The organism is Streptomyces sp. NPDC037013 (genome assembly GCF_055607265.1).
The window spans coordinates 897,109-953,243 of sequence record NZ_JBVJRV010000004.1 but is presented as its reverse complement, the minus strand read 5'-3'; the positions used below and the strand labels follow the sequence as shown (position 1 = coordinate 953,243).

Sequence of the window (56,135 nt, the reverse complement as noted above, 5' to 3'; positions counted from 1 at the left end):
TGCGGGCATCAGCCTGGCCGTGATGACGGTGGCCCGTACCCCTCACTCGCCCGCGTGCGCGACATCCGTGGTCATCGTCCTGAACGCCCCGCATCCCGCGACCTTCGTCCCTCTCCTCGTCGGCTCCAGCGTTCTGCTGGTCCTCGCGGGCTGGGCCGCCTCATGCGCCCGCGCCGACACGCCGCGCTACCCCGCCTACTGGTGGTGAGCTGCCCCATGTCACACGCCCTCGCCCGGCGGTGTCTTCATGGCGGACACGCAAGAGCTCGTACCAGCTCGTACCGAGGAGGGCCCCATGTCACCGCGTATGCCAAAGGCCGAGATTCCCGCTGAACTCAGCGAGAGCATGATCGAACAGCTGGGCACCGTGCCCGAACCCGTCGAGGTGGCGTGGCACAGCCCCGACGCCGCCATGGCCACCCTGGAGTTCGCCGGCGAGGTGGGCCGGTGGAGCGCGGTCGACGAAAGCCTCAGGACTTTCGCGCACATGGCGGTCGCCGCACAGGTCGGCTGCAGTTGGTGCCTCGACATCAACTACTTCCAGGCCCAGAACCAGAACTTGGACCTCGCGAAGGCGAGCCAAGTGCCGCGCTGGCGGACGTCGGAGGTGTTCACGCCGCTGGAGCGGGACGTCCTGGAGTACGCCGAGGCCATGACGGAAACGCCTACGACCGTGACCGACGAACTGCACGCGCGACTGCTCGACCGGCTCGGCCCGACGGCACTGGTCGAACTCACCGTCTTCATCGCCTTCACCAACATGTCGACGAGGAACAACACCGCTCACGGAATCACGTCGCAGGGCTTCTCGGACGCCTGCGAGATCCCCCTGGCCGAGCGGTCCAGCGCGGCGTCGCGAGTGTCGCGCGCATGACCGAGGATCCGTTCGTCGTCCACCGCAGCCTCCTCTTCACCGTCGCCTACGAGATGCTCGGCTCGGCGGCCGACGCGGAAGACGTGCTCCAGGACTCGTGGCTGCGCTGGGCCGACGTCGACAGGACGCAGGTGAAGGACGCCCGGGCGTACCTCGTCCGGATCGTCACGCGACAGTCGCTCAACCGCATGCGCACGTTGTCGCGGCGCCGTGAGGAGTACGTCGGGGAATGGCTGCCGGAGCCGCTGCTCACGAGCCCCGACATCGCCGAGGACGTCGAACTCGCCGAGAGCGTCTCCCTCGCGCTGCTGACCGTCCTCGAGACGCTCGGGCCGACGGAACGCGCCGTGTTCGTGCTCCGCGAGGTCTTCGACATGCCGTACGGCGAGATCGCCGAGGCCGTCGGGAAGTCGGCGGCCGCGGTGCGGCAGACCGCGCGGCGGGCACGCGAGCACGTGGCGGCGCGGCAGCCGCGGGTGCGGGTGAGCAGGTCGGAGCAGCAGGCCGTGGTGGAACGGTTCCTGGCCGCGCTGCGTACCGGGCGGGTGCGGGAGCTGATGGAAGTCATGGCTCCGGATGTCGTCCTGGTCGCCGACGGTGGCGGGCTCGCCTCCGCCGCCCTGGCTCCCGTCCACGGGGCGGAGGTGGTGGCGACGGCCCTCGCCCGCCCGGACCGGGTGGTGTCCCTGGTGTCGCTCAACGGCTCTCCGGCGATCCGGACGGAGATCGACGGCCGGGTGGCCGCGGTGAGCCTCGTGGTGGAGAACGGACGCGTCGTCCGGATCTACGCCGTGGCGAACCCGGGAAAGCTGACCCGCCTGGACGAGCCGGCCGACCTTGCCAGGTGAGGCGCGGCGAGGGGGGTGGCTGTGGCGGGCGCCGGACCGCTTGGTCGTGATGCCAGGTCCGGGGCCGAGTCCGGGTCGGGGGCGGGGTCGGGGTCGGGGTCGGAGTTTGAGCCTCGGCCCGGTCTCGCCCGGCCCCGGCCCCCGAGCCGGACCCGGAACCCGACCCCTACCCCGCCCCGGCCCCGGCCCCGCCCCCGAACGCCGCTCTGAACCCAGTCCGGACCGCGACCCGTACGACCCCCAAAAAAATCACGTGCCCCGGCGGAACGAGCGCGTTATCGTCGGCCTCATGAACGTCATCGGCCTGTGCCACACCGCGACCGCGCGAGCGACCAGCTCGCCGGTTGCCGCCGCCTGACGTCTTTCCCTCTCTCCATCGGCGACCGGAAACGGGCTGCCGATGACCCCTGTGGCCTCGCCTCGCGATCCACCGTTCGTGCGGACCCGTTCTCCGGTGCCTTCCCCGCTTGAACCGCGAAGGAGCCACACCATGAACACCGACCGTGTCGTCCGCACGTTCGTCGAGTACTTCGAGGAGCGCGGGCACCACCGCATCAGCGGGTCGAACCTGCTGCCGCCGCCCGGGGACTCCGTGCTGTTCACCACCTCCGGCATGCATCCCCTCACTCCCTACCTCGAGGGGCGCCCGCATCCCCTCGGGCGTCGGCTGGTCAATGTGCAGCGGTGTCTGCGCACCACGGACCTGGAAGAGGTGGGCGATCCGACCCATCTCACCGTCTTCGAGATGCTCGGCTCCTGGTCGCTCGGCGACTACGAGGGCCCCCAGAGCCTCCGCTGGGGATACGAGCTGCTCACCGAGGGATTCGGTGTCGATCCGCGGCGGATGTACGCCACGGTCTTCGGCGGCGACGACCGGACCGGCCCGGACACCGCCTCCCTGGAGGTGTGGGAGGAGCTCGGGGTTCCGGTGGAGCTGACCGTCGAGGACAACTGGTGGGACAACGGACCGACCGGCCCGTGTGGTCCCGATTCGGAGATCTTCCTGTGGACGGGTGACACGCCTCCGCAGTCGACGCCGACCGGCGACGACCGGTGGGTGGAGGTGTGGAACCACGTGACGATGCGCTATCGCAGGCTCGACGACGGTTCGCTCGTGCCGCTGCCGCAGCGCAATGTCGACACCGGGATGGGTCTGGAACGGCTGGTCTCTCTGCTGCAGGGCAAGTCGTCGGTGTTCGAGTGCGATGTCTTCGATCTGTGGCGGCAGCTCGTACCGGGGCTGTGGCAGCTGGACGAGCAGTCTCTGCGCGTGGTCTGCGATCACCTTCGGTCGGCCGTGGTGGTGATCGGTGACGGGGTCCGTCCCGGCAACAGCGGTCGCGGTTACGTGTTGCGCCGACTGGTACGACGCCTGCTCACCGTCCTGTGGCGGGACGACCCGACACGAGGGCTCGGTGACCTGCCGGGTGAACTGATCCGGCACACTCTGGACCACTTCCGCCAGGACGGTGAGGTGGATCCCGTACGCGTACACGGGGTTCTGCTGGAGGAAGAGCAGCGGTTCCGTCGCCTCTTGGAGCGCGGACGCCGGATCCTGACCCAGCCGCGTTTCCAAGGGCCGCTCAAGGAGGAGGACTTGCACTACCTCCACGACACGCACGGCCTCCCTCGCGACCTCGTCCTGAGCCTCCGCCAGAACTGACCGCAGGCGGGGGCTGCCGTCGGCCAGGTCCGGTCAAGGACCGGACCTGTCGGTCAGGACCGGACCGGTGGGGCCAGGTCCGGTTACACGCTCTTGAGGAGATCGTCCAGCGGGGCCGGTACCTGCTCGGGGGTGAGAGCCTCGACGAGTAGACGGCCGTAGCGGATTTTGCGGCCCTTCTTCGTACCGAGAAAACGCCGCAACTGCTGTTCACGGGGCCGGCCCTGCTGCGCCGGCTGGCTCTCGAACGTCTGCCAGGCACGGATGTCGCCCTCGCCCCGGATGATCTCCTCCACCCTCGCCGTGCCCAGCGCGCGGATGAGTTCATCCTCCAGGTCCGCGTCACAGACGAAGAATGCCTCACGCGGTGCGCCCGCCCGCTCCAGGCCGCGTTCGTAGAAGCCCTGTTCGCGCTTGTCGCACAGTCCTGCCAGGCGCAGGCCGAGGCCGGGCGGTCCGAGGACACCGGCGTATCGCCCGATGCTCATCGCTCCGCCCATCGCCATCACGCAGGTCCCCTCGGCGGCGAGGTCCCTGCCCCGCCGTGCGGCGAGCGCGTCGACGGCCTCGTAATCGCTCGGGCCCTCCAGCAACACCGCCGTCCGCACGCCGAGTCGTTCCGCCAGATCGTTCACCGCCGTGCCGGAACCGCCGTGTCCGTGTGCCCAGTCGGTGACCGCGTCCCGGAATGCCTGCATCTTCGCCATGCGGCGAGTCTGCCTCTCCTGTGGCGGCACGCCACCGGATTATTTCTACCGGCCGCCCTGCAATTGCGCCGCCATCCTCCAGAAGTCCCGCATCAGCGGCGTCGGCGTGGGGCTTACCATCGCCACTTGGGTCAGCAGGATCGCGACGGTCCCCCTCGACGGGACGGCGTAGGCGGTCGTCCCCGTACCGCCGACCCAGCCGTAACGCCCCGGGATGTTCCAGGGGTCGGCCGGGGCGATGTCGACCTGGCCTCCGTAACCCCAGCCCTGGCCCTCCAGGAAGTGGGCGGCACGCTCGCGTTGCTCGGTCGTGAGGTGGTTGTTCGTCATGCGGCGGACCGAGGCGGGGGTGAGGATGCGGTGGCCGTTGCCCTCGCCGCCGTGCAGCAGCATGCGGGCGAAGGCCAGCCAGTCGTCGGCCGTGGAGGCGAGACCGCCGCCGCCCGAATGGAAGCGCGGGATGCTGCTCCACTCCCCGTCCGGGGCATCCGTCAGTTCCAGGCCGCCCCCGGGAGTGGGTGAGTACGCCGAGGTGAAGCGGTGCCGCTTGGCCGCAGGGACCTCGAAGGCCGTGTCCTTCATGCCCAGTGGCTCGAAGATCCGCTCCGCGAGGAAATCGGGGAGCGTCAAGCCCGACGCCCGGGCCACCAGGATGCCCTGGAGGTCCGATGAAGTGCCGTACAGCCAGGCCTCACCCGGCTGACGCAGCATCGGAACCTGCGCGAGCCGCTTCAGCCAGGTGTCCGGGCCCGGCCAGTCCTGGAGGGCGCGGCCGTCCTTCTGCACCGTGAACAAGGCCTGTACGGCCGGGAGCGAGAAGTCGGAGGGAAAACCCCAACCGGTGCGGGAGCTGAGCAGGTCTTCGACCGTGATCGGCCGGACGGCGGGGACGACGTCGTCGATCGGTGCTTCGGGGGTGCGCACCACATTCGGGTGCGCCAGCTCCGGCAGCCACCTCTCGATCGGCGCGTCCGGAGTCAGCCGCCCCTCTTCCACCAGCATCAGGACCGCCGCTGCCGTGATCGGCTTGGTGATGGAGGCGATCCGGAAGATCGAGTCTCTCGCCATCGGGGCGGTGCCCTCGGTGTCCATCGAACCGGCGGTCACCACGTCGGCCTCGTCACCGCTGCTCAGCAGGGCGACGGCGCCTGGAACCACGCCTTTGTCGACATATCGTTGTAGGAGCTCGTGGAGAGCGTGCATCGGGCGGCCTTCCGGTCGGCATGGTCAACGCTGTACGACCCCGCGGCCGTTATGTGTATGACCTCAGAGGTGCGTGAAAGTCATCGGTGCACTTTCACGACGCCCCCGTGTCCGGCACCCGGAGGTTCGCGATCTACGGGCGGCGCCCCGACGCCGAGACCATCGGGGCCGTGGCGAGGTCGAGGTTCCCCGTGGCGACGTTCGCCAGGTGCCGGTCGATCTCCTCGTCCGTGGCCAGCCCTTCCGCCACCAGCAGGTGACGGATCTGCCGCACGGTCGCAGCCTCCAGGACGACGCAGGCGGGCGAGGTGATCGGGAAGTACGCGTCGGCGCGGACGTCCTCCAGTCCGGCCTCGCGCAGCAGCCTGGGCAAGGTCCTTCCGTACGCGAGGTCCGCGCCACGCGCAGCCATCAAGGTGCGGAAGCCGGACCGCAACCGGTTGGCGAGGCGCTGTTCGGGACCCGACTCGTCGGGGCACAGCAGAGGCTGAAGCCCCGGGTCCGCGTCCTCCAGGAGCAGCCGGCCGCCGGGCCGCAGCGCCTGGACCATCTTGCGGAGCGCCTCGGCGCGGTCGGCGACGTGTACGAGGACCAGGCGGGCGTGGACGAGGTCGAAGCCGCCGGGCGGGGGCGGGTCCGCCGCCACGTCGTGGCGCAGCACCTCGATCACGCCGCCTTCGGCGGGGGCGGTCCAGGCCACGTCGATGTCGGTGGCGACGACCGATCCGCTGGGGCCGACGCGTTCGGCCAGGCCGAGGGGTACGGAGGGGCCGCCGGCGCCGATCTCCCAGCAGCGCATGCCCGGGGCGAGCCCGAGCCGGTCGATGTGCCGGAATGTCACCGGGTCGAACAGTTCGCTGAGGGCCTGGAACCGGGTTCCGGCCTCCGACTGCCGGTTGTCCAGCAGGTATCCGTGCTCCGTGCCCTGGTCAGCCATGGTGCGATTCTGGCAGAGGTGCGGCGGCGTCAGCGAGGCCGAGAGAGCGCGGGCCGGGGGTCGTCACCTGCCTCACCAGCCGTGCATCTGCCTCACCGGCCGTGCGTCGGCCCGGGCGCGGTCGATGGAGGCTCGGTCGGCGGGCCTCCGGCGGTTCGGGGGGGTGCCAGACGGATGAAATCATCGGGGGATGTCTGACTTGATCATTGCCGCGTGTGACGGAGCGGCGAAGAAGAATCCCGGGCCCGCGGCCTGGGCCTGGGTGGTCGCCGACGCCGAGGGCCGGCCGCAGCGCTGGGAGGCCGGGCCGCTCGGCCACTCCACCAACAACGTGGCCGAGCTGACCGCGCTGGCCGAGCTGCTGGAGGCGACGGACCCGGCGGTGCCGCTCGAAGTGCGTATGGACAGTCAGTACGCGATGAACGCGGTCACCAAGTGGATCGCGTCCTGGAAGCGCAACGGTTGGCTGACGGCGTCGAAGAAGCCGGTCGCCAACAAGGACCTCGTCGTACGCATCGACGCGCTGCTGCAGGGACGTGAGGTGACGTTCCGGCACGTGGCCGCCCACCAGGTGGACGGTGATCACCTCAACGCCATCGCCGACGTCGCCGCCAGCGACGCCGCGACCAGCCAGCAGCCCGCGGGCACCGCCCACGGCGCGCGGGAGATCCCCGAACCGCGTCCGGAGCGCATGACGGCCTCCCCCACGGGCCGCGCGCCCGGGAAGGCGGCGGGCGGCCGGGCGAAGAAGTCGTCCTCGGGCGCCGTGATCAAGGCGAAGTTCCCCGGCCGGTGCCACTGCCAGAAGCCGTACGCCGCCGGAGAGAAGATCGCCAAGAACGCGCAGGGCTGGGGGCACGTCGAGTGCCGGGAGACCGCCGGCACCTGAGCGTGTGTGCCATGTCACCCGATATGTCGTGCGGAGTCCGGAACAACCCGGGGTGGTCCCTCGTTGTTCCGGGTGTGGCTGCGGAGGGGACAGTGTCCCCGGGCCTCACCTATAGCCCATGGGGACGATCGTTCGGCTGAAGCCCCATGGAGCCTTTCGCCGAGAGGCGACCGCCCTCCGCGTGCCACCCTTGACGGCCCCGGCTGGTCTCCCCCGTCCAGCCGGGGCTGTTTTCTGTCTCCGGCCCCCCCTCCCCTCCTCCCCCCCGCTTTCGCCGCCCTCAGACGGCCGAGTCGGCCAGCAGCTTCAGGGCCAGCGCCTCCGTTTCCGCGTCGGCCTTCTCCGGGCTCCCGGTGTCGTACGGCGGATCCGGGTCGTACTCGACGGCGAGTTGCATGGCCCGAGCCACCTTCGGATCGGACAGCCGCTCGACGAGGTGAAGCCCCATGTCGATGCCGGCCGAGACACCGGCGGCGGTGATGATCTTCCCGGTCTCGACGAAGCGCCCGGGCGTGAACGTCGCCCCGACCTCTTTCAGGTAGGGACGGGACGCCCAGTACGTCGTGGCGGGCAGGCCGCGCAGCAGCCCCGCCGCCCCCAGGATGAGCGAGCCGGTGCACACGGACGTCGTCCAGACCGTCCGGCGGTGCATGCGGCGGATCCACTCGTGGACCGCGGCATCGCCCATCATGGCCGTCGTCCCCCGCTCCCCGCCGCCCGGCACCAGCAGGACGTCGGCGCGGCGCACGTCGCGCATGGCGCACTCCGCGACCAGGCTCAGCTCTCCCGTGTCCGTGCGCACCGGCCCCGCCTCGCGCGCCACCATCGTCACCCGCACTCCGGGCACCCGGCACAGCATCTCGTACGGGCCCACGGCGTCCAGCGCCGTGAACCCGTCGTAGAGCAGCACTGCCACGCCCAAGTGCCGTCCCCCGGAGGCCTCTTGGGCCAAGGCGCTCGTCCCGGTGGCGGCGGCGACCCCGGCCGCCGCCGCTCCCGACGCCGCGCCCCGCAGCACCCCACGACGGCTCGGCCCCCGCCGCCCACTCGTTGCACTCATGGCCCGCCAACTCCCCTCATTCGCCACAGCTGTTGACGTTCCAGTAGTCGCGCGGAACCGGGCGGGAGTTCCCTCCGGCCTCTCGTTACCTCAGGGGTAATCGACCAAGTGATCGCCAGGAGCGAGAGTGGTTCCCACGCAACGACGACTCGCCTCCGGGAAAGGGCTCACCCCATGCCGTACTTCGAGGGATCCGACGGAACCAGCCTCTTCTACACCGACTGGGGACAGGGGAAGCCGGTGGTGTTCGTGGCCGGGGCCTGGCTCAGCAGCAGTTCGTGGGAGTTCCAGATGCTGCCGCTCAGCGACGAGGGCCTGCGCTGCGTGGCCTACGACAGACGGGGTCACGGCCGCTCCGACTGGGTCGGCCACGGCTACGACTACGACATCCTCGCCGACGACCTAGCGGCGCTGCTCGACCGCCTCGACCTGCGTGACGTCACCCTGGTGGCGCACTCGATGGGCGGTGGAGAAGCCATCCGTTATCTCACCCGGCACGGCTATGACCGGGTGAGCAGGCTGGTCCTGATCGGGGCCACCGCGCCGTTGATGCTGGCGACGCCGGACAACCCGGACGGGATCCCGCAGGAGGTCCTCGACGCCATGACGACCCAGCGGACGAAGGACCGCCCGCGGTGGATGGCCCAGAACGCGCAGGCCTTCTTCGCCACGCACCTGGGCAACGACATCTCCTCCGAGCTCGTGGAGTGGATGGTGCGGCGGTGCCTGGACTGCTCGGCCAAGGCGGCCGTCGAAGTGGTGCAGACGGGGGTCGGCACCGATCTGCGCGAGGAGGCCGGCGCGATACGGGTGCCGACGCTCATCCTGCACGGCGACGCCGACGCCTCCGCTCCCGTCGCCCTCTGCGGGCAGCGCATGGCGAAGCTGGTGCCGGAGAACACGTACAAGGAGTACCCCTTCGCCGGACACGGTGTCTTCGTGACCCACGCGGACGAGATCAACCGCGACCTGCTGGAGTTCATCGGGGACCGGTAGGGGGCTCACTCGGACCCTCGGCCCCCCTCACCCCCCCCTTGGAACCCCTCGGATCCTTCGGCCCGGCACCCCACGTCTTCCGGTCGCCGGGCGGAACCGGTCGCGTTACCGTCCAACCGAATGGTGTCCCGGACTCATCGCCAAGGAGCGCCGACCCATGGCCGTCACCGGAATCGACAAGGACCTCGACCGGCTCACCCTCACCCTGACCGCCGACTTCACCGCGCCGGTCGAGCGGGTCTGGCAGCTGTGGGCCGATCCCCGGCAGCTGGAGAGCTGGTGGGGGCCGCCGGGCTTCCCCGCCTCCGTCCAGAAGCACGACCTGGTCACCGGCGGCGAGGTCACGTACGTCATGACCGGGCCCGAGGGCGAGAAGTACCACGGATGGTGGCGCGTCACCGCGGTCGAGGCGCCGACCGCGCTGGACTTCACCGACGGGTTCGCCGACGAGGACGGGGAACCGTCCGCCGACATGCCGATCACGACGGTACGGGCGCGGCTGACCGGGCACGAGGGCGGGACCCGCATGGAGCTGCGTTCCGTCTTCGAGGCCCGTGAGGAGATGCAGCAGCTGCTCGACATGGGGGTGGCGGACGGGCTGGCCCAGGCGGTGGGCCAGATGGACGACCTGCTCTCCGGCTGACGGCCGCCGTGAGCGCATCTGTCCGCGACCGGGCAGGTGGCGGCCGTGCGCCACGCGTGTGCCGTGGCTCCGGCCGGGCGGGGGCCGTCACCTAGACTCGTCCAATGGCCAAGTACTTCGACGTGCACCCCGACAATCCCCAGCGACGCAGCATCAGCAGTGTGGTCGACGGCATCCGCGGCGGCTCTCTCGTCGCGTACCCGACGGACTCCTGCTACGCGCTGGGATGTCAGCTCGGCAGCCGTGACGGCATGGACCGCATCCGGTCGATCCGGCAGCTGGACGACCGCCATCATTTCACCCTCATGTGCGAGAGCTTCGCGCAGATGGGGCAGTTCGTGCACCTCGACAACGACGTGTTCCGCGCGATCAAGGCGGCGACCCCGGGCAGTTACACCTTCATCCTGCCCGCCACCAAAGAGGTGCCGCGCCAGATGATGCATCCGAAGAAGCGGACCGTCGGCGTGCGCATCCCCGACCACACCGTCACCCAGGCCCTGCTCGCCGAGCTCGGCGAGCCACTGCTGTCCAGCACGCTCCTCCTGCCGGAGCAGGAGGAGCCGATGACCCAGGGCTGGGACATCAAGGAGCGCCTGGACCATCTCGTGGACGCGGTCATCGACTCCGGCGACTGCGGGACCGAGCCCACCACCGTCATCGACTTCTCCGGTGGTGAGGCGGAGATCGTCCGCCGGGGTGCGGGCGACACGGCGCGCTTCGAGTAGGACCGCCCGGGAGCGGGCGGGGACGGTCGGGCCGATCCGGGAGCGGCCGGGGGCGGTCGCGCCGTTCCGAGCCGGCGGGGCGGTGTTCCGTCAGGTCGGCGGTGCGCAGCATCCGTCCCTGCGCATCAGGTGCCCCGCCCGCAGCCAGTACGCCTCGTCGGCGGACGCGGCCGTGCCGGCGGCGCTCTTCTTGTGGTGCTCGAACGCGGCCGTGAGGTCCTCGGTCCGGTACGGGGTGCCTCCTCTCAGTACCGACACGGTCCGCACCATCGCGCCGAAGTCCGTGAACGGGTCGCCGTCGACCACCGTCAGGTCGGCGATCTTCCCGTTCTCGACGGTGCCGAGGTGGCGTTCGAGGCCGAACATCCTGGCCGGGAGCACCGTCACGGTGCGCAGGGCTTCCGCCGGGGACAGGCCGCCCTCGTGCAGGGCGCGCAGGCCCAGATGGAGTGCGAGGCCCACCGGGACGAGGGGCTGGTCGGTGCCGAGGACCACCTGGCCGCCGGCGGCGAGGACGTGGCGGTAGATGTCGGTCTCCCTGCGGAGGGTGGCCAGTTGGTCGCCGGTCGGCGGCACCGCCGCGCCCGCCTTGACCGCGGCGGCGTCCCACGGGGGCATCACCGCCGTGACCCGCGGGTCCTCGGCCAGGCCGGGGTCGGCGCCGAGCAGGGGTGCCGAGGTGAACGGTGTGGCGATCAGCGAGAAGGCGGCGCCGTGGGCGGTGTAGATCTCGATGACGTCGCCCCAGGCGCGACCTGTCGCCGTCACGGCGTGTCCGAACTCGGCGCGCTGCGTGGCCTGCAGATGGGTCGTCAGGTCCTGACCGAGCTGGATGCCGGGTGAGAGCAGGTGGCTGCCCGCCCGTACGCCGAGTTCCTCGTGTGCGTAGCGCGCCGCCTCCTTCATCAGCCAGCCGGGCGCCCGTACGTAGGTCTTGACGAAGTCCCAGTCGAGTGCCGCCCCGCGGTCCAGGGAGCGGTGCAGCGCGGCCTTGCCGCGGTGGGCCCGGCCCATGCTGTAGGCGACGCGGCTGCCGTCGAGGAGTTCGCCGGTCGTGAGCAGGCGGGGGCCGGCCAGTTCGCCCGACGCCACCGCCTCGCGCACGCGGGCCTGTTCGTAGGCGAAGCCGCCGAGCGAGACCGCCGTGGTGATTCCGTAGGTCAGCTGGCCCACCGTCTGGCGTCCGCCGTACGTGGTCTGCCAGGGGTGGGTGTGGGTGTCCCACAGGCCGGGGACGACCGTGTGCCGCGAGGCGTCGACGCGGCGGCCCGCGGGGGTGTGGCCGGCGGGGCGGTGCGGACGCACGGCGGTGATCCGGCCGGCGTGCACGACGACGTCGACGTCGTCCCGCACCTTGTCCCCGGTGCCGTCCCACAGCCGGCCGGCGTGCACCACGAGGTCGGCGGGCGTGGGCCTGCGCTGGTCGAGGGCGAGCCGTACGGTGCGCGGGCGGCCGCCGTCGGCACCGATCAGGCGCAGGCGGCCGCTCGACAGGTAGAGGAGGGTCTTCGAGTCGCCCGACCACGACGGGTGGTCGGCGGGCTCGTCGGAGAGCATCCGCAGGGCGCCGCGCGGTGCGCCGTCGGGTGTGACGGGCAGGAGGTGGAGGGCGGATTCGACGATCACCGCGAGTGTGCGGCCGTCGGGCGACCAGACGGGTCCGGAGTCGTACCGGTCGGAGATCGAGGTGTGCGGGGCGACGGCGTGCAGGCGGTCCTTTCCCGTGGTGGCGTCGACGATCCGGATGAGGTTGTAGCCCTCGCGGAAGCGCTGGTTGAGACGGTTGCGGTCGCACAGCGCGAGGTACCGGCCGTCCGGTGACCAGCTCGGTCTGCCCGGAAGGCCCCCTCCGCCGAGGGGTTCCACCAGGGCGTGTTCGGTGCCTGAGGTGAGGTCGCGCACAATGAGGCGGCCGGTCATGTCGAGGCAGGCGAGCCGCGTGCCGTCGGGTGAGAGCGCCGGGTGGACGCGGCCTCCGGTCGCCACCGCCGTCTCGTCGCCGGTGGTGAGGTCGCGGCGGTAGACGCCGAGCAGCCCGTCGCGGTCGTCGGCGTAGAAAAGGGACTTGCCGTCCCGTGCCCAGGTGGGGCCGAGGAGGTAGCCGGTGGCGGCCGCCCGGTGCAGCCGTCGGGGTGGTCGTCCGCCCGACGTGTCGGCCAGCCAGAGGGAGTTGAGGGCGGCGAAGGCGATACGGCGCCCGTCGGGCGAGAGTGCGGGCAGGTGGATGCCGCGCGCCGGGCGGGTCCGGCCGAGGCCGAGGTCGTACTCCTTGACCCGGTAGCGGGGCCGGGCGACCGGCAGGGTGCCCTCGAACGGGATCACCTTCCGCTGGTCCGGGGCGGCGGGGCGTACGAGCGTGAATCGGCCGTCCAGGGTGAGCAGCAGCTCCCCTTCGGCCGTCCAGCGCGGCGGCACCGGTGCGAGGTCGCCGTCGAGTTCGACGGGCCGGCCGTCGACGACGAGGGTGCAGGAGGCGTGCGGGGCGGCCGTGGTCCGCAGGTAGGCGAGGCGGTGGCCGTCCGGGGCCAGGGCGGGCGTCATGACCTGCGCGGCCGTCGTCTCGGTGTGGACGACGGAGACGGGGCCCGCTCCCCCGGCCGGGACGGCCCCGACGGTCCGGGCGGTGAGTGTAGTGCCCTGGGGGGTGGTGACGGGTTTCGCGCGCACGAACAGGATGCGTTTCCCGTCCGGTGACCAGGTCGGGTCGAAGTCCTCCCACGGTCCGTCCTGGAGCGGCCCGTCCTGGCCGGGCAGGCCGGTCACGCGGGTGAGTTCGCCGCTCGCGAGGTGCAGGACGTGGACGCGGTACGGGCCGCCCTTGACGGGGTCGCCGCCCCGCTCCGAGGCGAAGGCGATGCGCGTGCCGTCGGGCGACCAGGCGGGGCCCCGGTCGTCCCAGGGGCCGTTGGTGCGCTGCCGGAGCCGGGAGCCGTCGGCGCGCATCGTCCAGATGTGGAATCCACCGTCGCGGTAGGCGCAGAACGCGACCGAGGTGCCGTCCGGGGCGTATACGGGCCGGTTCGGCTCCAGGTCGGCCGGGGTCAGCGGCTTGGCCTCGCCGCCGTCGCGGGGCAGCGACCAGAGCGTGGCCTGCGCCTCGACGATCAGTCGGTCGGCGGCGGGCGAGAGCGTCGCCGAGCCGTTGGTGACCCGGGTGAACGAGAGGGGGACGGTGGTACGCGGCCGGGCCGGTGCCGGTGCGGTCCCCAGGGCGACGGCGGCGCCGGAAGCGGTTGTGGTGAGCAGCAGTTGACGTCGGGTCAGGGGCAGGTTCAGGGGCAACACGGTGTTGTGCCGGTCACAGTCCATGACACAGAACACTCGCCCATCGCCGTGGACGCGGACAACACCGTGGGGCGACAACACGCCGGTGATCCACGTCGGCGCCGCTCCGGTTCTCTGCCCCTCCCCAGCAGGTTTCTTTTACTTGAGGTCTTGACAACTCGATTGGTCTGGACCAGCTTTGCGCACGGCAGCGGTGGCCACCGTCCCTCACTTTCTTCCCCCACCCCTCCCGGGAGGCACTCCGTGGACCGTGTACGTCAGGGCAGACCCGGCGTTCGCCGGAGAATCGGCGGGGCGGTCGCCATCGGCGCGGCCGCCGCGCTCACCGTCACCGCGCTCGCCGCACCCGCGCAGTCCGCGGACGCCGGAGCCGCGGCCGACGTCAACGTCGCCAAGAACGCCGGGTTCGAGTCGGACCTGAGCAACTGGACCTGTACCGCGAACAGCGGCACCGCCGTCACCTCCCCCGTGCACGGCGGCACGAAGGCGCTCAAGGCGACCCCGTCCGGCCAGGACACCGCCGAGTGTTCCCAGATCGTCTCGGTGAAGCCCAACTCGACGTACAAGCTGAGCAGTTGGGTGCAGGGCAGCTATGCCTACATCGGGGCACGCGGCACCGGCACCACCGATGTGTCGACCTGGACGCCGGGCAACTCGTCCTGGCAGCAGCTCGCCACCAGCTTCACCACGGGCGCCAACACCACGTCGGTGACCGTGTATACGCATGGCTGGTACGGGCAGGGCGCGTACTACGTGGACGACGTGAGCGTCCTCGGGCCCGACGGGGGCGGCGGCACCGACCCGGTGGAGATACCCGCCGTACCGACCGGCCTCGCCGCGGGCACGACGACGTCCACCTCTGTGGACCTGTCCTGGACCCCGGTCTCCACGGCCACCGGGTACACCGTCTACCGCGACGGCACGAAGGTCGCATCGACCAACGGCGCCTCCACGACCGTCACCGGCCTCACGCCCGAGACCACGTACAGCTTCCAGGTGAGCGCGTCGAACGCGGCGGGCGAGTCAGCGAAGTCGACGGCGGTCTCCGTACGGACCCCCAAGGGGAGCGGCGGCGGGGACGGCGGCACCGTGCCCAAGCACGCGCTGACCGGCTACTGGCAGAACTTCAACAACGGTGCGACCGTGCAGAAGCTGCGGGACGTGTCGTCGCAGTACGACATCATCGCCGTCTCCTTCGCCGACGCCACCTCGACACCGGGGCAGATCGCCTTCAACCTCGACCCGGCCGTCGGCTACTCCTCCGCCGCCGACTTCAAGGCGGACATCGCCGCGAAGCACGCCGCGGGCAAGTCCGTGATCCTGTCGGTCGGTGGCGAGAAGGGCACCATCTCCGTCAACAGCGACGCCTCCGCGACGGCGTTCGCGAACAGCGCCTACGCGCTGATGCAGGAGTACGGCTTCGACGGTGTCGACATCGACCTGGAGAACGGCCTCAACCCCACCTACATGTCGAAGGCGCTGCGCCAGCTCTCCGCGAAGGCGGGCCCGAAGCTGGTGCTCACGATGGCGCCGCAGACCATCGACATGCAGTCCACGTCCGGCGGCTACTTCCAGACGGCGCTGAACGTGAAGGACATCCTCACGGTCGTCAACATGCAGTACTACAACAGCGGTTCGATGCTGGGCTGCGACGGCAAGGTCTACAGCCAGGGGAGCGTGGACTTCCTGACCGCGCTCGCCTGCATCCAGCTGGAGGGCGGTCTGGACCCGTCACAGGTCGGACTCGGCGTCCCCGCCTCGACACGGGCGGCGGGCAGCGGATACGTCTCCCCTTCGGTGGTGAACAACGCCCTCGACTGCCTTGCCCGCGGCACCGGTTGCGGCTCCTTCAAACCGGCCAAGACGTACCCCGGGCTGCGCGGCGCCATGACGTGGTCCACGAACTGGGACGCGACGGCGGGCAGTTCGTGGTCGGGTTCCGTCGGGCCCAAGGTGCACGGCCTTCCGTAGCAAGGGATGGGTGCCGACGCCAGCCTGGCGCCGGGCGTCGGCACTCGGACGGCCGGGCCTCGGCTCAGTCGTCAGGCCCGCGGCGCGGACGTCCAGACCGTTCCGCGGGCCTCGTACTCCAGCATCTCTTCGAGGCCGAGCGCCACGTCGACGCCCAGCTCGCGGCGGGCCAGCCACAGCGCGAGGTCGATGCCCGAGGTGACGCCGCCGGCGGTCACCAGGTCGCCGTCGTCGACGACGCGCGCGTTCTTCAGCAGGCCGCCCTGCTCCTTGAGGAGGTCGCGTGCCTTGTGGTGGGTGGTGCAAGGGCGGCCGCGGGTGACGCCGGCCGCGGAGAGCAGGATCACGCCGGTGCACAGGGCGGCGATGGTCAGGCCCGGCCTGCGGGCGTCGGCGAGGGCGCGGGGCAGGGCACCGCGCCGGATCTCCGCCCAGACCCCCGGGGATTCCTTGCGGGCGTACCCGCCGCCGGGCACGACGAGGAGGTCGGCTCTCTCCGGGGACCAGCCCTGATCGACGCGGAGCTTGATGCCGAAGGCGGCGGTGATCGTGCGGCTGCCGTCCAGCGTGACGTACTCGACCTCGACGTCGCGGTCGGTGAAGTGATCGGACGCGGAGAGCACTTCGTAGGGTGCGGCGAGGTCGAGCTCCTCCACGCCCTGGAACAGGACGATCTGGACGCGGAACGGTTCACGGGACGGCGAGGAGGGCGCGCCGGCCGCCTCGGCGGCGGTGCTCGCGCCCGCCGCGCCGGCCGCGTCGAGGGTCATGCCTGACGTGAGGCTCGCGGCTCCCACGACGGTGGCGTTGCGCAGCAGAGTACGTCGGTTCACGGATGTGTCTCTTTTCGTGGAACGGGTGAGGGGAGGGTGGCGGTGCAGCAGGGGGGAGCGCGTCTGGACGGTGTTCAAGCCAGGTGGACGATCCCCCGGCGCTCGTACTCCAGGACCTCCTCGGCGAAGAGGGCCGTGTCCGCGCCGAGGAACCGCTCGACGAGCCATATCCCCAGGTCAATTCCGGAGGTGACGCCTCCACACGTGACGAGGTCCCCGTCGTCGACGACCCGGCCGCGGACCACGCGTCCGCCTTGCGCGCGCAGGTCGTCCAAGGCGACGTGGTGGGTCGTGCAGGGTCGTCCCGCCGTGAGGCCCGCGGCGGACAGCAGCATGGTCCCCGAGCACACCGCCGCGAGCACCAGGCCTTCCCTTCGCGCCGCCGCCAGCGCACGGGGCAGGACACCGCGCCGCACTTCCCGCTGGAGCCCGGATCCGTCGCCGTACCCGGCACCGGGAACGATGATGACGTCGGCCGTACGGGGCGACCAGGGTGCCCGGCACATGATGTGCATCCCGGCGGACGTGCGGACCTGGCGGGCCCCGTCGACGGTGACGAAGGTCTGGGCGAGCCGTTCCTCCCCGACGATGCCGAAGACCTCCACATGGCCGGCGAAGTCCTGCTCCTCGACGCCGTCGTAGAGCACGGTGTGCACGCGCAGCGGCCGTTTCCGGCCGGGGGCGGCCTGCGGCGACGCTGTCTCCGGCCATGAGTTGCGCGCGGGCGGGAACGGCACGACGGGACCTCCGTACGGACGTGGCGGCGCGTTCCCCGACCTGCGCGGGGCCGGGTCCGGGAGCGCTCGAACGTCCTGAGTCTTACGACGTCCGGTGATCCGGGACACCGGCGCGCGTGCCGGTGATGCGCAAGATACGGCCAGGCTTTCCGGGACGGTCGGCTCAGGTGCGGAATGCGGCCCGGTAGGCGGAGGGTGTCGTGCCGACCTGGCGGGCGAAGTGGTGGCGCAGGGTCTCCAGAGAGCCGAACCCGGTCGCCTCCGCGATCCGCGTCAGCGGCAGCGACGTCGTCTCGAGGAGTTCCCTGGCCCGCTGGACGCGCTGGGCGAGCAGCCACCGCAGCGGCGTGGTGCCCGTCTGGGCGCGGAAGTGACGTGCCAGACTGCGGCGGCTCATCATGGCATGGGCGGCGATGTCGGCGAGGCTGAGCGGTTTGCTCAGGTCGTCGCGCATCCACTGCAGCGTGGGCCCGAGGTCGGAGGTGTCGCACTCGGGCGTGCGGTACTCGATGAACTGCGCCTGGCCGCCCGCCCGTTGCGGCGCCATCACCAGCATGCGGGCGGCATGGGCCGCGACGGCGGCGCCGTGGTCGACGCGGACCATGTGCAGGCAGAGGTCGAGGCCCGCGGCGATGCCCGCCGAGGTGAGCACCTGCCCTTCGTCGACGTAGAGGACCGCGGGATCGACGTGTACGTCCGGATACCGTTCGGCCAGCGCGTCGGCGAACCGCCAGTGCGTCGTCGCGCGCCGCCCCGCGAGGAGCCCGACGTGAGCGAGGGCGAACGCGCCGGTGCAGATGGAGGCGATGCGGGCCCCACGGGCCGCGGCCTCGCGCAGCACCTCGACCGCGCGCTGCTCCGGGACGCTGTCGGCGGGCAGCCCCGGGACGATGACGGTGTCCGCGGCGAGGGCGTCGTCCAACGTGTACGAGGAGGAGATCGAGAAGGGTTGCGACGGCCCCGCCGTCGCCGTCACGGGCCGCTCGGCGCAAACACGTGTCTCGTACGCCGGCGAACCGTCGGGGCGGGGCGCCAGGGCGAAGACCTGGCAGGGCAGGGAGAGGTCGAAGGCCGACACCCCGTCGAGCGCGAGGACCGCAACTACATGCATGCCAAAGGAGCTTAAGCGGCGGCCCGGGCGGCAGAAACGGCAGCCCGGTGTCGCCCCCCACCGGCCCGTGTCCCTATGTGGGGAACTCGCCGAGCCAGCCGCCGTCGAGCAAGTGCTTGGGCAGGTAGGGCGAGTTCCCGTCGACCGGGAAGTCCATGTCGTGTGCGAGGCACGCCATGGCCAGGGGGCCGAGCGCCACCCGGCCGTGCGGGTCGGCTCCGCCGCTGTCGTCGGTCCGGCCCGTCCAGTACCGCTCGTGGTGGGCGAGTGCCTCGGCGAGGGCTTCGGTGAAGGCGCCGCGGTCCCCGGCCAGCAGGCGGTGGAAGACGGCCACCGGCTGGTAGTCGATCAGGTCGAGGAAGTCCCTCGGGGTGCGGGTGGCGATGTGGGCGTGTGAGGCCTCCATGGTGGCGATCAGGTGCTGCACCACGTCGTCCATCGGCTCCCTGAGCCAGAAGGCGCGCAGCGTCCTTATCCAGTGGAAGACGTACTCGTCGACGGGTGCGGCCCGGCGCAGATCGTCGACCGGGACATGGCAGAGCCGTGTCAGGCGGTCGTGTTCGCGGCAGACGAGGGCGAGGTAGAAGGCGTCGAGCCAGGCGCGGGCGTTGGCGCCCTGCACGGGGCCGGTGGCGGTCAGGCGCAGGTCGCGGTCGCCGACGCGGCACTCGACCACGGGTTCCGCGGAGGTCGCCGCGGCGAAGAGGGCCGAGCCGGTCTGCATCGCCCGCACCCATGCCTCCCAGGTCTCCAGGCGGGCGCCGTCGGGGTCGACCGCGCAGTGTGCGTGACTCGACCTCTTCGCGACGGTGAAGGCGTGGGCGAGGCCGCCGGGGACCTGGGCAAGGGCGGCGATGTGGTCGGCGGCCGCGTCGCGGTCCGATGGGGGCGCGTGCTCGGCGACGGGCGATTGCGGGGCCGGACGCGGCGGTTCGGCCGCGGGTGTCCGCCGGCCTTCGGCGTGCAGTCTCTGCATGACCTCCATCAGTTCCCGCGGGGGCACCACGGAGAAGGCGCGCGTCTCGTGGTCGATGGCGGTGAGCGAGATCAGCCGGCCGCGATGCCACCAGTACAGGCGCGGGGACAGTCCGCCCGGCCCGTCCTCGTGGGCGCCGAGGGCGTACGCGCCCAGGTCGTTGACGGCGTCCACGACCGTGCCGTCCTCGATCGGGTGGAACGCCAGCAGGTTCCTGCTGGGGACGGCGACCAGGGCGCCGGCCTCCGGCAGTTCCCTGCCGGTGATGGCGCGGGCCAGTTCGGGAAGGACGAGTGCTTTGCTGGCCACGAAGTGGGACTCCCCGTGGACGGACCACAGCCGCGCGCCCTGCGGTCCGGTCACTTCTTCGTGCTCGACCGGTTCGCGGAGCAGGTTCTCCCGGCCCGCGGCCCACAGACGCTCCAGGCCCGCGTGGGCCACGTCGTCGTCGCCGAGGATGCGGACCGAGGTCGGCGTGTCCAGTGCGAGCGCCACGAGGAGGCCGTCGGCCACGGGTCGGGCGTAACGGAAGCCGTCGGCCGCCGCGCCGGTGAAGGCGTCGTCGGGCAGGAGGCGGAGGAAGGCCCCGGCCAGCAGCTCCCGGGCGTCCTCGCCGCCGCGCGAGGCGTTCTCCAGGTGGGTGAAGTGCTGTTCGACCACGCGCGGCCAGTGCTCCGCGGCCACGGCCCGGCACTTGTGCGCGAGGTTCGCGAGCGGACTGCGGTGCCCCTCCCCCACCAGCACGACGTCGCCCTCGACGCGCGGGCGTATCCCGTGCCGGACGAGGAAGTGATCGGCCGTCAGGCGCCGCAGGTGTTCGGCCTGCGGGAGGGTGAGCATCGGCAGGTGCGGGTCGGGCGCGTGGTGTTGATTCACGCGGTGACTCTACGAAGGCCGTGCGCGAGCCGATACGCAGGGGTGGCGGGACGGTGACCTGCGACTCCTTCGGCGCCGGGGAGCGAGCGGGCGGGCCTGTCCGAAGCGTGTTCGCGCCGACGTGTCCGCAGGGCGACTCGTACCAGAAGCTGACGTCGCGCTCGCCCGTACCTCTGCGGTCTGGTGGAGATCGATACCACGGGCCGACGTGGCGCCAACCACCCGGCGCCTAGCGTCTTCTGCCATGACCGTGACCATAACCCCCTTGCGCAGACGCGCCGTTGTTGCCGTGCTCGCCCTCTCTCTGGCGCTGCCCGTGGCGGGCGGTGCGACCGCCTTCGCCGCGGGGCCGGGCGACTCCGCCCTTGCCGCCGGTCCGTCGACCGGCGCCGAAGTGGCCGACGCCCCGCTCCGACTGCCGCGCCCCACCGGCCCGTTCGCCGTCGGACGCGACACCCTGCACCTCGTCGACAAGAGCCGCCGCGACCCCTGGGCACCCTCGGCGAGCCCGCGCGAGCTGATGGTGTCCGTGTACTACCCCGGACGCCACGGCGGCGGCCGCCCCACCTCGTACACCTCCGAGGAAGAGGCGCGGCTGCTGCTGGAGTGGTGGAAGGTGGACCAACGCATCACCGCCTCCGCGTACAGCTCCACCCGCACCTTCGCGCGCGCCGGAACCCGTCCGGCCCCGGGCCACTTCCCGCTGATCGTGCTCTCCCCCGGCTTCACCGCGCCCCGTTCGACACTGACCCACCTCGCCGAGGACCTGGTGAGCCGCGGCCATGTCGTGGCGACCGTCGACCACGCCTACGAGTCGGTCGGCACGGCCTTCCCGGGCGGCCGGGTCCTCACCTGCCGGGCCTGCGGGCCCGCCGAGGAGCCCGGCATGGGCGAGGTGGTCACCAAGGGGCGGGCCAGGGACCTCTCGTACGTCATCGACCGGTTGACCGGTCCGGGTGCCGCCTGGCGGCATGCCCGCATGATCGATCCCGAGCGGATCGGTGCGGGCGGGCACTCCATCGGGGGCGCGGCCGCGCTCGCGCTGATGGCCGCCGACCACCGGGTGCGGGCCGGCATGAACATGGACGGCAGCTTCCATGTCCGGCCCACCGGCATCGGCGGCCGGCCGTTCCTGATGCTCGGCACGGAGGCCCAGCACACTCCGGGGGTCGAGGACGGCAAGAACTGGGACGAGACCTGGCAGGGCCTCGACGGCTGGAAGCGCTGGCTCACCGTCGCCGGGTCCGGTCACTTCACCTTCACGGACATGCCCGTACTGGCCGAGCAGGCAGGTGTGGGCGATCCCGAGGTGCCTTTGTCGGCGGAGCGTTCGCAGCGGATCACCCGGGCGTACATCGGAGCGTTCTTCGAGCAGCAGCTGGACGGCGTCCCCCAGCCGCTGCTCGACGGGCCGACGGCGGACAACCCCGAGGTCACCTTCCGGCGGCGCTGACCGGGTAGGGCGGCATCGTGACGTACGTGAGCCGGCTGGAGCGGCTGGGCATCATCGACCACCTCTGACGAGCCCCGAGTCTCACAGTCTCACCCTCTTGTCGAGGGTGAGACCCCACTCGATACGGTCAGTGGACCTCACTCGATGCCCGCTGTGGACCGGTGCCGACAGAATCCGAAGGTTTCTGTTATCGAGGGGGGCGCAGGGCGTCTCCTCTTGTACCGGAGGAGACAGCCCCCCACACAGAAAGTGGTCACAGCGTGAGCAGCGAACGCCGAATCGCGATGATCAGAGCAGCGCAGGACGGGAACCAGCAGGCGCAGGACGCGCTGGTGGCGGAGTATCTTCCGCTCGTCTACAACATCGTCGGGCGGGCCCTCAACGGCCACGCGGACGTCGACGACGTGGTGCAGGAGACGATGCTCCGCGTCCTGGGCGGCCTGGACGGGCTGCGCGACCCGGAGAACTTCCGCAGCTGGCTGGTGGCCATCACCATGAACCAGATACGCGGGCACTGGCGTGAGCGTGCCACGGGCGCGATACCCACCGGCGGCGGTCTGGCGGACGCATACGACGTGGCGGATCCGGGCGCGGACTTCGTGGACCTCACCATCACCCGGCTCGGACTCTCCGGGCAGCGGCGGGAGACGGCCGAGGCGACGCGGTGGCTGGACGAGGACGACCGGGCCCTGCTGTCGCTGTGGTGGCTGGAGTCCGCCGGTGAACTCACGCGGGCGGAAGTCGCCGATGCCCTGGAGCTGGCCCCGCAGCACGCGGCGGTGCGGGTGCAGCGGATGAAGGCGCAGTTGGAGACGGCACGCGTCGTCGTGCGCGCGCTGTCGGCCCAGCCGCCCTGCGCGGGGCTGCGGCAGATCACCGCGGGCTGGGACGGCGTGCCCTCGGCGCTGTGGCGCAAGCGGCTGGCGCGTCACGCCCGGGACTGCGGGGCCTGCGAGGGTCACTGGTCCAACCTCGTGCCGGCCGAGGGTCTGCTGGTGGGCCTGGGTCTCGTCCCGGTGGGTGCCGGGCTCGCCGGTCTCGTCGTGCCGCCCGATCTGGTGGAGGTCGGCTCGGCCTCTGCCCCCGGTGCCGGGGTCTCCGTGCGGGCGCAGGCACGCCGTGACCGGGCCAGACGCCGGCGCCGTACGACCGCGGTGGCCGCCGCGGTCCTCGCGCTCGGCGTCGGCGGCACCGCCGTGCACCTGCTCACCGGCCCGGAGACGGACGACAGCGCGCCGTCCACGGCCGCCGCGCCCGCCTCCCCCACCCTGTCATCGGCCTCGAAGAGCGCCTCCCCCAAGCGCTCCGCGTCCCCGAGCGCCAAGCCGTCGCCCGGCAAGTCCAAGTCGAAGAAGAAGGCCAAGCCCTCGCCGAGCCGGACGACACCCAAGCCCGCAGAGCCGAAGCCGAAGCCGAAGTCGACCCCGAAGCCCGAGGCACCCGACCCCGCGCCGGCGAAGCCCGGCGGCGCCGCGGAACAGGTCGTCGCCCTGGTCAACACCGAGCGCTCGAAGGCGGGATGCGGCCCGGTCCGGTCCAACGCCAAGCTCGCCACGGCGGCCGCCAAGCACTCCGCGGACATGGCGGCCCGCGACTACTTCGACCACACGAGCCCCGACGGCACGGACCCCGGCGACCGCATCACCGCGGCCGGCTACCGCTGGAGCACGTACGGCGAGAACATCGCCCGCGGGCAGCAGACCCCGGCGTCGGTGATGGACTCCTGGATGAACAGCCCCGGCCACCGCGCCAACATCCTCAACTGCGACTTCAAGGAAATGGGCGTGGGCATCCACAACGGCTCGGGCGGCCCGTGGTGGACCCAGGCGTTCGGCACGGCACTCTGAGACGGCCGGCCGGCGCCGGCGCGGGTCAGCCGACCTGCTGGGTGTGGAACTGCTCCAGGCGCCGCTGGGCGAGCAGCAGGGTGCCGCGCTGGCGGCCCGGCACTCTGCGGCGCAGCGTGACCAGGGCGGGTCCAAGGGCGCGGACGGCCTCGGGGTCGCGTATGCGGTCCCACAGGTGATGGGCGCGGTCCGCCGCGGCCTCCACGTCCGGGGAGTCGGGGGCCTGCCCCGCCGTGAGGCGGGCCGAGGCCACCGCGAGCCAGGTCTCGCAGCTGCGCGCCGGGTCACCCGCGAACCTCGCGAGGTCCGCCCGGACCTCCATCCAGTGGATGACCTCCTTCGAACCCGGACCGTGCATGCGCAGCGCGCTCTGCTCCCACGAGGCGGCCAGCGTCGCCGCCTCGTCGTGCCGGCCGGCCTCGACGGCCGCGGTGATCGCCGCGTGCGGATCCATGCCGGCGTCGGCCCGCGCCGCCGGGACGGGCGGCAGCGGCGGGACGGCCGGCGGCGTGCCGGGGTCGCGGGCGGGCAGCAGGTCCTGGGCGTCCTCGCCGAGGCCCTGGGCGGCGGCGTGTTCGTGGAGCTGCGGCAGCGGCGGACGGTGGCCGCTGCGCAGGACGGTCGCGAGGGCCTTCATGTACGCGGGTGTCGCGGGCGTGCGGCGCCGGGCCGGCGGAGCGATGCGGCCGTACAGGGCGACGCCGGGCCCCGCGTCGAGGGGGTGCGTGGTGAGGGCCTGCCAGCTCTCCGGGTCGGTGTGCAGATCGACGAGGATGGTGGTGCTGCCGGCCGGGCGCAGCCGCAGCTCCTGTGTGAACCAGTGCCAGGGGAAGCCGGTGTAGCGCACGGTGGCCGTGGTGGTCCGGGCGAGCGCGACGTGCAACTGCCGCTGCCGTCGGTCGAGATGGACCTGACCGATGAGGTAGATGGTCAGCGGGCCGGGTGCGTTGGCGGCGGCCCTGAGCCGGGTGAGGACCGTCTGCGGGTCCAGCGGGTCGGCGAGTTCCACGATGCTCGCGGTCGGGGTTCCGGCGAGTGTCTCCGGAGAGACCGCGGCGAGGACGGGGAGCCCGGAGGCCGCGTCCACCAGACGCCCCTTGCCCACCGGGGCGGCCGCGATGAGCAGCACGGTTCCAGGCATCGGCCCCTCCTTCTCGATCAGCACGTCAGCACCGTATCCGCATCTCCGCGCCGACGCGCCCATCGGGCGGACTTCACGGCCGGCCGGCACGGCTGAACTGCTGGCGCGGCAGGCCCCGTTCGCCACCGGACGCCACGGTGCCGGAGGGCGCCCGCCGGCAGCGGCACGCCGGGCCCACGTCGACCGAGTGGATCGCGTTCTCGTCCCGCTCGCCCCGCCCCTGGAGTCAGGAGGCGATCAGCGAGGTGCTCATTCGGTCGAGGGCGTGCAGGATTTCTTCCCGGTTCGCCGCCCGTTTGATCCATGCCGGCAGGCGTGCCACCAAGGTCATCTTCCGGCCCGTGGCGGGCCCGTGTGCCCGTTCCCGCAGCGGCGCCCGGACGTAGCGGCGGATCAGGTCGAGGTGTTCGAGGTCGTACGCCCACAGCCACCCGTGCCGGGTCTCGAGCCGGAGCCACAACGGCATGCCGAAGTACGGGTCCGTCGGCGGGTGTTCCACGCCTCGGGAGAACCGGACGACGCGGCCGTCCCATACGCGGGCCACTCCGCAGCTCCCGCAGACCAGGCGTCGCGGTGCGAACAGCGTCGGGGCTCCGTCGGGGGCCGCCCCGGGCGCCGCGATGACGTGGGCGGCCTTGTCGCAGCCGGGGCAGCGCACGATGACCGAGCCGACGAAGTCGTGCTGGGTGCTGCGCGGATCCCGGAACCGTTCGGAGGGCGAGGCCATGCCGTGAGTATGCGGCACCGGACGCGTCCCGGGGCGGGCGGGGCCGTGTGCGCCGGATGGCGCAGCCGGCGTGCGTTCCGCGGCCGCGGACGGTCTGCTTTCTGGATGGGCTACGACATAGACGGCCCGCGCCAAGCGGGCACCACACGACGTGACGCTCTGGGTATGGCCGTGGGGCTGCTGACCGGCGGCGCCCTTTCCCTGGGGGCGGCCGCGCCTCCGGCCGGGCCGGTGCCCGAGGACTCCTGCGGCATCACCTACGACGCCGAGTTCGAGTCGGCGCTCGAAGAGGCCGACGCGGAGTTCCCCGAGGACGAGGCCCGGGGCATCGCCCCGGAAGGCCCCCGCCGGAGGTTCGCGCGGCCACTGCGCCGCCGCTTCCGGGTCACCACACGCTATGGGGCCCGCGGCAATTGGTCCGCGGGCCACCACACCGGGGTCGACCTCGCGGTCCCCCGGGGCACCCCCGTGTACGCGGTGGGCGCCGGGGTCGTGGTGCTGGCCCGGTGGTCGGGGGCGTACGGCAATGCCGTCACGGTCCGGATGCCGGACGGGCACTACGCGGTGTACGGGCATCTGTCCCGCATAGGGGTGCGCAAGGGCGCTCGGATCGGCGCCGGCACGCGGCTGGGCAGCAGCGGGAGCACCGGACGCGCCACCGGGCCCCACCTCCATCTGGAGATACGGGCCCGGCGCGGCTACGGCTCGGACGTCAATCCCTACCGCTACCTGGCCCGGCGGGGCACCCGCCTCTGGTGACGGCTGCCGACCGGGGGCCCGGCCTCCGGGGACCTCCCGCGACGCCCCGGCCGGACCGGACGGAGAATGTCGGTCCGACACCGCACGCACTCCCTGGCGTAGTGGTCGCGGCAGAGAAGGAGACGGGGCGTGCTGGAGCGGCTCAACCAGGCCATGGAGTACATCGAGAGGCACCTCGGCGGCTCGGTGGACGTGGCGGAGGTGGCGCGCACCGCGGCCACCTCGGAGTACCACCTGCGCCGGATGTTCTCGGCGCTGGCGGGCATGCCGCTGTCGGAGTACATCCGGCGCCGCCGGCTCACGCTCGCCGGCGCCGAGGTGCTCGCGGGCCGGGACACCCTGCTGGAGATCGCGGTCCGCCACGGCTACGGCTCGGGCGAGGCCTTCGCCCGGGCGTTCCGCGCCATGCACGGCGTCGGCCCCGGTGAGGCCCGGCGCACCGGGGCGACGCTCAGCTCCCAGTCGCGGCTGACCTTCCGCCTCACCGTGGAAGGCGGCGGCGACCTGCGCTACCGGGTCGTGGACAGGCCGGCCTTCACCGTCGTCGGCCCGAAGGCCCGGGTGCCCCTGGTGCACGCGGGCCCCAATCAGGCGATCATCGACTTCGTCCGCGGGATACCGCCGGAGGATCTGGAGCGTCTGGAGGAGCTGTCGGACCAGGAGCCGCGGGGCGCCGTCGCCGTCTGCGACGACCTGGATCCGAGCCGGGCCGAAGGCACCGAACTCGACTACTACCACGGGGTGATCACCTCTGCCCGCGCTCCCGACGGCGCCGCGTCGCTGGCCGTGCCGGCCGGGACGTGGGCGGTCTTCACGGCCTCGGGGCCGGTACCGGAGACCATCCAGTACTTGTGGCGCGACGTGTTCACGGAGTGGTTCCCGTCCAACCCGTACCGGGGCCGCCCCGGCCCGGAGATCCTGCGGACGCGTCCGTCGGCGGACGGGTCCGGGGCGGACGCCGAGCTGTGGCTCCCCGTGGAGCGGGAGCGGAGCTGACCCGACTCGGCGGACCCGCGCGGGTCAGGTGTCCCGGAGCCGGCCGCGGGCCCGGTCGCCCGCGGCGAAGCGGGACGGCGGCACGCCGAAGGCACGGGTGAAGGCGGCGGTGAACGCGGCGGGCGAGGAGTAGCCGATGCGGGTGCCGACCTCGCCGACCGGGGCGGTGCGCAGCAGCGGTAGGGCCGCGAGCAGCCGGGCGCGGGACCGCCAGACGGCTGGGCTCTCGCCGGTCTCGGCGCGGAACCGGCGGGTGAAGGCCCGTTCGCTCATGGCCGTCCGGGCGGCCCAGGCGGCGTTGGTGGCGTCGGGGTCCGGGGCGGCCAGGTAGGCGCGGCAGAGCGCCGCGAGGTCGGCGGAGGCGGGGATTCCCACGTGGAACGGGAGCGGGGCGCGCTCGGCGATCTCGTACAGGAGGAGCGCGGCGATGCTCCCCTCGCGGCCGGACAGGCTGTAGTCGGCCTCGAACTCGACGGCGGCCAGGAGCAGTTCGCGCAGGAGCGGCGGGACGTCGACGACCGTGCAGGTGCCGGGCCACCAGGGGACGGCGTGCGGTTCGACGTACAGGCTGCGGGTGCTCACCCCCAGCATGCGGACGCGGTGCCGGGTGGCGGGCGGGATCAGGACGGCGCGCTCGGGCGGGACGGTCCAGGTGCCGTCGGCGGTGTCGACGACCATGACGCCCGTGGCGCCGTAGAGGAACTGTGCGCGCCGGTGTTCGTGCCAGTCGAGGACGATGCCGGGCGGGTAGTCGGTGCCGATGGGCAGGACGGCCCGGTCCACGTGGTCGACGTCGTCGAGCGGGACGTTCTTCATCCCGTCACCCTAGTGGCCGATACGCGAAAGAACTGTGCCGACCATCGCATGCAGGCCGACCGGGGCGGTTGATGGGGTGGGCCCCATGGATTTCGTGATGTTGGTCGGTGTCGGGCTCCTCACCGGGGTGACGACGGTGCTGTTCGGTTTCGGCGGCGGGTTCGTGGCGGTCCCCGTCGTGGTATGGGCGGACGCCGCGCTCGGTGCGGACGCGATACGGGTGGCGACGGCCACGTCGGCGCTGGTGATGGTGGTGAACGCGGGGTTCGCGACGGCGGTGACGCCGCGGCGCGTGCTCCTCGCGCTGCGCGGCAGCGGCGCCCTGCTCCTGCTGCTGGCGCTCGGCGCCTCGGCCGGGGCGCTCGGCACGCGCCTTGCGCCGGCCGGCCTCGCCCGCTGGGCGTTCGTCGTGTACGTCGCCGTCACCATCGCCGACCTGCTCATGCGCCCGGGCTTCCTGCGCCCGTCGGCCCCTGCCAGGCCCGGCCAGGACGCCCCGCGCCCGCTGCCGACGGCCTTCGGCGCCCCGATCGGCGCGGTCGCCGCCTTCCTCGGTGTGGGCGGCAGTGTCATGACCGTCCCCGCGATGCGCCGGGCCGGGCACCCGATGCGGGTGGCGACCGCGCTGGCCAATCCCCTGACCCTCGCCATCGCGCTCCCGGCCACGGCGATCGCGCTGGCCGGGGCGGCGCTGCCCGCCGCCCCGGACGCAGGCATGCACCTGGTGGGTCTGCTCGACGTCCGCGCCGGATCGGCGCTGCTGCTAGGGGCCCTGCCGGTCATCGCGGTGCTGCGGCGCCGGCCGCCCCACATCCCGGACCGCGTGCACGCCCGCGCCTATGTGGGGCTGCTCGCCCTGGTGGTGGTCGCGATGTTGTTCCTGCCCTGAGGGTGTTCCGGCGGGCCGGTCATCGCCGTCTCAGGGTTCCTGCCGCCAGCCGGTGGTGTCGGGGCACGGGGTGGCCGCGGAGCCGAACGCGAAGCCGAGGAAATGCTCCAGCGCGGGTGTCCAGGTGGAGAAGTCGTGGCCGCCGGGTCCCGAGCAGTAGCGGTGGGGGACGCTCTGCTGCTTCAGCGTCGTGTGGAGCGCGTTGTTCCAGGCGTACGGGTCCTCGCTGCGGCCCGCGTAGAGCGCCATCTTCCCCTGGTACGAGCGGTACGCCTCGGGGTGGCTGCGGGCGACCTGGTCGGGGTTGAACGACGGCCAGGTGGTCTGCGGTCCGAAGACCAGCTCGGTGCGTCGCAGCGCGTCGGGGTTGTCGGGGAACAGGTACTTCCAGTAGTTGCCCGCGTCGGCTCCCGTGCCGTGTTCCCAGAAGCGTGCGCCGTAGAGGGTGGTGCCGTCGCCGACGATCCGCTGGTGGTCGGGGCGCCGGATGTCCGTGCCGCCGGAGAAGGCGCCGACGGCGTCGAACACGTCGGGGTGCTGGGCGGCGTACTTCAGCGCCCCGTAGCCTCCCATCGACATGCCGGCGACGGCCCGCTTGCCCGAGGTGGCGAAGTGCGCGTCGATCCAGGGCACCAACTGCTTGATGTGGAAGGTCTCCCACAGGGGCGCGAAGTTGCCGTAGGTGTGGCCCTGCCAGTCGGCGTAGAAGCCGACCTTGCCGCCTTCGGGCATGACGACGATGCCCTTGAAGCCGGTCTTCGCGACGCTCCGGGTGACGTCGCCGCCGCCGCTCGTCCACTGCGTGTAGTCGGCGGCGCCGCCGTTGAGCAGGTAGAGCACCGGGTAGTCGCCCGACGGGGTGTATCCCGCGGGCAGGTGGACGCGTACGCGTACGGGCTTGCGGACCGGGTCGATCTGCGGCGCGCCGGGCCCGCGCGGGGTGTAGAGCGCGTCCGTGGTGAACTCCGCCTCGCAGACCAGTCCGTCGGGGGACGGCTGCCAGTACCGCATGTCGAGGCCGTTCGAGTCGCCCGACCCGATGGCGGGGCAGGTCACCGCGGCCGACGCGGCGGGGGCCGACACTCCGGTGAGCGCCAGGCCGAGGGCCAGCGTGATCAACGCCGGCCACGTCTTCTTCGATCTCCATCGGTTGCGCATGGCTCCGCCCATCCGGTCGTCGTCCGCGGGTCGATGCCGTCGGGGCGGTGCCGCGTCGACGGCCCGCCCCGGACGGCGCTTCGACGCTATCGGCGCCGCAAGGGCGTTACATACAGCCGGAGTTGGAGATCGGCTACCGCACTGGTTTACCTGTGCGCGCGCCCTGCTCCGGGGCGGCTGCGAGGGGCGGCTACGAGACGAAGCCCCTGGTGACGTGCGTACCCGATCCGGCGTTCTCCGCCCGGTACCCGGACTCCCCCACGCAGTCGCTGTACTCGTAGTTGGCCCTCGACGTGCCGCTCAGGCCGCCCGCCCCGGTCGATGTGGGACCGCCGAAGACCACGTCCGACCTGGGCATCTCGGCGCAGCTGGGGATGCCGGCGTAGTACTCGACGAACCCGCCCTGGGAGCCGCGGAGGCCACCGCTTCCGGCCGGCAGCGTGTACCTCCCGAGGTGGGTCTCCTTGCCGGTGACCGTGTCCCTGGCGGTGCCGGTCCAGGTGTCGGTTCCGCTGCGTTCGACCGTGAGGTCGTAGCGGTGGCCGTAGACCGCGTCGAAGTCGACCGCGCAGGTCACTCCGGGCCCGCCGTCGGCACCTTCGTGGCAGAGGGGGTCGTCGGTGGTCGTGCCGGCGACGAAGCTGGAGAAGCGGGCGGACAGCCGTTCGCTGCCGCCGCTGTCGGGGCGTGGCTGCAGCCCGGTGTAGCCGACGTCCGGCGCGTGGGTGAAGCCGAACTGCTGGGCGAAGTAGATGCCACTCCGGTGGGCCGTGGCGTCGTTGACCGTCATGGGGAAGGTGAGGTCGTCGAGGCCGCCGGAGGGAGCGCCGGGGACCGACCAGCTGATCGACACGTTTCCGCCTCCGACCGATGCGGCGGCCGGGTCGGGCGTGGCCAGCATCAGCCCCGCGGCCGCGGCGACGGCGGCGGACCGGCGCCGGATTCTCAGTGCGGTCATGTCCTGTTCCTCCTCTGTGGGGGGGCGGAGGCTCCCCGGGGGACGGGCTCTCCATGAGGGAACGGACGGAGGCGCCGTGGGGGGCAAGGGCTCCGCGCGCAGCAGTGTCCCGCCGCGGCCCCACCACGGCGCCATGGACAATCGCGGCACGGGCTTGGACTCTTGCCGTCACCGCGCGGTGGGCGGGTCCGCCGCGCGGTCGGACGCCGTCCGCCCCGTCAGCCCTCCGGGTAGAAGACGAAGAGCGTGCAGCCCGTCTTCGTCCGGGGGGATGTGCGAGGAGCCCGCGGGGGCGTGGATGAAGGACCCGGCCGGGTGGTCGCGGTCGCCGTCGTTGAAGACGCCGGAGACCACGTAGACCTCCTCGGGCCCCGGCTCGTGCACGTCGATGCCCTCCCAGTGGGAGTCCGGGTCCATCTCCAGGACCTGGGCCTTGGCGCCGTTCTCGCCCTCCCAGAGGGGGCGCAGCCGGATGCCGGGGAAGAGTTCGCGGATGGGGGCGTCCTGCACGGCGGACCAGACGTAGCCGGGACCGGTGCGGTGTTCTGTCGTCATGGGGCCAGCCTTTTCGGCGACGGCCTCCATGCCGAGTGTCAGAAAAGTCGTCGTGAGGTACTTTCCTGCCATGCACCGCGTCGTCGCTCTCGTCCACGCCCCTCAGTCGACCTTCGAACTCGCCTGTGCGGCCGAGGTGTTCGGGATCGACCGACGCGGCCTCGAGAAGCGGTACGTGTTCGACGTGTGCGCGGAACACCCCGGGCCGGTGGCGACCCGCGCCGGGTACGACATGCTCGTGACCGCCGGCCTGGAGGCGCTGGACCGGGCGGACACCGTGGTCGTCCCGGGCTGGAACCCCGCGGACGAGGCGCCCTCCCCCGCGGTGGTGGACGCGCTGCGCCGTGCGCACGGACGCGGGGCCCGGGTGCTCAGCATCTGCTCGGGCGCCTTCGTGCTCGCCCACGCGGGGCTGCTCGACGGCCGCCGCGCGACGACGCACTGGGCCCTCGCGGACGAGCTGGCCGCGCGCTTCCCGGCGATCCCGCTCGACCCGGACGTGCTGTACGTGGACCACGGGGACGTGGCCACCAGCGCGGGCTCGGGCGCGGGGATCGACCTGTGCCTGCACGTGGTCCGCGCCGACCAGGGCGCCGGGTATGCCGCACACGTGGCGCGGAACATGGTGATGCCACCGCACCGCGAGGGCGGGCAGTTGCAGTACGCGGCCCCGGCGCACCCGGCACACTTCGACGGGTCGCTCGCGCCGGTCCTCGCCTGGGCGGCGGAACGCCTCGACGAGCCCATCGGCATCGAGGACCTTGCGGCACACGCGGGGCTTTCGGCGCGTACGCTGGCCCGCCGCTTCACCGGCCAGCTCGGCGTCAGCCCCGGTCAGTGGCTGCTGGCCCAGCGGATCGGCGCGGCCAGGGAGCTGCTGGAGACCACTGACCTGCCGCTCGACGCGGTGGCCCGACGCGCCGGACTCTCCTCGGCGACCAACCTCCGCAGGCGTTTCCTGCGCGCCCTCGGGACGACACCGGGCGGCTACCGCCGGGCCTTCCGCGCGACCCCGCGACCCGAATCACCCGTGTAACTACACTCCGTAATCGGCGGGTTGACGGGTGACCAGATGGGCCGTTCCGCCAATCTCCTTGTCCGACAAGGGTAAGAACAGCTCTGAGCGGGAACGATTGACTCATGACCTCGGTGCCGCCCAGGACCCCGGTGGCGTCCGGCGCCGGTCAGTGCACGCCCCGCCACCGCCCCACCGATTACTCTCCGTGAAGGGAGAGGGACACTGCTGGACTGGGAAACGGGCACCGCCGGCTTCACCTTCGGCCTGCACCACCGCGTGGTGAACGGCACTGATGTCCTTGCGTTTTGGGGCGAACTGGACGCCTGGGCCGACCAGGAGCTCGCCCCCCGTGTCACGGCGCTCCTCGAAGGAGCCGGCCCCCGGGTCGTCACCGACCTTCGAGAGGTGACCTTCATGGACGCCGGCGGCCTGCGGCTGCTGGTCCGTATCCGACGACAAGTCGCCCTGCGCCACGGCTCCTTGTGGCTCGTACCGGGAAGCGCACGCAACTGGCGCCTGCTGCGCATCACCTCTCTCGACCGCGCCTTCACCATCCCGGCGTGCGCGCCGGTCCCCTACACGCGGACCGGCGCCCGCACCGGCACACGCTGACCCGGCCGCCGCGCCGCAGATGGGGCCCTCTCCGGGCCCGCATGAGGCGGGGCGACCGGGGTATTCGGCTGCCATGCATCTCTCATCCATGCGTCTCCCCTCGGTCAGCGGGCGCGGAAAGCTCAAGGCCCGGCAGGCGGCCAAGGGGCGGAGCGTCGCCGCGGTGGCCCGCGCCGGCTTCGTCGGACGCGGCGTGATCTACCTCTTGGTCGGCGCGCTGGCCCTGCGGATCGCCTTTTCCGACGGTGGCGGCGAGCGCCAGGCGGACCGCGGCGGGGCCATGGCGGAGCTCGCCGACCGGCCGTTCGGAAACGTTCTCCTGTGGCTGCTCGGTTGCGCCCTGGCGGGCATGGCGCTGTGGCGGCTCTCGGAGGTCTTCTTCGGACAGGCGGGCCCGGACGGTGACTCCGCGGGCAAGCGCGCCCTCGCGGGTGTGCGCTGCGTCTTCTACGGCTTCGTGTCGTACTCCGTCATCGCCTACGCCTCGGGTGACGAGGGCAGCGGCAGCGGGGCGAGCGACCGGAACACGCAGGACGCCACGGCGAAGGTGCTCGACTGGCCCGGCGGGCAGTGGATCGTCGCCGCCGCGGGTGCCGGTGTGATCGTGGCGGGCATCTGGATCGCGGGACGTGCGCTGCTGCGCAAGTTCCACAAACGGCTGCGCATGTCCGAGATGTCGCGGCGGACGCGCCGGGCCGTCGACCTCCTCGGGGTCAGCGGCGGCACGACGCGGGGCGTGGTGTTCGCCGCCGCGGGCGGCTTCGCCGTCGCCGCGGCGCTGCGGCACAAGCCCGGCGAGGCGAAGGGGATGGACAACACCCTGCGCTCCTTCACCGAGACGGGGGCCGGGCCCTGGCTGCTCGCGGTGGTCGCCGTCGGCCTCGCCGCCTTCGGTCTCTTCTCCTGGGCCAACGCGCGCTGGCGCAAGCTCTGAGGACCGCCCACCGCCTCAGCCGTTCAGCTGGCACTCCGTGCCTTCGGTGCCATGGTGCGCCACCGAGGGCATGCGAGGCCCTCGTGTGTATGATGAGCCGGTGACTCCCCACCCCAAAATGAGCATGGCCGAGCGCAAACGCCGGCTCGTCTCGGACGAACTGACCGAGTCGGCGCTGCAGTTGCTCGCCCTCAAGGGGTACGACGCGGTCACCGTCGACGAGATCGTCACCAGCGCGGGCGTCTCCCGGCGCACGTTCTTCCGGTACTTCGCGTCCAAGGAGGACGTGGTCGTCCAGTTCCTGGCCGACATGGGGACCGGCATGCGTGCCGAGCTGGCCGGCCGGCCCGCCGGGGAGCGCCCGTCCACGGCGCTCCTGCATGCCGTCCGGGGCCCGCTCGCGGCCTGCTCCGCCGACTCCGGCCGGGCGCTCGGCGTGGTGCAGCTGATTCTGCGCACCCCCGCCCTGCTGGCCCGCTTCCTGGAGCGGCAGGCGCAGTGGCGCGGCGACCTCACGGAGGAACTGGGGCGCCGCGCGGGCCTCGACCCCGAGGCGGAGCTGTATCCGCGGCTGGCGGCGGGGATGGCGCTGACCGCGTTCGACACCGTGCTGCACCGGTGGAGCGGAAGTGACGGCGCGGAGGATCCCGCCGAGTTGCTCGACCGGGCCTTCGACGTGATCGCCCCGGCGCTCGACGCGGTCGGGACGCGCTAGCCAGGGCTGCCCCGAGGGGACGCGTGCCCGTTCCCGAGTCCCCGAGGATGTGCGCATGGATGTCCGTCAGCTGGAGTACTTCCTCGCGATCGTGGATCACGGGGGTTTCAACCGGGCCGCGTCCGCCCTCTACCTTTCGCAGCCGTCGCTCTCCCAGGCCATTCGGGCGCTTGAGCGTGACCTCGGCAGCAGCCTCTTCCACCGGATCGGCCGCAGAGCGGTGCTCACCGAGGCGGGCACCGCTCTGATCGAGCCCGCGCGGGCCGCCGTACGCAGCCTGGAGACGGCCCGCGCGGGCGTCGCCGCCGTGCATGAACTGCGCGAGGGGCGCCTGGACATAGCCGCGATGCCGTCGCAGGCGGTCGAACCGCTGACCACGATGATCCGGGAGTTCAGCGGCCGATACCCCGACGTCTCGGTGAACATCCGGGCCGCCTTCACCGCGCGCGGCGTCGTCGACATGGTCCGCACGGGCGCCGCCGAACTGGGTCTCCTCGCGACCGCCGGGCACCTCCCCGAAAAGGAGGTCATCTGTCATGCCGCGGGCGAGCAGCGCTTCGTGCTCGTCACCCCGCCCGACGGACCGTTCCCGGCGGGCCGCTCGGTGGCCCGCGAGGAGCTGGCCGGGCAGCGGCTGATCGTCGGACAGCGGGGCACCGGCATGCGCGCCTACGTGGACGGGCTGCGCGAACACGGCATCGGTTTCACCATCGCGGCGGAGACCGAACACCGGGTGGCGATCCTGCCACTGGTCCTCGCGGGCGTCGGACTCGCCGTGGTCACCGAGTCCTGGCGCACCACGGCCGAGCGGGCCGGCGCCCTGGTCCTGGACATCGAGCCGCGGACGACACTGCGGATCGCCCTGGTGAGCCGCCGGGCCCCGCAGTCGCCGGCCGCCCGGGAATTCGTGACCCGCGGCCTCGCCGCCATCGGGCGCTCCTAGCGCCGCCATTGAGGCCCTGACACCTCTTGGCCGCCGCTCATAGGCCCGCCCTATAAGGCAGATCGGCAGAGTGTCTTGGACGCTCCGGCGTCCCGATTGCTGCAATCAGGGCATGACCCACCACCACATCGCACTCATCCCCGGCGACGGCATCGGAGCCGAGGTGCTGCCGCCCGCCCAGCGGGTGCTCGACGCCGTCGGGGCCCGCCACGGCATCGGCTTCTCCTACACGTCGTACGACTGGTCGTGCGAGCGCTACACCCGTGAGGGCGCGATGATGCCCGCGGACGGTCTCGACCAGCTCCGGGACAAGGACGCCATCCTGCTCGGGGCGGTCGGCTACCCGGGCGTCCCCGACCACGTCTCGCTGTGGGGGCTGCTGATCCCCATCCGGCGCGGTTTTCGCCAGTACGTCAATCTGCGCCCGATCCGCGTCTTCGAGGGGGTCGAGAGTCCGCTGCGGGCCGCCGCGCCGGGAGAGGTCGACTTCGTCGTCGTACGGGAGAACGTCGAGGGCGAGTACAGCGAGATCGGCGGCCGGCTCAACCGGGGCTTCCCCGAGGAAATGGCCGTCCAGGAGGCGGTGTTCACCCGGGCCGGGGTGACGCGCGTGCTCGACCACGCCTTCGCGCTGGCCGAGCGGCGCGGCGGACGGCTCACGTCGGCGACCAAGTCCAACGGCATCGTGCACACCCTGCCGTTCTGGGACGAACTCGTCGCCGAGCGAGGGGCGGCCCACCCGCGGGTGAGCTGGGACCAGGAGCACATCGACGCGCTGGCCGCCAAGTTCGTCCTCGACCCGGCCCGCTTCGACGTGGTGGTCGCCTCCAACCTCTTCGGCGACATCCTCAGCGACCTGGCCGCCGCCGTGGCCGGCTCCATCGGCATCGCGCCGGCCGCCAACCTCAACCCGGAGCGGGAGTACCCCTCCATGTTCGAGCCGGTCCACGGCTCCGCCCCCGACATCGCGGGACTCGGCATCGCCAACCCCCTGGGCGCGATCTGGTCGGCCGCGATGATGCTCGACCACCTGGGCCACCCCGAGGCGGCCGAGGACATCACCGGCGCCATCGCCGCGGTGCTCGCCAAGACCGAGCTGCGCACCCCCGACCTCGGCGGCGACGCCACCACCGCCGAGTTCACCGAGAAGCTCCTCGAGCTGCTCTGACTCCACGTTCGTCGACGAGGAGATACGCCATGGCAGCATCCGGGTCCGCCGCCCCCGCCGCGCCCCGCACCACCGTGCCACCGCCCAGACGCTGGTACCAACAGCTGTACTTCTGGGTCCTGACCGCGATCGTCGCCGGCATCCTGACCGGCTGGCTGCGGCCCGCCGCGGGCGTCGCCCTGGAACCCGTCGGCACCACGTTCGTCTCCGCCATCAAGATGCTGATCACGCCGATCGTCTTCCTCACGATCGTCGCCGGGATCGGCGGTGTCGACAGCCTGCGCAGGGTCGGCAGGGTCGGCCTCAAGTCCCTCCTCTACTTCCAGGCAGGGACCCTGGCGGCGCTCGCCGTCGGCCTGATCGCCGTCAACGTCTTCAGGCCCGGCGCCGGGGTCCATGCCCACCCCGGCGACCTCCGGCTCTCCGGCGACGCCGCCCAGTACATCAAGGACGGCGAGACCCAGAGCTGGTGGCACTTCCTCACCGACATCGTGCCCTCCAGCGCCGTCGGGGCGTTCGCCGAGGGCAACATCCTCCAAGTCATCTTCTTCGCCGTCCTGTTCGGCATCGCCCTCAAGGCCGTCGGGCCCGTGGGAGCGCCGCTCGTCGACGGGATCAACCGGCTGAGCACGGTCGTCTTCAAGATCCTGCACTACGTCATGTACGCCGCGCCCGTCGGCGCGTTCGGTGCCATGGCCTACACCATCGGCAAGTACGGCATCTCGACCCTCACCAGCCTCGGCCGGCTCATCGGCCTCTTCTACGGGACGTCGCTCTTCTTCGTCGTGGTCGTCCTCGGCGGCGTCCTCGCCCTGCTGCGGATCAACATCTTCCGGCTCCTCGGCCACCTGCGCGAGGAGTTCCTCATCGTGCTCGGCACCTCGTCCTCGGAGAGCGTGCTGCCCAGGGTGATGACCAAGCTGCAGGACCTCGGCGTACGCCGCGACATCGTCGGCCTGACCGTGCCGACCGGATACTCCTTCAACCTGGACGGCAGCTCCATCTACCTCTCCCTCGCCGCCGTCTACATCGCCCAGGCCACCGACACGCCCCTCTCCCTGGGCCAGCAGCTCGGGCTGCTCGCCATCATGATCCTGACGTCCAAGGGCTCCGGAGGGGTCACCGGTGCGGGTTTCATCGCCCTCGCCGCCACGCTCTCCACGGTCGGCACCGTGCCCGCGGCGGGCATCATGCTCGTCTTCGGCATCGACAAGTTCATGTCCGAGTGCCGGGCCCTGACCAACCTGGCGGGCAACAGCGTCGCCACGCTGGTCGTCGCGCGCTGGGAAGGCGTCCTCGACACCGCCCGCGTCAACCGCGTCCTGCGCACCAAGATCCCCGAGCCGGAGCCCGCCCCGGAGCGGGAGCCGGGTGCCCCGCCCGAAACGCGACCGGGGTCAACACCCGTACCGCCCCCGGAACTCCCGGAGGCAAAAGGGCGTTGGCAGGACGACGCGCAGAACGCGCGGGTACAAGCGAACGGGTAGCCGAGGTGGCACGGATGGCGATGTGGGACCGGATCAAGGACCAGGCCAAGGGTCTGCAGCAGCAGTCGCAGGGGGCGCGCGGCTCCGGCGGCCACGGGAGGTCGGGTTCCGGGTCCGGCGGTGGTTCGAAGGCCCAGCTCGTGGGTGTGCTCAAGTCACAGCTCGCCTCCCTGAAGACCGAGCTCAAGAGCGGGGCCTACCGCGACGCCAGCATGGCCGTGTGCGCGCTGGTCGCCGCCGCCGACGGATCGGTCGACCCGGCCGAACGCCAGCACGTCGAGACCCTGATCCTGCAGAACGACGTCCTGCAGAACTTCCCGCCCGAGCAGCTGCGGCAGCGGTTCAACAAGCACGTCGACCAGCTGACGGCCAACTTCCAGCACGGCAAGACCGAGGCCATGCAGGAGATCGCCAAGGCCGCCAAGAAGCAGACGGAGGCCAAGGCCGTCGTCCAGACCGGGTTCGTCGTCGCCGGAGCCGACGGGTACATCGCCCCGGCGGAGGAGCAGGTGCTGCGGGAGGCGTGCGCGGCGCTCGGCGTCTCCCCGCAGGAGTTCGGCCTCTGACCGCGGCGCGCGACGTGCCGCCGGGCCTCTCCTGAGACGGCACGCAGCCGAGCGGGCCGGGGCGCCTGCGGACGACGGGGCCCCGGCCTGCGTGTCGCCGTCCGGTGGGCGTCCTTGATTGACGTCCCCGGTGGCGTCCCTCACGGCCGGGTCTGCGCCCACTGACGGAAGATGTGTCCCTCGTGCGGGGCGGGCGAACGTTTCGGCTGCTCGGGAAGGTCAAGACAAGGCGGAAGTCGCCGCACGCGGCGAGGCTCGCACCCTCGACCAGCTCGTGGAGACCGCCGAGTACGCGCCGCCGGCCCAGCGGGCGACGGTCCAGGCCGACGCCGTCTGCTACACGCGTGCGGTACGCACCCAGGAATGGCCCGCCATGGCCGACGGCAACGGGTCACCGGCGCCCAGCGTGTGGTCCACGGACCTGCGGCACGCCTTCCGCCCGCTGGAGGGCAAGCCGGTCTTCGGCATGCTGGTCTCCGCCGACACCAAGCGTTCCGACGAGCGCGAGGAACGCCTGACGCAGGCGAGCGCCAGCATTCCCGGCGCGATCTTCTGGTTCCTGCTCGCCACTCTCGTCATCACCTTGGTGGCCCTGGGCCTCTGCCTGCCCCGCAGGAACAACCGGGGCCAGCTGGTCGCCCTCACCGTGATCACCGCGCTGCTCACCACCCTGCTCTGCGTCATCCGTGACGTCGACCGGCCCTTCGGCGGCATCATCGACGTCCGGCCGACCGCCATCGCCGACGTCGAGCACCAGGCCACCCGCGACTTCCTCGCCCACAGCAAGGCCGCGGACCTGCCCTGCGACGCCGACGGCAGCCGCCGCACCGGCTGACCGTCCGCCCCGAGCCGTTCCCCGGCCGGCTCAGCCGAGGGACCGGTGTGTCAGGACGTGGTCGGCGACCTGGTGGAGGGGCCGGTTGTGGCGGAAGGCGTGGGCGCGCATCCGGGCCAGAGCGTCGTCGGGAGGCATCTGGTACTTCTCGGCGAGGATGCCCGCGGCCATGTGGATGCTCGGCGGGTAGCCCTGTGGGCCGGGCCGGCTGGCCCTGTGCTCCGCGGTGAGCAGGTGGGGGTGCTCGTCGAGCGCGAGCAGGGCGAGGATGCGGGCGTACACGCGGGCCAGGGACTTCTGCCGGGCGCTGAGGGGCCCGGGTGCGGCGCGGTAGATGTCCACGGCGCCCAGGCGCAGGTGGCCGGTGGTCAGGGGCAGAGCCGTCACGGACCGCATCCGCTGCTCCGCTGCGACCCGGGAGAACGCGGGCCAGCGGTCGGACCGGTGCAGATCCGCTTCTTCGACCAGGGTGCGCTGCACGAAGGCGTCGGTGCACGGTCCCTCGCCCGTGGTCAGCTGGGCGTCCTCCAGGAGCCGGGCACGCTCGTCGGTGGCATGACCCAGCAGGCGCAGTTCGCCGGTGACGACCAGGGAGACGCCGAGGCTGTCGGCGCCCGTCTCCGCCGCGCATGCCCGGCACGCCGCGGCGAGGTTCCCGCCGTCGGCGCCGATCCGGTGCCAGGCGGTGGCGTTGTCGTCATCGCTCATGCAGTGTCCCAACGGAGGTCGCGGAGCCGGGGCGTGCGAAGACCCGTCGCACGGGCCGGTCGGTGATGTGAGCGGTCAGGGACGCCGGATGGAGTCTGTGACGACGTCACCGTCGACGAGCGAGCGGCACAGCTGGGAAAGGCCGAGCCGGTTACTGCGCGCGTGGCGGCGCAGGGCGTCGAAGGCGGCGTCCACGTCGGTGTTCCAGCGTTCGGCGAGGATGCCCTTGGCCTGCTCGATGACGATGCGGCTCGTCAGGGCCGCGTGCATCTGGGCGCGCTGCTGGTTGGCGTGGGCGATGGTGCGGTGCTGCAGGATGGCGATGGTCGCCACGTCCGCCAGCGCCTGGGCGACCCGCGCGTCGGCGGCGGAGAGGTTCTGGGCGCGCGCGTCGAAGAGGTTCAACGCGCCGATGACCTCCTCGCGCAGACGCATCGGCAGCGCGTGGGTCACGGCGAAACCGGCCCGGCGCGCGCGGGCCGCGAAGACGGGGAACGGGATGGTCTGGACGGGCGAGGTCAGGTCGACGTTCAGGCGTACCGCGCCGTCGCGATGACACTCGACGCAGGGGCCCTCATCATGCTGGAGGGCGAAGAGTTCCAGGAGCCGGGTGTGCTCGTCGGAGGCGGCGATCAGCTGGAGGCTGCCGCCGGGATCCTCGAGCATGACGCCGACCGCCGACACGTCGAGCAGTTCGGTGCAGCGATCGCACAGCGTGTGCAGGAAGTCGATCAGGTCGAAGTCGTCGACGAGCGTGTCGACCGCGTCGATGACGGCCGTCAGCAGGCGTTCTTCTCGAGTCAAGGCCATTCAGTCCCTCCGCCGGCCACAGGCGCCCGGCTCGTCTCCATCATCCTTGCGAAAATGCACCCGCCGGGCCACCACGTCCTCGGCGACGTCGACGACCGGCCGGCCGTGGCGGAAGGCATGGGCACGCAGCCGGATCAGCGCCTCGGCCAGAGTGACACCCGCCTGCACACTGATCATCCCGGCGGCCTGGTGCACGGCGGCCCGGTAGAACAGTGAGCCGTCCTCTGCCGAGGCGAAGCCGTCCCAGTGCTCGCCGTCCTCCACGAGCGCCGCGGTCAGGGCGTTCGTGACGAGCCACGCGTCGGCGGGCGGCGGCTCCTCCAGCGGACCGGGCCGCCCACGTTGCAGGGTCATGGTGCCCAGGCAGGCACTTCCGGCCCGCAGGGGGAGACAGAACACCGCGCCGATGCCCAGCCGCAGAGCCTCGGGCAACAGGGCCGGCCACCGGCCGAGCGGCTCGCGCGCGAGGTCGGGCACCACGACGGGGGTGCCCGAGGCGGCGGCGTCCGGGCCCGGCCCCTGTCCCAGGGTGAACTGGAGGTCCTCCAGTTTCGTACTGGCACCAGGGGTGGACCACAGCAGTTCGGCGAAGTGGGCGCCGACCGTCACGGACACCGCCACGCCGTCGACGCCCAGCGCACGGGCGCACCGAGCGGGGTCGACGCCGACCAGGCCCCCGCTGCCCGGCGCCGGGCGCAGGCTCCCCAGCACTGCGGCGAGGTCACCCTTGGGGACCACGGCCACTCACCTCCTGCCTGCGCCGTTTCCGTCGTGGAGCCGGCGCTCAAGTCTATGCCGCGGAAACCTTCCGCGGGCGCGGCCACTGCGGGGAAGGCGGCAGGGCGTACGGTGGTGATGCAGGCTGCCCGCACTTGAGCAGATGGTTTCGTCTCGTACGACAACTCTGACATTGGCTTCCGATCATGGGCAGCATCGGCGGTGAGTGCCAAGGATCGGAAAGCACCGTCATGCGCACCTACCCAGGCGCACTCTCTCCCGTGCCCGCCGGCTGTCTCCCATGACCACCTCCCGAGCGGTCGCCGTGGAGCTCGCCGCCCTGCATCTCCATCGCCCCGATCCCGCGGACAGCCTCGTCCGGGCGTGCCGGTCCGCGCTGAGCCGGACCTGCTCGGTGGGTCTGACGCTGGCCGCGGATGCCGCCCTGGCCCAGCGCGTCTCGCTGGCCGCCGTCGGCCCCCTGGCCGGTCGCGGGGAGGCACTGCAGATCAACCTCGGCGAAGGTCCCTGTGTCGAGGCCCTGGGCAGGCTGGTTCCGGTGCTCGCCCCGGACCTCGACGACCCGGACGTCACGGCCGGCTGGCCCTGCTATGCCTCGCAGGCCGGCGCCCACGGCATCCGGGCCGTCTTCGCGCTCCCCGCCGTCCCCCCGAGGCGGGACGCCCCGCAGCCCGGGCTCGTGCTGTCCCTGTACCGGGACCGGCCCGGTGCCCTGCCCGCCGAGGACCTGGACAAAGCCCGCGCCCACGCGGACGCCGCGGAACTCCTGCTGCTGGCCGTGCCCGCCCCGGGCGAGGACGACGCGACCGACGCATGGCTCCTGCCGAGCGACGCGGTCGTGCACCAGGCAACCGGCATGATCAGCTACCGGCACGCCGTGACCGCGGGGCAGGCGCTGGCACTACTGCGCGCCCACGCCCACACCCGCCACACCGATCTCACCGACCTCGCCCGTGCCGTCGTGCACGAGGGACTGCGCCTGCCGGAACTGCCCGAACCTCCCGTGGTCTGAGCCGGCGGACGGCTCAGACCACCGCGCCCGTGCCCCGCTCCCTCCGCCTGCGCGCCTCCAGCGGACTGCAGTCGTCCGGTGCCTTGGGGTCGGCGGGCCGGCCGGGCCGTTCGCGTGGCGGTGCCGCGGGGTTGCGGTGTTCGAGTGCGACGGCGAGCGGGACGGCCGTGAAGACGGTCGAGGCCATGCCGACCAGGACTCCGGCGATCAGGGCCAGCGAGAAGTCCGCGAGCGAGTCGCCGCCGAGCGCCGCGAGGGCGGTGAGGATGAACAGGGCGCCCATGCCCGTGTTCACGGTGCGCGGCAGCGTCTGCAGGACGGCGCGGTTGGCGAGGGACTCCAGGGGGCCCCGCGGGTCTCGGCGCCGGGCTTCGCGCACGCGGTCGAAGACGACGACCGTGTCGTTGACCGAGTAGCCGATCACGGTGAGCAGCGCGGCGAGGAAGACGCTGTCGACCGGTTTGCCGAGCCAGGCGAAGAGGCCCACCACGAGCAGCACGTCATGGACCATCGCCGCGACGGCCGCCGCCGCGAAGGTCCAGCGGAACCGCAGGCTGAGGTAGACCAGCTGGGCGGCGACGGCGATGCCGAGGGCGATGAGCGCCTTCTGGCGGAGCTCGCTGCCGAGGCTCGGCCCGATCATCTCGTCGCGCTCGACGGTGACCGTGCCGCCGGGCCGCTCCAGGGCCGCTTGGACCCTGTCCTGCTCCGCGTCGGTGAGCCGTTCCGTGCGGACGGTGATGTCACCGTCCCCGGACTCCTGCACCACCGCACGCGGGAAGCCCGCGTCGGAGACGGCACGGCGGGCCGTCTCGGCGTCGACGGTCTTGCTGGTGCTGTACTCCACGAGGCGGCCGCCGGTGAACTCGACGCCGAGGTCCAGGCCACGCAGCACGATGCCCGCGAGGGCCACGGCGACCAGGAGGGCGCCCGTGCCGAGCCGGCGGCCCCGGTGGCGCACCAGGTTCGGTTTGCGGCGGGCGAGCCAGCCGCGGACCCGGCCCGTGGCGGCGATGCCCGTCAGGGCGGGCCGCCTGCGTACGCAGGAGCGGGCGACGGCGAAGTCGGCGAGGACCCGGGTGATGACCAGGGCGCTGACCATCGACGCGAGGACCCCGATGCACAGGGTGACGCCGAAGCCCTTGACCGGTCCGGTGGCGAAGAAGAAGAGCAGTCCGGCGGCGAGCAGTGTCGTGACGTTCGAGTCGATGACGGCGCTCCACGCCTTCCCGAAGCCGGTACGGACCGGTTTGGCCAGGTCGGTCGAGCGGACGGCGAGGTACTCCTCCCTGGCGCGTTCGAAGACGAGCACGTTGGCGTCGACGGCCATGCCGATGGCCAGGACGAATCCGGCGAGGCCCGGCAGGGTGAGGGTCGCGCCGAGTGCCACAAGGGCCGCGTACGAGAGGAGGCCGTAGAGCGCGAGGGCGAGCGCGGCGAGGGCGCCGAGGAGCCGGTAGACGACGGTGATGAACAGCGCGGTCAGGGCGATGCCGATGAGGGCCGCGCGGGTGCTGGCCTCGATGGCGTCGGCTCCGAGCGTCGGGCCGACCGTGCGCTGCTCGACGACGTCGACGGGTACCGGCAGTGCGCCGCCCTTGACGAGCGCGGCGAGATCGCGGGCCTCGGACTGGCTGAACGAGCCGGTGATCTGGGTGCTTCCGCCGGTGATCCCGGTCTTGCAGGCCACGCTCCGGTTGACGTCGGGCGCCGAGATGATCTTGTCGTCCAGGGTGATGGCGACGCGCCGTTCCGGGGCGCCCTGCGGCGCGCAGGCGGCGTCTCCGGTGATCTTCGCCCAGGTCTGACCCGCGTCCTCGCGGAAGTCGAGGGAGACGGTCCAGCCGGCGAGCGACTGCTGGTCGAGCCTTGCCTCCGCGTCCTTGACGCCTTCGCCGGTCAGTGCGGTCGGGCCGAGTTCGAGGTGGTTGCCGGGCCGGTCGGGGTCGGGCAGCGTGCGCGATCCGTCGGCGGCGGGTTTCGCCGTGCCCTTCGCGGCCGACTCCCCCGTGACCGGGTGGACCGTCAGCTGGGCGGTGCGGCCGATGACTTCGGCCGCCTTGCGCGGATCCTGTACGCCGGGGAGTTCGACGATGATCCGTTTCTCCCCGGAGCGTGCGATGCCGGGCTCGGAGACGCCGAGGGCGTCGACGCGCTGCCTCAGCACCTCCAGGGCGCGGTCGGTGGAGGCGGCGTCCGCCGTGACGGTGGGTGAATTCCGTGCCTCCAGGACGATTTGGGTGCCGCCGCGCAGATCGAGGCCGAGGCGGGCGGATTGGGTGAGGGCGATGTACAGGGACAGGGCGACGACCGCGAGCGCGACGATCGCCCGCCACAAGGGCGCGCGTGACATGGGTTCTCCACGATGAGGGCAGGGCGGAAGAACGCGTGACCGGGCGTCGCGGCGGGGCGGTGGTCGCGCGGGCGGCCCGCGACATGCGGCGGGCGGCGCGCGGTGCGCTGCGACGGGTCAGGCGTCCGGGACGGTCTGCGTGCTCATCGGTGGGGCGGTCCGCGCGGGGCGGCCGTCGTGCCGGGCCACCGCGGCGGCGCGGAGGCGGTGGCGGGGCGGGGATCGGGTCCGCCCAGGGCGCGGTGCGGCGCGGTGGCCGCGGCCGAGGGCGCCGGTCCGGTCGGCTGCGGGCCCGGGATGTGGGCGTCCGGCCGGTGGGTGACGGTGACGTGCTGGCCGGGGACGTCGTGGGGCCCGGCCGGTCTCTGGGCCTGCGCCGCGACGGTGTTCCGGGTGGGCGAGGCGTCGGGCGATGCCCCGTGCGCCGCGGCGGACGGGACGAACAGCGCGAGGACCGTGACGACGACGGAGAGCGCGGAAGCGGCCAGGCGCGCGGAACGGCTCTGCTGCGTCACCCGCTCCCCCGTCCCTGGACGCTCACCGGCCGCGCACGGCGCGGCCCCGCCCTGCCCAACGTACGGGGTGCCCCGATGGGTTCCGCGTCGCGGCCGTGGGTTCACGTCCCGTACTCGACCAGGCTCGTCGGCACCACGATCCGGCGGGGCGGTCCCGGCGAGGTCGCGCTTCCGGGCCCGCCCGTGCCGCCGGTGGACAGGCGGTCGGCGAGGAGGCGGCCCGCCGCGCGGCCCACTTCGTCGCTGTCGTAGGCGACGAGCGTCAGGGCCAGGCCGAGCGCGTCGGCCAGTTCGAAGTCGTCGAAGCCGGCGAGGGCCGTCCCCGTCCCGCCTTCGACGGACCGCAGGGCGCGGAACGCCCCTATCGTGTTGCGGTTGTTGGAGCAGAACAGCGCGGTCGGCGGATCAGGCGACGCCAGGAGTGCCGCCGCGGCGCGGGTGGCCTCTTCCGGTTCCGTCTGGCCCTGCCGCACCAGGCGCGGGTCGACGGTGAGACCGGCGGCACCCAGGGCGGCGGCGTATCCGCGCAGGCGTTCCGTGCCGGTGTAGACGGCGGGCGGCGAGCCGAGGAAGCCGATGCGGCGGTGGCCGCGCGCCATGAGGCGGGCGGTGGCGTCGCGGGCGCCGCCGAAGTCGTCGACGAGGACGCAGTCCGCAGCGAACTCCTCGGGCGGGCGGCTGGCCAGCACCACCGGCACACCGTCGGCCACCGCGGCGGCGAGGTGACGCTGGTCGGCGCCCGCGGGGACGGCGATGATGCCGTCGACGCGGCGCGCCACCAGATCGGCCACCAACTCCCGTTCGGCTTCGAGGTCCTGGCCGGTGTTGCCGATGACCGTCTTCAGGCCGTGCTCGGCGACCACGGAGTCGACGCCGAGGGCCAGCCGCGAGTAGAAGGGGTTGGCGAGGTTGGTGACGACGAGCCCGACGAGGCCGGTGCCGCGGCCGAGCCGGAGGCTGCGGGCGACCTCGTTGGGGCGGTAGCCGAGCGCGGCGGCCGCGGCGCGGACCCGCTCACGGGTGGCGGGCAGTACCTGCGGGTCGTCGCGCAGCACCCGGGAGGCCGTCATGGCGCTGACCCCGGCGCGTTCGGCGACGTCCCGCAGGGTGGGCTGGCCGCTCCTGGCGTCGGGCAGTGGCCGGCCGCCGCGCGGGTCCTGCGGTCCGGGCATGGTGCGGACGTCCTTCCGTTCCGTTCGGCGCCTTTGGGGCGCGGTGGTTCAGGGCACGGCGGCCGCGTGGACCGCCGCGCCGACGAGCGCCGCGTTCGCGCCGAGCCCCGCGGCGCGCAGGGTGACGGGAGTATCTCCCAGCCCGGCGCGGAGCGCGGGGCGGAGCAGGTCCCAGGAGGCGGCCATGGCGCCGCCGACGACGAGGACGGTCGCGTCGAAGGCGCGCAGGTGCGGGGCGAGGACGGTGCCGAGGGTCGTGAACGTCGCGTCGAGGACCTGCCGCGCACGCCGCTCCCCCGCCCTCGCCCGGTCCGCGATTCCGCTCACGTCCGGGCCGCCGTCCGCGCCCGGGGCCGTGGTGTCGACGCCGTAGCGCGCCAGGATGGCCCGCCGCGACACCGAGTCCTCCAGTGGCCTGCCGTTCGCCTCGACGAGGTCGATGCGGCCCTGCGGCGGAATGCCGGGGCCTTCGCGCCGGACGTCACCGGCCACCATGAAGGCCGAACCGACGCCGGTCCCCAGGGTGATGCCCACGCACCGGTCGTGTCCGCGTGCGGCGCCAGCGTGCCATTCGCCGAGGAGGAAGGCGTGCGCGTCGTTGAGGAAGACGGCTTCGGCGGGACGCGGCCACACCGCGTCGAGCAGGACCGTGCGTACGTCGATGCCGTACAGGTCGTCGAATTTCCCGACGCCCGCGAAGCGGGCGACGCCCTTGTCGTGGTCGAAGGGGCCCGGGACCGCGACGCCCCACACCTGTCCCGGTGGCGCGGCCAGTTCCGTGGCGCAGCGCACCAGGGTACCGAGGACGTGTTCGGCGGAGCCGCGGGCCCGGACGGGTCTGCGGACGTGCCGGGTGACGGTCGCGCCGCCGGGGTCCGCGAGGGCCGCGGTCACGTGGGTGCCGCCGAGTTCGAGGACGGGTCTGGCGCGAGGAGGCCTCATGAGGCAGACCGGGGGTGGTCGGCGCGGACGAGTGCCTTGACGACCTGGACCGGGGTGTCGCCGATCGCCACCAGCCGGTAGGGGCCCACGGCGGCGGGCACCGTCAGCGTCTCCGCCCAGGAGAGCGGGTGCCGCTCCCCGTTCGCCGTGCGCAGCAGGACGCCCTCGCCCGCGACGACGTTCAGGACGTGGAAGCGGCCTGCGGTGTCGTCGTCGGCGACGGCGCCCGGGTCGAGGGTGTGGCGCCGTACTTCGTAGAACATCTCGTCGAGCGCGCCCAGGAGTTCCTCGCGTCGGCCGGGGCCCTGGCGCAGGGTGCGGGGTTCCTGGACCAGGTCGCGGGCGACGGCCTCGCCGCGGCGTCCGGTCTCCAGGTTGGCGAGGCCGTGTTCGTAGGGCAGGGGGCGGGGGCGTCCGTCGGCGTCGGGGCGCAGCCAGTCGTAGAAGCGCAGGGAGTAGAGGTAGGGGGTGGCGCTGATCTCCAGGACGACGTTTCCCGCGCCGGAGGCGTGCGGGGTGCCGGCGGGGATCATGAAGAGGCGGCCCTGTTCGGCGGGGAAGGTCATCACGTGGTCTTCGGGATTCATGGGGGTGCCGTCGTGGGCCGCCTCCTCTATCTCCTTGCGGAAGAGGTCGAGGTCTGCGTCCTCGCGCAGGCCGAGGAAGACGCGGGTCCGGGCGCTTCCGAGGGTCATGTAGTACGCCTCGTGCTGTGTGTAGGGCCAGCCGAAACGCTCTCTCATGTACGGCTCCGTGGGGTGGCAGTGCACGGAGAGGTCGCCGCCGTCGAGCGTGTCGAGGTAGTCGAAGCGGATCGGGAAGGAGGTGCCGAAGCGCGCGGTCACCTGGGCGCCCAGCATGTCGGTGGGGTGCAGGACGCACAGCAACTGAAAGGGTATTTCGGCCTGTTGGCCTGGGTGGGTGCCGATGAGGACGCCGGATTCGGGGGCGATGAGTTCGTAGCCGAGGGCGGTGTTGCGGGTGGCGGGGTCGAACCCGAGCTCTCGCTGGGCCCAATGGCCGCCCCAGGGCGTGGAGTTGAAGTAGGGGCGGGTCCGCACCGGGCGGCGGGAGAGCTGCGCGAGGGTGGCGCGCAGTCCATTGCCGTCGAGGTAGGTGGGCCGGTGCGGGTCCTGGACGTCGAGCCAGGCGTCGAGGCGGGGCGCGAGGGCGTCCCGGTGCCGGTCGAGGACGGGCCAGTCGATGTAGAAGAGCCGCCTCAACCGCCCTTCGTCGTCGGGGAGTCCGAGGTTGCGGCCGGTGCCCGCGGCGACCGCCGCCTCGGCGTACCGCTTGGGCAGGTCGGCGTACCAGAGCAGGTCGTGCGGGACGAGCGAGGCACCGGGGCCGTGGACCAGCAGCAGTTCACGCCCCCGGAGGCGGGGCGGCCGCGGCAGGTCGTCGAAGAGGGCGCGCAGCGGGGTTTCGCAGAGCCTGGCGTAGTACGGGTCCTCGGCGGTCGCGGCGGACTCGGTGCGGCGGCGCACCTCGGCGGGCGGGGCATGGTGGTCGCGCAGGTCGAGGGTGCGGACGGTGGTGCCGCGTGCGGACAGTTCTCCGGTCAGGTGAGCGGCGAGACCCGCCCAGTCCACGGTCGGGGGGCCGTCCACGGCGACGGTGGCGGGGCCCGGGGGCAGTCGCGCGGCGACGTCGTGCCAGCCGGTGGCGAGGACGGTCCCGGGCGCGGGGGCGTAGCGCGGGTCGAGCCGGTACACACGTTCTCCTTCGCGCGGACGTACGGAACAACGCTCTGGACTGGCCTCAGGGGTGCGGGGTGGTCTCCTCGGACGGGCTGTCGGGTGTGCCGGACGGGCGGACGAGGAGCACCCCGGTCGTGCCGAGCGCGGGCACGTCAAGGGTCACCGCACCGTCCGCGTACGGCAGTTCACCGGTCGCGGCGCCGAGGAAGTCCGCGCGGTGGGCGGCGGCGACCGGGAAGCGTGCGCCGATCCGGCAGGTCACCGGCTGTTCCGCGAACGACTGCAGGCGCAGCAGGACGTGTCCGGGCCACGGTGTCGTGGCGCCGACGAGCCGGACGCGGGGGTCGTCCAGGTCGATGAAGGCGTGGTGGTCCGGCGCGCCGTCCGAGACCCCCCTGGCTCGGACGGCGCGCATCGGGCGGCTCCCGGCCGCGGCCGTTCGCGGGCCGAGGCCCTCGGCACGGGGGCCGCTGGCCAGGCTGTACCGGTAGGTGTACGCGAAGCCTTGCCCGCTGGGGAAGTTGGTGTCCCAGAGGTTGTTGTGGATCCAGGAGAAGACGGTGGCGGGCTCGTCGTGGTCCATGGTCCTCGGGAAGGGCGCGTACGGCAGCGCGATGTTGCCGAACTGCACGAGCGGCGCGTCCTGCGTGGCCCAGGCCACCGTCAGTTCGTCGTCGCCCAGGGTCACCCAGCGGCGCACGGCCCGCATGTGCGGGGCGGAGCCGGGCACCACGGGCAGTCCGGTGCCCGTGACGCCGCCCGAGGCCTCCATGCGGACGAGCGGCGCGTCGAAGGCGAAGGGGAAGGCGAAGTAGGCGCTCTCCTTGCCCGTCCGGGCGTCCTTGTCGAGGCGGTTCTCGATGTCGAGGCGGGGTACGCCGTGCGCGAGGGTGAGGGTGGTGCGCAGCCGGTTGGCGCCGGCCGGGCGGGTCTCGTACGTGATCGACTCGGCGGTGGCGGTGGAGCGGCGCGCGATGAGCGCGGCGGGCGGGGCGACGGCGCGGACGCCGAGGTGTTCGAGGCGGTCCGACGCGGTGGTGCGGCTGGAGTTGTGGTTGAAGGCACCCGCGGTGGTGTAGCTGTCGTGGAGGTAGCCGTTGAAGCCGACGGTGGCGTCCGCGCGGACGAGTTCGCGGCCGGTCCTCTTGTCGACGACCGAGGCGAGGCAGGCCCGGGCGAGGTCGACGCGGACGGCGAAGTGTTCGTTCTCCAGGAAGGTCGGATCGGGGTGGGCCAGGGCCTCGGCGGCGGACTCGGCGGGGTCCTCGCGCTCGGTGCCCCCGGTCGGGTTCCACCCGGTGGAGGCCTTCACCGTCGCGCCCCGCGGCCCGTGGGAGGCCCCGGCGGCCGGGGCGACGACGTCGAGGCGCACCGATCCCGCGGCCGGGACGTCGTCGACGCGGACGAGCAGGAACCGGCCGGCGTCGCGGTGGTCGTCATTGCTCTGCGGCCGTTCCTCGCACGCGAGTCGGCGTCCGTCGCGGGCATCGCGCACGGTCACCGGCCGCTCCAGCGGCACGGTGCTCTCGGGCAGGAAGAGACGGACGACGTCGGTGCGGGGCCAGGAGCAGGTGTTGACCACATGGTAGGTGGCCGCCGCGTCCGGCGAGGCGGCGAGCCGCTGCCCGAGTCGGGCGCTCGCGCGGGCGAGGAGCGCGTTGCCGTCGTCGTGGGCGCGCATCGCCTGCCCGTACTTCCAGTGCCACTGGTGTTCCCCGCTGTGGCCGCCCTCGTCGCCGTGGGTCCACGGGTCGCCGGCGCCCCAGGTGTGCTCGTCGAAGAGCGACACCGCCTCGTAGACCCCGGACGCGTCCGCGCTGTCTTCCTCCGCCCCCGTGGCGCCGAGGAGTCCTGCGAACGTGCCGATGGTCTGGGCGTCGGCGACCACGGACTGGGCGGTCCTGGCCAGGGAGAGGGGGCGCGCCCCCGACCCGATCCCGTCGACCCACCAGTCGGTCCAGTCCCCCTCGAAGGTGCGGATCTCACCGCCGATCCTGGCCTCCGCGTCGGTGAAGAAGTCCTCGTTGCGGGAGAGGCGCAGCCGTGGGAAGGCCCAGGTGTCGTTCCAGCGGCGGACGGTGTCGGCGATGACGCGGCGGGGCGGCGCGTTGTCGCCGAACTTGCCCTGGACGCGCAGGTGGAGCACGTCCCAGGGGTAGGGCTCGCGTTTGACCTCGGTGTGGTCCATGGCCCAGCCGAAGATGCCGCCCCGGTAGGGGTAGGGGTTGGTGGCGAGGGAGGTCAGGTAGGCGGGCAGCAGGTCGTCGACGTCCGCGTAGCCGGTGTCGAAGCCGAGGAGCGGGCCCTCCATGTAGGCGAGTCCGTGCGGGGTGTCGGTGACCCAGACCAGGACGCTGTTGCCGCTCGGTGCGCGCCAGCGGAAGAGCCGGGGCAGCTTCTCGCCGCCGACCAGGTGGGGTACGGAGCGTCCGGCCCAGTTGTGGGCGACGGACAGGTATTTCACGCCGGCCGCGGCGAGGGCGTCGACGAGGCCGACGACGGCGCCGGGCACATCGGTCTGCATGGCGGAGGTGAGGGGGATGCCGTGCTCGTCGCGCACGGTGCGGGCGGTGCGCAGGAGTTCGTGCAGCTCGTCGGTGGAGCAGGTCTCGGTGTGCAGGTTGAACGGCAGGGCGGTCAGTTCGATGCGGCCCTCCCTGACCCTGCGCAGGAACGCGGCGACCTGTTCGGCGGGGCGCGCCCTGGTCCACTGCTCGAAGGACCACAGCGACTCGACGCACCAGCGGAACCGGGACTCCTCGGGCCAGTCGTCGGTGGCGTCGGTCAGTTCGAGGCAGGAGTCGAGGAACGAGAGGTGTTCGGCGAGGACCCGGCCCTGCGGGTCGGTGTAGCCGATGTCGAGGTGGGAGTGGTGGATCAGGTGCAGCGTCCAGCGGCGTTGCGGCGTCAGCCGTACGTCGATGCCGTGCCGCCCGTCCGGGACGCCCACGGTGATCCGGGTCGCCGTTTCGACGGCGGGCAGCAGGAGCCGTACGGAGCGGCCGGGCCCGGCGACTCGCTCGTGGCGCAGGACGGCCCCGGATTCCGTACGCACGCTCAGCCGGTCCGGCACGACGGCGCCGCCGACGGGTGTGACGCGCAGCGACTGGAGCAGGGTGCCGTCGTCGGCGTGGCGCAGGAGGGGTTCCTCGGTGAGCCGCAGGACGGCGCCGTCCTGCAGGGTTCCCTCGGCGCTGACCACGTCGGCGCGCAGACCGGCGCGTATCCGGTCGTTGTCCCAGTCGGTGGTGCGGACCAGAGCCCGTGTCGTCATGCGGATCTCTCCCGGGGAAGGGGATGGTGCGGGTCAGCGGGCGGAGGCGGTGATGCCGCGGAGGAACAGCCCGCGGAAGAGCAGGAAGAGGACGAGGGTCGGTACGGACACGATCAGCGCGCCGGCCAGGATGACGGGCGGGCCCGTCGATGAGTAGGCGTTGCTGAGGGTGCTCAGGGCGGCCATCACGGGCTGCACCTCCGGGCTGCGGCTGAGGGTGATGCCGAGGAGCAGGTCGTTCCAGACGGCCGTGAACTGGAAGAGGAACGCCGCCGCGAGCCCCTCCTTCATCAGCGGCACATGGATGTGCCAGAAGATCCGCCCGAACGACGCCCCGTCGATCAGCGCCGCCTCGGTCAGTTCGGGCGGCATCGACGCCATCTGGTTGCGGATCAGGAAGAACGCGAAGGGCACCGCCCATGCCGCGTACACGAGCATCAGGCCGAGCCTGGTGTCGTACAGGTCGGCGTCCGCGTACAGGCCGAAGAGGGGCGCGAGGAACATCTGCAGCGGGAAGAGCGTGCCGGAGTAGATCAGCCAGAACCAGAACGCCGGCCTGGGGATGGGCAGGACGACGACGGCGAACGCCGCCATGGCCGCCACCAGGACGGCGAGAAGACCGCAGACGGCGCCGTAGAGGAGCGAGGCCTGGAAGCTGTCCCCGATGCCCGCCACGTCCCAGGCGGTCTTCACGTTGTCCACGAGGGCGAAGCCCTGGAAGGTCCAGTCGGGCTTGCCCGCGTACTCGCCCACCGGCGTCAGGGCGTTGACGATCAGCAGGTAGAGCGGGACCAGCCAGAGCAGCACGCACCCGGCGACGAAGGCATTGCGCGTCGCGCGTCCCACGGGACTCCCCCTCAACTCTTCGTCGTGCCGGTGTCGGGCATCTGGTGGCGCAGGTACATCCAGGACGAGGCGACGACGATCACGGAGAGGACGAGCGCGATGGCCGAGCCGTATCCGACGTGGAACAGCTGGAACGCCTCGCGGTACATGGTCAGCGCGAGGGTCTCCGAGGAGCGGGACGGCCCTCCCCTGGTGAGGATCCAGACGGTGTCGAACGCCTTGAGGCTGTTCACGACGGCCATGCCGACCACGACGACGGTCACGGCGCGCAGTTGGGGCAGGGTGATGTGCCGGAACATACGCCAGCCGCTCGCGCCGTCCAGTTCGGCGGCCTCGACCGTCTCGCGCGGGATGGCGCGCAGTCCGATCGCGAAGAGGACGACGTTGAGGCCGGTCGCCTGCCAGGTGCTCGCCACGATCATGGAGAGGGTGTTCTGCGGCCACTCCAGGAGCCAGGTCTGCGCCCAGCCGTCCAGGCCGACGCCGCGCAGCACCTGGTTGACCGCGCCGTCGGAGGTCAGCATGAAGTTCCACAGGACGGCGGTGGCGGCGGCCGAGATCGCGTATGGCAGGACGATGACGAGCTGCGCGACGCGTCCGAACCGCATCCGGTGGGTGGCGACGGCGATGAGGAGTCCGGCGAGGACGGGCAGCACCAGGGTGCCCACCACCCACATCAGAGTGTTGAGCAGCGAGCGGCCGAAGATCGGGTCGTCGGCGAGACGTGTGTAGTTGTCGACTCCGGTGAAGCTGCTGGTGAAGCCGTTGTCCTCGAAGAAGCTGCCGTAGATGCTGCGGAAGAACGGGTAGACGAGGAGGACGCCGACGAGGGCGAAGGCCGGCAGCGCCCAGGGCAGGGCGGCGAGCGGGCCGCCGAGCCGCCCGCCGCCCTGCCTCGCGGCCTGGTGCGGGGTCCGGGTGGGCAGCCGGCGGCGGACACGCGCGGGACCGGCGGCGCCGGGTGCCGGGGCGGCCGTCTCGGTCATGTCTCCTCCGCCTCCCGCCACACCCTCCAGGCCTCGTCGGCGCGGTCCTGTATGGTGCGCAGCGTCTTGCGGTACGAGGAGGGGTCGAGCAGGAAGCCCGCGAGGTCGTCGACGGTGGCTTCGACCAGTTCGGGCGGGCCCTGCTCCCAGAAGCGGTTGAGGAGCCACAGCTTGTCGCCGCGCACCTTCTCGGCCAGCCCCGCGATGACGGGGTTGGCGGGCGCCACCTCCGGGTTGGGGCAGCCGTCCTGGAGGGTGTGGGCGAAGGCCTTCATGACGGCGGGGTGCAGCCACGCCCCGGCGGCCTTCCGGGCTTCCGTGTGGTCGGGGCCCTTGACGGTGGCGACCAGGGCGCTGGACTCGAAGATGACGCTGGGCCGGGCTCGGGGATCGGCCATGGGGAGCACGAAGGCGTCGACGTTCTTGCCCGGTCTGCCGCCGGCCGCCGCGAGGGTGGAGCCGAGCCAGGTGCCGCAGGGCACAATGCCGACCTTGCCGTGCAGCATGGCGGCGGCCGCGTCGGTGTGGTTCATGTCCATGGGGGTGAACCAGTCCTTGTCGAAGAACGACGCGATGGTGCGCAGGGCGCGTTCGGCGCGCGGGTCGGTGTAGCGCTCACGGCCGTTCATCAACGCGTGGTAGAACAGCGGGTCCTGGCGGCTGAGGATCTCCTGAAACCAGATGAAGGAGGGCCACCGCCCGTCGGCCGTGCCGTGCAGCGGGGTGACGCCGGCCTTCTTCAGACGCGTACATACGGCGAGGAACTCGGCCCAGGTCGTGGGGGGTTCCAGGTGGTGTTCGCGGAAGACCTCGGGGTTGTGGAAGCACACCCAGTAGGCGAGGTTCATCGGCAGGCCGTAGACGCGGCGCCGGTGGCTGAACGCATCGCGGAGGGTGGCGTCGACCCATCCCCTGGCGACGGCGTCCTCCCACTGCCGGGTGAGGTCGACGATGCCGCCGGTCCGGGCCAGGTCCCGCAGCCGGTAGCCCGACCAGTACTTCAGCATGTCAGGGGTCCTGCTGGTCCGCAGGGAGGACTTGACGATCTGTTCGAACGACTCCAGGGAGGGGTTGACCTGGGGCACGAGGCGGAGCCCCGCCACGGAGTTCATGGCCTCGCCCGCGGCCGCCATGGGTTTCTCCCAGGCCGTGCTGTCGCCCAGGACGG

General features: G+C 72.4%; 50 protein-coding genes and 1 pseudogene (2 of these 51 only partly in view). 24 read left to right on the top strand and 27 right to left on the bottom strand.

Features of this window, described 5'->3' with window-relative positions; genetic code table 11:
- From ACZ7DY_RS18885 to ACZ7DY_RS18870, 4 genes are all read left to right on the top strand, one after another.
- Positions 1-208: the end of an HPP family protein gene (locus ACZ7DY_RS18885; protein ID WP_471136589.1), read on the top strand. 419 nt of this gene lie to the left of the window's left edge; the window shows 208 of its 627 coding nt (coding positions 420-627); its start codon lies off the left edge, out of view; the stop codon is at positions 206-208.
- Between the two features lie 87 nt (positions 209-295).
- Positions 296-874 (top strand): carboxymuconolactone decarboxylase family protein, encoded by a 579-nt coding sequence (locus ACZ7DY_RS18880; RefSeq protein ID WP_471136587.1) that lies wholly within the window; start codon positions 296-298, stop codon positions 872-874.
- Positions 871-1,722: an RNA polymerase sigma-70 factor gene (locus ACZ7DY_RS18875; RefSeq protein ID WP_471136585.1), complete on the top strand. Its 852-nt coding sequence runs from the start codon at positions 871-873 to the stop codon at positions 1,720-1,722. The genes ACZ7DY_RS18880 and ACZ7DY_RS18875 overlap by 4 nt, the downstream gene beginning before the upstream one ends.
- Before the next feature lie 490 nt (positions 1,723-2,212).
- Positions 2,213-3,385, top strand: a complete 1,173-nt coding sequence (locus ACZ7DY_RS18870) for an alanine--tRNA ligase-related protein (protein ID WP_471136583.1) — start codon at positions 2,213-2,215, stop codon at positions 3,383-3,385.
- Between the two features lie 83 nt (positions 3,386-3,468).
- On the opposite strand, the gene ACZ7DY_RS18865 is transcribed toward ACZ7DY_RS18870, so the two are convergent.
- The 3 genes from ACZ7DY_RS18865 to ACZ7DY_RS18855 form a co-directional block, all read right to left on the bottom strand.
- Positions 3,469-4,092 (bottom strand): TOPRIM nucleotidyl transferase/hydrolase domain-containing protein, encoded by a 624-nt coding sequence (locus ACZ7DY_RS18865; protein ID WP_471136581.1) that lies wholly within the window; start codon positions 4,090-4,092, stop codon positions 3,469-3,471.
- A 45-nt stretch (positions 4,093-4,137) separates the two neighbouring features.
- Positions 4,138-5,295 (bottom strand): serine hydrolase domain-containing protein, encoded by a 1,158-nt coding sequence (locus tag ACZ7DY_RS18860; protein ID WP_471136579.1) that lies wholly within the window; start codon positions 5,293-5,295, stop codon positions 4,138-4,140.
- Between the two features lie 133 nt (positions 5,296-5,428).
- A complete protein-coding gene (locus ACZ7DY_RS18855) occupies positions 5,429-6,232 on the bottom strand; it encodes a methyltransferase domain-containing protein (protein ID WP_471136570.1) in 804 nt (267 codons plus the stop codon).
- 190 nt (positions 6,233-6,422) lie between these two features.
- Here ACZ7DY_RS18855 and ACZ7DY_RS18850 point away from each other — a divergent pair, with 190 nt between their 5' ends.
- Positions 6,423-7,121: a ribonuclease H family protein gene (locus ACZ7DY_RS18850; protein ID WP_471136568.1), complete on the top strand. Its 699-nt coding sequence runs from the start codon at positions 6,423-6,425 to the stop codon at positions 7,119-7,121.
- Positions 7,122-7,401: 280 nt separating this feature from the next.
- Here the strand turns inward: ACZ7DY_RS18850 and ACZ7DY_RS18845 are convergent, their stop codons facing one another.
- Positions 7,402-8,181 carry a DJ-1/PfpI family protein gene (locus tag ACZ7DY_RS18845; protein ID WP_471136566.1) on the bottom strand — a complete coding sequence of 260 codons (780 nt, stop codon included), beginning with the start codon at positions 8,179-8,181 and terminating at the stop codon, positions 7,402-7,404.
- Between the two features lie 174 nt (positions 8,182-8,355).
- Between ACZ7DY_RS18845 and ACZ7DY_RS18840 the strand changes: the two genes are divergently transcribed.
- From ACZ7DY_RS18840 to ACZ7DY_RS18830, 3 genes are all read left to right on the top strand, one after another.
- On the top strand, positions 8,356-9,177 hold the full coding sequence (locus ACZ7DY_RS18840) for an alpha/beta fold hydrolase (protein WP_471136564.1): 822 nt from the start codon (positions 8,356-8,358) through the stop codon (positions 9,175-9,177).
- 157 nt (positions 9,178-9,334) lie between these two features.
- The gene (locus ACZ7DY_RS18835; protein ID WP_471136562.1) at positions 9,335-9,820 is read left to right on the top strand and encodes an SRPBCC family protein; all 486 of its coding nucleotides are present in this window, start codon (positions 9,335-9,337) and stop codon (positions 9,818-9,820) included.
- Positions 9,821-9,924: 104 nt separating this feature from the next.
- A complete protein-coding gene (locus ACZ7DY_RS18830) occupies positions 9,925-10,545 on the top strand; it encodes an L-threonylcarbamoyladenylate synthase (RefSeq protein ID WP_471136560.1) in 621 nt (206 codons plus the stop codon).
- 90 nt (positions 10,546-10,635) lie between these two features.
- Here the strand turns inward: ACZ7DY_RS18830 and ACZ7DY_RS18825 are convergent, their stop codons facing one another.
- Entirely contained in the window at positions 10,636-13,854 is a 3,219-nt protein-coding gene (locus ACZ7DY_RS18825) for an amidohydrolase family protein (RefSeq protein ID WP_471136558.1), read from the bottom strand.
- A 219-nt stretch (positions 13,855-14,073) separates the two neighbouring features.
- Here ACZ7DY_RS18825 and ACZ7DY_RS18820 point away from each other — a divergent pair, with 219 nt between their 5' ends.
- Positions 14,074-15,801, top strand: a complete 1,728-nt coding sequence (locus ACZ7DY_RS18820) for a chitinase (protein ID WP_471136556.1) — start codon at positions 14,074-14,076, stop codon at positions 15,799-15,801.
- Between the two features lie 71 nt (positions 15,802-15,872).
- On the opposite strand, the gene ACZ7DY_RS18815 is transcribed toward ACZ7DY_RS18820, so the two are convergent.
- From ACZ7DY_RS18815 to ACZ7DY_RS18800, 4 genes are all read right to left on the bottom strand, one after another.
- A complete protein-coding gene (locus ACZ7DY_RS18815) occupies positions 15,873-16,634 on the bottom strand; it encodes a DJ-1/PfpI family protein (protein ID WP_471136554.1) in 762 nt (253 codons plus the stop codon).
- A gap of 74 nt (positions 16,635-16,708) precedes the next feature.
- The gene (locus ACZ7DY_RS18810; RefSeq protein ID WP_471136552.1) at positions 16,709-17,371 is read right to left on the bottom strand and encodes a DJ-1/PfpI family protein; all 663 of its coding nucleotides are present in this window, start codon (positions 17,369-17,371) and stop codon (positions 16,709-16,711) included.
- A 163-nt stretch (positions 17,372-17,534) separates the two neighbouring features.
- Entirely contained in the window at positions 17,535-18,482 is a 948-nt protein-coding gene (locus ACZ7DY_RS18805; protein WP_471136550.1) for a GlxA family transcriptional regulator, read from the bottom strand.
- 73 nt (positions 18,483-18,555) lie between these two features.
- The gene (locus ACZ7DY_RS18800) at positions 18,556-20,334 is read right to left on the bottom strand and encodes an Imm49 family immunity protein (RefSeq protein WP_471136548.1); all 1,779 of its coding nucleotides are present in this window, start codon (positions 20,332-20,334) and stop codon (positions 18,556-18,558) included.
- Positions 20,335-20,578: 244 nt separating this feature from the next.
- On the opposite strand from ACZ7DY_RS18800, the gene ACZ7DY_RS18795 reads away from it, so the two are divergent.
- Entirely contained in the window at positions 20,579-21,787 is a 1,209-nt protein-coding gene (locus ACZ7DY_RS18795; protein ID WP_471136546.1) for an alpha/beta hydrolase family protein, read from the top strand.
- 260 nt (positions 21,788-22,047) lie between these two features.
- A complete protein-coding gene (locus ACZ7DY_RS18790) occupies positions 22,048-23,634 on the top strand; it encodes a sigma-70 family RNA polymerase sigma factor (RefSeq protein WP_471136544.1) in 1,587 nt (528 codons plus the stop codon).
- 25 nt (positions 23,635-23,659) lie between these two features.
- Here ACZ7DY_RS18790 and ACZ7DY_RS18785 read toward each other — a convergent pair whose 3' ends face one another.
- Together ACZ7DY_RS18785 and ACZ7DY_RS18780 are read right to left on the bottom strand one after the other, a co-directional pair.
- Entirely contained in the window at positions 23,660-24,775 is a 1,116-nt protein-coding gene (locus ACZ7DY_RS18785) for a hypothetical protein (protein ID WP_471136542.1), read from the bottom strand.
- A gap of 226 nt (positions 24,776-25,001) precedes the next feature.
- On the bottom strand, positions 25,002-25,502 hold the full coding sequence (locus tag ACZ7DY_RS18780) for a hypothetical protein (RefSeq protein WP_471136540.1): 501 nt from the start codon (positions 25,500-25,502) through the stop codon (positions 25,002-25,004).
- 165 nt (positions 25,503-25,667) lie between these two features.
- Between ACZ7DY_RS18780 and ACZ7DY_RS18775 the strand changes: the two genes are divergently transcribed.
- Together ACZ7DY_RS18775 and ACZ7DY_RS18770 are read left to right on the top strand one after the other, a co-directional pair.
- Positions 25,668-26,261, top strand: coding sequence for a M23 family metallopeptidase (locus ACZ7DY_RS18775; protein WP_471136539.1), 594 nt, complete (start codon positions 25,668-25,670; stop codon positions 26,259-26,261).
- Positions 26,262-26,390: 129 nt separating this feature from the next.
- Positions 26,391-27,257 carry an AraC family transcriptional regulator gene (locus tag ACZ7DY_RS18770; protein ID WP_471136537.1) on the top strand — a complete coding sequence of 289 codons (867 nt, stop codon included), beginning with the start codon at positions 26,391-26,393 and terminating at the stop codon, positions 27,255-27,257.
- Positions 27,258-27,281: 24 nt separating this feature from the next.
- Here the strand turns inward: ACZ7DY_RS18770 and ACZ7DY_RS18765 are convergent, their stop codons facing one another.
- Positions 27,282-28,073, bottom strand: coding sequence for a helix-turn-helix domain-containing protein (locus ACZ7DY_RS18765; RefSeq protein WP_471136536.1), 792 nt, complete (start codon positions 28,071-28,073; stop codon positions 27,282-27,284).
- 85 nt (positions 28,074-28,158) lie between these two features.
- On the opposite strand from ACZ7DY_RS18765, the gene ACZ7DY_RS18760 reads away from it, so the two are divergent.
- Positions 28,159-28,962 (top strand): sulfite exporter TauE/SafE family protein, encoded by an 804-nt coding sequence (locus ACZ7DY_RS18760; RefSeq protein ID WP_471136534.1) that lies wholly within the window; start codon positions 28,159-28,161, stop codon positions 28,960-28,962.
- 30 nt (positions 28,963-28,992) lie between these two features.
- Here the strand turns inward: ACZ7DY_RS18760 and ACZ7DY_RS18755 are convergent, their stop codons facing one another.
- From ACZ7DY_RS18755 to ACZ7DY_RS18745, 3 genes and pseudogenes are all read right to left on the bottom strand, one after another.
- The gene (locus ACZ7DY_RS18755; protein ID WP_471136532.1) at positions 28,993-30,120 is read right to left on the bottom strand and encodes an alpha/beta hydrolase; all 1,128 of its coding nucleotides are present in this window, start codon (positions 30,118-30,120) and stop codon (positions 28,993-28,995) included.
- A 190-nt stretch (positions 30,121-30,310) separates the two neighbouring features.
- Positions 30,311-31,078: a hypothetical protein gene (locus ACZ7DY_RS18750; RefSeq protein WP_471136530.1), complete on the bottom strand. Its 768-nt coding sequence runs from the start codon at positions 31,076-31,078 to the stop codon at positions 30,311-30,313.
- Between the two features lie 218 nt (positions 31,079-31,296).
- Positions 31,297-31,633: pseudogene (locus tag ACZ7DY_RS18745) on the bottom strand (cupin domain-containing protein).
- Positions 31,634-31,703: 70 nt separating this feature from the next.
- On the opposite strand from ACZ7DY_RS18745, the gene ACZ7DY_RS18740 reads away from it, so the two are divergent.
- The 9 genes from ACZ7DY_RS18740 (at position 31,704) to ACZ7DY_RS18700 (ending at position 39,911) form a co-directional block, all read left to right on the top strand.
- A complete protein-coding gene (locus ACZ7DY_RS18740) occupies positions 31,704-32,669 on the top strand; it encodes a GlxA family transcriptional regulator (protein WP_471136528.1) in 966 nt (321 codons plus the stop codon).
- A 261-nt stretch (positions 32,670-32,930) separates the two neighbouring features.
- On the top strand, positions 32,931-33,263 hold the full coding sequence (locus ACZ7DY_RS18735) for an STAS domain-containing protein (RefSeq protein WP_471136526.1): 333 nt from the start codon (positions 32,931-32,933) through the stop codon (positions 33,261-33,263).
- A gap of 88 nt (positions 33,264-33,351) precedes the next feature.
- Positions 33,352-34,197, top strand: a complete 846-nt coding sequence (locus ACZ7DY_RS18730) for a DUF1206 domain-containing protein (RefSeq protein ID WP_471136717.1) — start codon at positions 33,352-33,354, stop codon at positions 34,195-34,197.
- Between the two features lie 118 nt (positions 34,198-34,315).
- Positions 34,316-34,912, top strand: coding sequence for a TetR family transcriptional regulator (locus ACZ7DY_RS18725; RefSeq protein ID WP_471136716.1), 597 nt, complete (start codon positions 34,316-34,318; stop codon positions 34,910-34,912).
- A gap of 55 nt (positions 34,913-34,967) precedes the next feature.
- Positions 34,968-35,855 carry a LysR family transcriptional regulator gene (locus ACZ7DY_RS18720; protein ID WP_471136525.1) on the top strand — a complete coding sequence of 296 codons (888 nt, stop codon included), beginning with the start codon at positions 34,968-34,970 and terminating at the stop codon, positions 35,853-35,855.
- Positions 35,856-35,967: 112 nt separating this feature from the next.
- Positions 35,968-37,023, top strand: a complete 1,056-nt coding sequence (locus ACZ7DY_RS18715) for a tartrate dehydrogenase (RefSeq protein ID WP_471136523.1) — start codon at positions 35,968-35,970, stop codon at positions 37,021-37,023.
- A 29-nt stretch (positions 37,024-37,052) separates the two neighbouring features.
- Positions 37,053-38,510: a C4-dicarboxylate transporter DctA gene (gene dctA, locus ACZ7DY_RS18710; RefSeq protein WP_471136521.1), complete on the top strand. Its 1,458-nt coding sequence runs from the start codon at positions 37,053-37,055 to the stop codon at positions 38,508-38,510.
- 14 nt (positions 38,511-38,524) lie between these two features.
- Positions 38,525-39,076 carry a tellurite resistance TerB family protein gene (locus tag ACZ7DY_RS18705; RefSeq protein WP_471136520.1) on the top strand — a complete coding sequence of 184 codons (552 nt, stop codon included), beginning with the start codon at positions 38,525-38,527 and terminating at the stop codon, positions 39,074-39,076.
- A 130-nt stretch (positions 39,077-39,206) separates the two neighbouring features.
- Positions 39,207-39,911 carry a bestrophin-like domain gene (locus ACZ7DY_RS18700; protein ID WP_471136518.1) on the top strand — a complete coding sequence of 235 codons (705 nt, stop codon included), beginning with the start codon at positions 39,207-39,209 and terminating at the stop codon, positions 39,909-39,911.
- Between the two features lie 30 nt (positions 39,912-39,941).
- On the opposite strand, the gene ACZ7DY_RS18695 is transcribed toward ACZ7DY_RS18700, so the two are convergent.
- The 3 genes from ACZ7DY_RS18695 to ACZ7DY_RS18685 form a co-directional block, all read right to left on the bottom strand.
- Positions 39,942-40,619, bottom strand: coding sequence for an ANTAR domain-containing protein (locus ACZ7DY_RS18695; RefSeq protein WP_471136516.1), 678 nt, complete (start codon positions 40,617-40,619; stop codon positions 39,942-39,944).
- A gap of 75 nt (positions 40,620-40,694) precedes the next feature.
- The gene (locus tag ACZ7DY_RS18690) at positions 40,695-41,429 is read right to left on the bottom strand and encodes an ANTAR domain-containing protein (RefSeq protein ID WP_471136515.1); all 735 of its coding nucleotides are present in this window, start codon (positions 41,427-41,429) and stop codon (positions 40,695-40,697) included.
- Entirely contained in the window at positions 41,430-42,167 is a 738-nt protein-coding gene (locus ACZ7DY_RS18685) for a GAF domain-containing protein (protein WP_471136513.1), read from the bottom strand.
- Positions 42,168-42,447: 280 nt separating this feature from the next.
- On the opposite strand from ACZ7DY_RS18685, the gene ACZ7DY_RS18680 reads away from it, so the two are divergent.
- The gene (locus tag ACZ7DY_RS18680; protein WP_471136511.1) at positions 42,448-43,179 is read left to right on the top strand and encodes an ANTAR domain-containing protein; all 732 of its coding nucleotides are present in this window, start codon (positions 42,448-42,450) and stop codon (positions 43,177-43,179) included.
- Positions 43,180-43,192: 13 nt separating this feature from the next.
- On the opposite strand, the gene secD is transcribed toward ACZ7DY_RS18680, so the two are convergent.
- The 9 genes from secD to ACZ7DY_RS18635 form a co-directional block, all read right to left on the bottom strand.
- Positions 43,193-45,532 (bottom strand): protein translocase subunit SecD, encoded by a 2,340-nt coding sequence (gene secD, locus ACZ7DY_RS18675; protein ID WP_471136509.1) that lies wholly within the window; start codon positions 45,530-45,532, stop codon positions 43,193-43,195.
- Positions 45,533-45,675: 143 nt separating this feature from the next.
- Positions 45,676-46,047: a hypothetical protein gene (locus tag ACZ7DY_RS18670; RefSeq protein WP_471136507.1), complete on the bottom strand. Its 372-nt coding sequence runs from the start codon at positions 46,045-46,047 to the stop codon at positions 45,676-45,678.
- Between the two features lie 101 nt (positions 46,048-46,148).
- Positions 46,149-47,219 (bottom strand): LacI family DNA-binding transcriptional regulator, encoded by a 1,071-nt coding sequence (locus ACZ7DY_RS18665; RefSeq protein WP_471136506.1) that lies wholly within the window; start codon positions 47,217-47,219, stop codon positions 46,149-46,151.
- A gap of 48 nt (positions 47,220-47,267) precedes the next feature.
- The gene (locus ACZ7DY_RS18660; RefSeq protein ID WP_471136504.1) at positions 47,268-48,161 is read right to left on the bottom strand and encodes an ROK family protein; all 894 of its coding nucleotides are present in this window, start codon (positions 48,159-48,161) and stop codon (positions 47,268-47,270) included.
- Positions 48,158-49,876 carry a class I mannose-6-phosphate isomerase gene (locus ACZ7DY_RS18655; RefSeq protein WP_471136502.1) on the bottom strand — a complete coding sequence of 573 codons (1,719 nt, stop codon included), beginning with the start codon at positions 49,874-49,876 and terminating at the stop codon, positions 48,158-48,160. The genes ACZ7DY_RS18660 and ACZ7DY_RS18655 overlap by 4 nt, the downstream gene beginning before the upstream one ends.
- Before the next feature lie 46 nt (positions 49,877-49,922).
- Positions 49,923-53,135 (bottom strand): glycoside hydrolase family 38 N-terminal domain-containing protein, encoded by a 3,213-nt coding sequence (locus ACZ7DY_RS18650; RefSeq protein WP_471136500.1) that lies wholly within the window; start codon positions 53,133-53,135, stop codon positions 49,923-49,925.
- 33 nt (positions 53,136-53,168) lie between these two features.
- A complete protein-coding gene (locus tag ACZ7DY_RS18645) occupies positions 53,169-53,981 on the bottom strand; it encodes a carbohydrate ABC transporter permease (protein WP_471136498.1) in 813 nt (270 codons plus the stop codon).
- A gap of 11 nt (positions 53,982-53,992) precedes the next feature.
- The gene (locus ACZ7DY_RS18640; RefSeq protein ID WP_471136496.1) at positions 53,993-54,967 is read right to left on the bottom strand and encodes a carbohydrate ABC transporter permease; all 975 of its coding nucleotides are present in this window, start codon (positions 54,965-54,967) and stop codon (positions 53,993-53,995) included.
- On the bottom strand, positions 54,964-56,135 hold the 3' portion of the coding sequence (locus tag ACZ7DY_RS18635; RefSeq protein WP_471136494.1) for an ABC transporter substrate-binding protein. Its footprint extends 148 nt past the window's final position; only the last 1,172 of its 1,320 coding nucleotides appear in the window; its start codon lies off the right edge, out of view; it ends in the stop codon at positions 54,964-54,966. Before ACZ7DY_RS18635 ends, ACZ7DY_RS18640 begins: the two co-directional genes overlap by 4 nt.

What these genes read in the sequence shown, in the direction of transcription:
- ACZ7DY_RS18725 (WP_471136716.1), top strand. Translation starts at nt 34,316, where the DNA reads ATGAGCATGGCCGAGCGCAAACGCCGGCTCGTCTCGGACGAACTGACC.
- ACZ7DY_RS18875 (WP_471136585.1), top strand. Translation starts at nt 871, where the DNA reads ATGACCGAGGATCCGTTCGTCGTCCACCGCAGCCTCCTCTTCACCGTC.
- ACZ7DY_RS18730 (WP_471136717.1), top strand. Translation starts at nt 33,352, where the DNA reads ATGCGTCTCCCCTCGGTCAGCGGGCGCGGAAAGCTCAAGGCCCGGCAG.
- ACZ7DY_RS18840 (WP_471136564.1), top strand. Translation starts at nt 8,356, where the DNA reads ATGCCGTACTTCGAGGGATCCGACGGAACCAGCCTCTTCTACACCGAC.
- ACZ7DY_RS18845 (WP_471136566.1), bottom strand. Translation starts at nt 8,181, where the DNA reads ATGAGTGCAACGAGTGGGCGGCGGGGGCCGAGCCGTCGTGGGGTGCTG.
- ACZ7DY_RS18750 (WP_471136530.1), bottom strand. Translation starts at nt 31,078, where the DNA reads ATGACCGCACTGAGAATCCGGCGCCGGTCCGCCGCCGTCGCCGCGGCC.
- ACZ7DY_RS18865 (WP_471136581.1), bottom strand. Translation starts at nt 4,092, where the DNA reads ATGGCGAAGATGCAGGCATTCCGGGACGCGGTCACCGACTGGGCACAC.
- ACZ7DY_RS18695 (WP_471136516.1), bottom strand. Translation starts at nt 40,619, where the DNA reads ATGAGCGATGACGACAACGCCACCGCCTGGCACCGGATCGGCGCCGAC.
- secD (WP_471136509.1), bottom strand. Translation starts at nt 45,532, where the DNA reads ATGTCACGCGCGCCCTTGTGGCGGGCGATCGTCGCGCTCGCGGTCGTC.
- ACZ7DY_RS18880 (WP_471136587.1), top strand. Translation starts at nt 296, where the DNA reads ATGTCACCGCGTATGCCAAAGGCCGAGATTCCCGCTGAACTCAGCGAG.
- ACZ7DY_RS18775 (WP_471136539.1), top strand. Translation starts at nt 25,668, where the DNA reads ATGGCCGTGGGGCTGCTGACCGGCGGCGCCCTTTCCCTGGGGGCGGCC.
- ACZ7DY_RS18780 (WP_471136540.1), bottom strand. Translation starts at nt 25,502, where the DNA reads ATGGCCTCGCCCTCCGAACGGTTCCGGGATCCGCGCAGCACCCAGCAC.
- ACZ7DY_RS18805 (WP_471136550.1), bottom strand. Translation starts at nt 18,482, where the DNA reads ATGCATGTAGTTGCGGTCCTCGCGCTCGACGGGGTGTCGGCCTTCGAC.
- ACZ7DY_RS18660 (WP_471136504.1), bottom strand. Translation starts at nt 48,161, where the DNA reads ATGAGGCCTCCTCGCGCCAGACCCGTCCTCGAACTCGGCGGCACCCAC.
- ACZ7DY_RS18830 (WP_471136560.1), top strand. Translation starts at nt 9,925, where the DNA reads ATGGCCAAGTACTTCGACGTGCACCCCGACAATCCCCAGCGACGCAGC.
- ACZ7DY_RS18755 (WP_471136532.1), bottom strand. Translation starts at nt 30,120, where the DNA reads ATGCGCAACCGATGGAGATCGAAGAAGACGTGGCCGGCGTTGATCACG.
- ACZ7DY_RS18650 (WP_471136500.1), bottom strand. Translation starts at nt 53,135, where the DNA reads ATGACGACACGGGCTCTGGTCCGCACCACCGACTGGGACAACGACCGG.
- ACZ7DY_RS18870 (WP_471136583.1), top strand. Translation starts at nt 2,213, where the DNA reads ATGAACACCGACCGTGTCGTCCGCACGTTCGTCGAGTACTTCGAGGAG.
- ACZ7DY_RS18785 (WP_471136542.1), bottom strand. Translation starts at nt 24,775, where the DNA reads ATGCCTGGAACCGTGCTGCTCATCGCGGCCGCCCCGGTGGGCAAGGGG.
- ACZ7DY_RS18690 (WP_471136515.1), bottom strand. Translation starts at nt 41,429, where the DNA reads ATGGCCTTGACTCGAGAAGAACGCCTGCTGACGGCCGTCATCGACGCG.
- ACZ7DY_RS18740 (WP_471136528.1), top strand. Translation starts at nt 31,704, where the DNA reads ATGCACCGCGTCGTCGCTCTCGTCCACGCCCCTCAGTCGACCTTCGAA.
- ACZ7DY_RS18795 (WP_471136546.1), top strand. Translation starts at nt 20,579, where the DNA reads ATGACCGTGACCATAACCCCCTTGCGCAGACGCGCCGTTGTTGCCGTG.
- ACZ7DY_RS18680 (WP_471136511.1), top strand. Translation starts at nt 42,448, where the DNA reads ATGACCACCTCCCGAGCGGTCGCCGTGGAGCTCGCCGCCCTGCATCTC.
- ACZ7DY_RS18705 (WP_471136520.1), top strand. Translation starts at nt 38,525, where the DNA reads ATGGCGATGTGGGACCGGATCAAGGACCAGGCCAAGGGTCTGCAGCAG.
- ACZ7DY_RS18765 (WP_471136536.1), bottom strand. Translation starts at nt 28,073, where the DNA reads ATGAAGAACGTCCCGCTCGACGACGTCGACCACGTGGACCGGGCCGTC.
- ACZ7DY_RS18825 (WP_471136558.1), bottom strand. Translation starts at nt 13,854, where the DNA reads ATGGACTGTGACCGGCACAACACCGTGTTGCCCCTGAACCTGCCCCTG.
- ACZ7DY_RS18760 (WP_471136534.1), top strand. Translation starts at nt 28,159, where the DNA reads ATGGATTTCGTGATGTTGGTCGGTGTCGGGCTCCTCACCGGGGTGACG.
- dctA (WP_471136521.1), top strand. Translation starts at nt 37,053, where the DNA reads ATGGCAGCATCCGGGTCCGCCGCCCCCGCCGCGCCCCGCACCACCGTG.
- ACZ7DY_RS18665 (WP_471136506.1), bottom strand. Translation starts at nt 47,219, where the DNA reads ATGCCCGGACCGCAGGACCCGCGCGGCGGCCGGCCACTGCCCGACGCC.
- ACZ7DY_RS18720 (WP_471136525.1), top strand. Translation starts at nt 34,968, where the DNA reads ATGGATGTCCGTCAGCTGGAGTACTTCCTCGCGATCGTGGATCACGGG.
- ACZ7DY_RS18835 (WP_471136562.1), top strand. Translation starts at nt 9,335, where the DNA reads ATGGCCGTCACCGGAATCGACAAGGACCTCGACCGGCTCACCCTCACC.
- ACZ7DY_RS18855 (WP_471136570.1), bottom strand. Translation starts at nt 6,232, where the DNA reads ATGGCTGACCAGGGCACGGAGCACGGATACCTGCTGGACAACCGGCAG.
- ACZ7DY_RS18860 (WP_471136579.1), bottom strand. Translation starts at nt 5,295, where the DNA reads ATGCACGCTCTCCACGAGCTCCTACAACGATATGTCGACAAAGGCGTG.
- ACZ7DY_RS18715 (WP_471136523.1), top strand. Translation starts at nt 35,968, where the DNA reads ATGACCCACCACCACATCGCACTCATCCCCGGCGACGGCATCGGAGCC.
- ACZ7DY_RS18850 (WP_471136568.1), top strand. Translation starts at nt 6,423, where the DNA reads ATGTCTGACTTGATCATTGCCGCGTGTGACGGAGCGGCGAAGAAGAAT.
- ACZ7DY_RS18640 (WP_471136496.1), bottom strand. Translation starts at nt 54,967, where the DNA reads ATGACCGAGACGGCCGCCCCGGCACCCGGCGCCGCCGGTCCCGCGCGT.